The sequence below is a fragment of the Pseudomonas sp. WS 5010 genome, assembly GCF_012985565.1.
Lineage (GTDB): Bacteria > Pseudomonadota > Gammaproteobacteria > Pseudomonadales > Pseudomonadaceae > Aquipseudomonas.
In genome coordinates, this window is the sequence record NZ_JAAQWQ010000008.1 from 56904 (window position 1) to 114574 (window position 57671).

General features: G+C 62.6%; 26 protein-coding genes and 1 riboswitch (2 of these 27 cut by a window edge). Of the genes, 17 read left to right on the top strand and 9 right to left on the bottom strand.

Annotated elements, in window-relative coordinates:
- Positions 1 to 6474 carry the 5' portion of an autotransporter-associated beta strand repeat-containing protein gene (locus HBO11_RS24635; RefSeq protein ID WP_346266882.1) on the bottom strand. 4419 nt of this gene lie to the left of the window's left edge, so the window shows 6474 of its 10893 coding nt (coding positions 1-6474); the start codon lies at positions 6472 to 6474; its stop codon lies beyond the left edge, outside the window.
- Positions 6475 to 6791: 317 nt separating this feature from the next.
- Between HBO11_RS24635 and HBO11_RS24640 the strand changes: the two genes are divergently transcribed.
- Complete coding sequence (locus HBO11_RS24640) at positions 6792 to 8600, top strand: monovalent cation:proton antiporter-2 (CPA2) family protein (RefSeq protein WP_169954745.1); 1809 nt, start codon at positions 6792 to 6794, stop codon at positions 8598 to 8600.
- A gap of 73 nt (positions 8601 to 8673) precedes the next feature.
- Positions 8674 to 9258 carry a hypothetical protein gene (locus HBO11_RS24645; protein WP_169954746.1) on the top strand — a complete coding sequence of 195 codons (585 nt, stop codon included), beginning with the start codon at positions 8674 to 8676 and terminating at the stop codon, positions 9256 to 9258.
- A 135-nt stretch (positions 9259 to 9393) separates the two neighbouring features.
- Here the strand turns inward: HBO11_RS24645 and cobF are convergent, their stop codons facing one another.
- Together cobF and HBO11_RS24655 are read right to left on the bottom strand one after the other, a co-directional pair.
- On the bottom strand, positions 9394 to 10152 hold the full coding sequence (gene cobF, locus HBO11_RS24650) for a precorrin-6A synthase (deacetylating) (protein WP_169954747.1): 759 nt from the start codon (positions 10150 to 10152) through the stop codon (positions 9394 to 9396).
- Between the two features lie 47 nt (positions 10153 to 10199).
- Positions 10200 to 10766 (bottom strand): histidine phosphatase family protein, encoded by a 567-nt coding sequence (locus HBO11_RS24655; RefSeq protein WP_169954748.1) that lies wholly within the window; start codon positions 10764 to 10766, stop codon positions 10200 to 10202.
- A 171-nt stretch (positions 10767 to 10937) separates the two neighbouring features.
- Here HBO11_RS24655 and HBO11_RS24660 point away from each other — a divergent pair, with 171 nt between their 5' ends.
- The 5 genes from HBO11_RS24660 (at position 10938) to dkgB (ending at position 19768) form a co-directional block, all read left to right on the top strand.
- Positions 10938 to 15269: a DUF6543 domain-containing protein gene (locus tag HBO11_RS24660; RefSeq protein WP_169954749.1), complete on the top strand. Its 4332-nt coding sequence runs from the start codon at positions 10938 to 10940 to the stop codon at positions 15267 to 15269.
- Between the two features lie 66 nt (positions 15270 to 15335).
- Positions 15336 to 15541: riboswitch (cobalamin riboswitch) on the top strand.
- 90 nt (positions 15542 to 15631) lie between these two features.
- Positions 15632 to 17572, top strand: a complete 1941-nt coding sequence (locus HBO11_RS24665; protein WP_169954750.1) for a TonB-dependent receptor — start codon at positions 15632 to 15634, stop codon at positions 17570 to 17572.
- Positions 17572 to 17931 (top strand): (2Fe-2S) ferredoxin domain-containing protein, encoded by a 360-nt coding sequence (locus tag HBO11_RS24670; protein WP_169954751.1) that lies wholly within the window; start codon positions 17572 to 17574, stop codon positions 17929 to 17931. The genes HBO11_RS24665 and HBO11_RS24670 overlap by 1 nt, the downstream gene beginning before the upstream one ends.
- Positions 17928 to 18842, top strand: a complete 915-nt coding sequence (locus HBO11_RS24675) for an ABC transporter substrate-binding protein (RefSeq protein ID WP_169954752.1) — start codon at positions 17928 to 17930, stop codon at positions 18840 to 18842. The genes HBO11_RS24670 and HBO11_RS24675 overlap by 4 nt, the downstream gene beginning before the upstream one ends.
- Positions 18843 to 18964: 122 nt before the next feature.
- Positions 18965 to 19768, top strand: coding sequence for a 2,5-didehydrogluconate reductase DkgB (gene dkgB, locus HBO11_RS24680; RefSeq protein WP_169954753.1), 804 nt, complete (start codon positions 18965 to 18967; stop codon positions 19766 to 19768).
- Between the two features lies 1 nt (position 19769).
- On the opposite strand, the gene HBO11_RS24685 is transcribed toward dkgB, so the two are convergent.
- The 5 genes from HBO11_RS24685 to HBO11_RS24705 form a co-directional block, all read right to left on the bottom strand.
- Positions 19770 to 20183: a chemotaxis protein CheY gene (locus HBO11_RS24685; protein ID WP_169954754.1), complete on the bottom strand. Its 414-nt coding sequence runs from the start codon at positions 20181 to 20183 to the stop codon at positions 19770 to 19772.
- Between the two features lie 133 nt (positions 20184 to 20316).
- Positions 20317 to 23955: a transporter substrate-binding domain-containing protein gene (locus tag HBO11_RS24690; protein ID WP_169954755.1), complete on the bottom strand. Its 3639-nt coding sequence runs from the start codon at positions 23953 to 23955 to the stop codon at positions 20317 to 20319.
- A gap of 1 nt (position 23956) precedes the next feature.
- The gene (locus HBO11_RS24695) at positions 23957 to 24583 is read right to left on the bottom strand and encodes a response regulator transcription factor (protein ID WP_169954756.1); all 627 of its coding nucleotides are present in this window, start codon (positions 24581 to 24583) and stop codon (positions 23957 to 23959) included.
- A gap of 325 nt (positions 24584 to 24908) precedes the next feature.
- Positions 24909 to 25625, bottom strand: coding sequence for an MgtC/SapB family protein (locus HBO11_RS24700; protein ID WP_169954757.1), 717 nt, complete (start codon positions 25623 to 25625; stop codon positions 24909 to 24911).
- 323 nt (positions 25626 to 25948) lie between these two features.
- On the bottom strand, positions 25949 to 27286 hold the full coding sequence (locus tag HBO11_RS24705; RefSeq protein ID WP_169954758.1) for a SidA/IucD/PvdA family monooxygenase: 1338 nt from the start codon (positions 27284 to 27286) through the stop codon (positions 25949 to 25951).
- A gap of 386 nt (positions 27287 to 27672) precedes the next feature.
- Here HBO11_RS24705 and HBO11_RS24710 point away from each other — a divergent pair, with 386 nt between their 5' ends.
- The 3 genes from HBO11_RS24710 to HBO11_RS24720 are packed head-to-tail and all read left to right on the top strand — an operon-like array spanning position 27673 to position 32227.
- Complete coding sequence (locus HBO11_RS24710) at positions 27673 to 28845, top strand: efflux RND transporter periplasmic adaptor subunit (protein WP_169954759.1); 1173 nt, start codon at positions 27673 to 27675, stop codon at positions 28843 to 28845.
- Complete coding sequence (locus tag HBO11_RS24715; RefSeq protein WP_169954760.1) at positions 28846 to 30819, top strand: MacB family efflux pump subunit; 1974 nt, start codon at positions 28846 to 28848, stop codon at positions 30817 to 30819.
- Between the two features lie 7 nt (positions 30820 to 30826).
- Entirely contained in the window at positions 30827 to 32227 is a 1401-nt protein-coding gene (locus tag HBO11_RS24720; protein WP_169954761.1) for an efflux transporter outer membrane subunit, read from the top strand.
- A gap of 107 nt (positions 32228 to 32334) precedes the next feature.
- Here HBO11_RS24720 and HBO11_RS24725 read toward each other — a convergent pair whose 3' ends face one another.
- Positions 32335 to 33963 carry a PvdJ/PvdD/PvdP-like protein gene (locus tag HBO11_RS24725; protein ID WP_169954762.1) on the bottom strand — a complete coding sequence of 543 codons (1629 nt, stop codon included), beginning with the start codon at positions 33961 to 33963 and terminating at the stop codon, positions 32335 to 32337.
- A 171-nt stretch (positions 33964 to 34134) separates the two neighbouring features.
- On the opposite strand from HBO11_RS24725, the gene pvdM reads away from it, so the two are divergent.
- The 7 genes from pvdM to HBO11_RS24760 form a co-directional block, all read left to right on the top strand.
- The gene (gene pvdM / locus HBO11_RS24730; protein WP_169954763.1) at positions 34135 to 35496 is read left to right on the top strand and encodes a pyoverdine-tailoring dipeptidase-like protein PvdM; all 1362 of its coding nucleotides are present in this window, start codon (positions 34135 to 34137) and stop codon (positions 35494 to 35496) included.
- Positions 35493 to 36764 (top strand): aminotransferase class V-fold PLP-dependent enzyme, encoded by a 1272-nt coding sequence (locus HBO11_RS24735; RefSeq protein WP_169954764.1) that lies wholly within the window; start codon positions 35493 to 35495, stop codon positions 36762 to 36764. The genes pvdM and HBO11_RS24735 overlap by 4 nt, the downstream gene beginning before the upstream one ends.
- A 30-nt stretch (positions 36765 to 36794) precedes the next feature.
- The gene (locus tag HBO11_RS24740; RefSeq protein ID WP_169954765.1) at positions 36795 to 37673 is read left to right on the top strand and encodes a formylglycine-generating enzyme family protein; all 879 of its coding nucleotides are present in this window, start codon (positions 36795 to 36797) and stop codon (positions 37671 to 37673) included.
- A gap of 138 nt (positions 37674 to 37811) precedes the next feature.
- Entirely contained in the window at positions 37812 to 39461 is a 1650-nt protein-coding gene (locus HBO11_RS24745; protein WP_169954766.1) for a cyclic peptide export ABC transporter, read from the top strand.
- 188 nt (positions 39462 to 39649) lie between these two features.
- Positions 39650 to 47527 (top strand): non-ribosomal peptide synthetase, encoded by a 7878-nt coding sequence (locus HBO11_RS24750; protein WP_169954767.1) that lies wholly within the window; start codon positions 39650 to 39652, stop codon positions 47525 to 47527.
- On the top strand, positions 47528 to 50860 hold the full coding sequence (locus HBO11_RS24755; RefSeq protein WP_169954768.1) for a non-ribosomal peptide synthetase: 3333 nt from the start codon (positions 47528 to 47530) through the stop codon (positions 50858 to 50860).
- Positions 50860 to 57671 carry the 5' portion of a non-ribosomal peptide synthetase gene (locus tag HBO11_RS24760; RefSeq protein WP_169954769.1) on the top strand. Its footprint extends 1765 nt past the window's final position, so the window shows 6812 of its 8577 coding nt (coding positions 1-6812); the start codon lies at positions 50860 to 50862; its stop codon lies off the right edge, out of view. The genes HBO11_RS24755 and HBO11_RS24760 overlap by 1 nt, the downstream gene beginning before the upstream one ends.

Sequence of the window (57671 nt, forward strand, 5' to 3'; positions counted from 1 at the left end):
CCCGGAGGTGTTGCCCAAGGCGCCGGAGCCGACGGTGGTCAGGCTGCCCCCCAGCACCGTCAACGGGCCGCTCAGCAGGTTATTGCCGCTGAGGGTCAGGCCCGCCGTGCCGTTTTTGATCAGTGCGCCATTGCCGGCCACTACGCCGGCCAGGTTCAGGTCGTGGCTACCGGCGACGGTGAGGTCGGCATTGAGGTCAATGGCATTGGCCAGCACCAGCGGTGCGCTGTTATCCAGGGTGGCCGCACCGCCCACGCTCAGGGTACCGCTGCCCAGCGCAGTGTTGCTGCCGAGGGTGAGCGTACCGGCGTTGAGCAACGTACCGCCGCCGTAGCTGTTGGCCCCATTGAGGCTGAGGTTGGCCCCGCCGTTCTTGATCAATTGCGCGGCGCCGTCGACGATCCCGCCGAGGGTCAGGCCGTTGCTGCCGGCCACTGTCAGCGTGCCATTGAGGGTCAGCGCATTGCCCAGGGTCACATTCGCGCTGCTGTCCAGGGTCGCCGGGCCGTTGACCAGCAAGGCGCCTGCGCCCAGGGCGCTGCCCGTAGCGACGGTCAGGCTGCCGGCGTTGAGTTGGGTACCGCCGACATAGCCGTTGCCGCCGGCGAGGGTCAGGTTGCCGCTACCGCTTTTGATCAGCCCGCCGGCACCGTTGACCGGGCCATTGAGGGTCAGGTCCGACGTGCCGAGGATACCCAGGTTGCCGCTCAGGTTCAGAGCATTGGCGAGGGTCACTGCAGCGGTGGTGTCGAGGGTGGTCCCGGCGCTGCTGTTCAACGCGCCTGCGCCCAGGGCGCTGCTGGAGGCCAGGATCAAACCGCCGGCATTCAGGGTGGTAGGCCCCTGGTAGGTATTACTGCCACTCAAGGTCAGGCTGGCGATGCCGTTTTTGATCAGGCTGCCGGCGCCGCTGACAGTGCCCGCCAGGATCAGGGCATTGCTGCCGCCAATGGCCAGGCTGCCATTGAGAACCACGTCATTGGTCAGCGCGAGCGCTGTGTTGCTGTCCAGGGTGGTGCCGTTGGCGGCAGTCAATACGCCGCTGCCCAGGGCATTGTTGTTGCCCACCACCAGGCTGCCGCCGTTCAGCGCCGTGCCGCCGGTGAAGGTGTTGCTGCCATTGAGCACCAGGGTGCCGCTGTCCAGCTTGGCCAGGGTGCCGCCGCCGCTGAGGTTCACATCCAGGGTCGCGGTGACAGTGGGGTCGACCCGCACTGCGGTGTTGCCGCCGGCGCCATTGAACAGGGTCAGGCCGCCTGCCGTACCGCCCACCAGGTTGTAGCCATCGGTGACAAATTGCAGGCCCGTGACCGCCTGCGCGCCGTCCACGGTGACGGTGCCCGCCGTGCCCTGGAACACCGCCAGGCTGTTGGGTGCCCAGCCCAGGTTGAAGCTACCGTTGAGCTCGGTCCAATTGCTCGACGCCGCGTTCCAGGTGCCGTTGCCGCCTTCGATGGTGCCGTTGCCCACCAGTTGGCTGCCATCCCAGAACTGCACGTTGGTGTTGCCATTGACCAGCAGGTTGATCTGGTTGCCAATCGCCGTTTGCAGGTCGAGGCTGCCAGGCAGGACGCCACCGGGCAGGCTGCCCAGGAGCAGGCCATTGTTGGTCAACACGCCGGTGTAGTTGATCAGGCGATAGATCCCGGCGCCAAAGCCACCGGTATCACTGATGTTGAGGGTGCCATCCAGGGTCAGGTTGCCCAACACCCGCAGCAGCTCGGTGCCGCCCGTGGACGGCGCGCCGAGGCCGGCATCCAGGTTGGCGTTGGCCCCCAGCACCAGGGCGCCGGTGGTCAGTACGCTGCCGGACTTCACGGCCAGGTGGCCGCCATCGGCAACATTCACCGTGCCCAGCAAGGTCCCGCTGCCGCCGAGGGTCGCGCCGCTGTTCACATTGACCCCGGCGCTGGCCAGTTGGCCGTTGACGTTCAAGGTGCCCGCGCTGACCTGGGTATTGCCTGCCAGCGTACTGACCCCGGCCAGGGTGAGCGTGCCGCTGCCAAGTTTGTCGACGTTGCCCAAGCCGGCAAGAACCCCACCAAAAGTGCCGTTCCCATTGTTGGCGCCCAGGCTCAAGGTATTGCCGAGGCCGACCAGCGCAGTACCGGCGCCGGTGAGGTTGCCCAGGCTGGCGGAGCTGCCCAGGTTCAAGGCAGTGCCGGTCGCCAGGTTGATCGCGCTGTTGTTACCCAGCGCACCGTTGCCGACGGTGGTGAGGCTGCCCGCCTGGATATCCAGCAGGCCGCTGAAGGTGTTGTTGCCCGCCAGCGTCAGGTCTGAAGTACCGGTCTTGATCAGGCTGCCATTGCCCGCCAGCACACCGGCCAGCGTCAGGTTATTGCTGGCGCCCACGCTCAGGCCGGCGTTGACGGTCAAGTCGTTGGCCAAGACCAGTGGCGTGCTGCTGGCCAGGGTCGAATTGCCCGTCACGGTCAGCCCGCCCGTACCCAGTGCCGCCGCAGTGCCCAGGGTCAGGGTGCCCGCATTGAGGGTGAGGCCGCCCTGGTAGTTGTTGAGGCCATTGAGGGTCAGGTTGGCCGCGCCCTCCTTGGTCAGGCTGCCGCTGCCACTGATCACCCCGCCCAGGGTCAAGTCGGCGCTACCGCCAATGCTCAGGTTGCCTCCCAGGTTAAGGGCATTGCCGACACTGACCGCGGTGCTGCTGTCCAGGGTCGTGCCGCCCGCCGCATTCAACGCACCATTGCCCAAGGCGCCACTGCTCGCCAGGATCAGGCCACCGGCGTTCAGCGCGGTGGGCCCGAGGTAGGTGTTCACAGCGCCCAACGTGAGCTGCGAGGTGCCGCTCTTGACCAGGCCGCCGGCGCCACTGATCACGCCATTCAAGGCCAGGGCATTGCTGCCAGTGACGTTGAGGTTGCCAGCCAGGGCCAGGTCATTGCCCAGGGCCACGGTTTTATTGCTGGAGAGTGTGGTGCCCGCGGCCGTGCTCAGCAGGCCGACGCCCAGCGCGGTGTTACTGCCCACCACCAGCGCCCCACGCTCAAGGGCAGTGCCGCCGGTGTAGCTGTTGTTGCCATTGAGCACCAGGGTGCCACTGTCGAGCTTGGCCAGTTTGCCGGCGCCGTCGATATTCACGCCCAGGGTCGCGGTGAGGGTTGGATCGACACGGATCGCTGTATTGCCGGCGCTGCCGTTGACCGCCGTCAGTTGCCCCGCAGCACCGCCCACGACGTTGTAGCCGTCGCTGGCAAATTGCAGGCCGGTGAACTGCTGCGTGCCGTCCACGCTGACCGTCCCCGCAGTCCCTGTGAACACTGCAAAGCCGCCGGCCCAGGCCGAGTTGGGCGTGCCGCCGATGGCGGTCCAGTTGCTGGCGCCAACGCTCCAGGTGCCATTGCCACCTTCGACCGTGCCGTTGCCGGTGGTCTGGCTGCCGTCCCAGAACAGCATGTTGGCTACCGACACCACCACGTTCACCTGGTTGGCCGTGGCGATATCTACCAGCACATCGCCCAGGTTGAAGCCCTGGGGCACGCCCGTCACTGTCAGGCCCTGCCCGGCCAGGCTGCCGGTGTAGTTGATCAAACGGTAGATACCGGCACCAAAGGCCCCGCCATTGCTGACATTCAGGTTGCCATCCAGGCTCACACTGCCATTGACGCTGAGCAGCGGCGTCGGGGACGGCGCACCAAGGCTGACGTCGAGGTTGGCACCGCTGCCCACCACCAGCGAGCCGGTAGACAGCGTATCCGCGCTGTTCAAGGCCAAGTGGCCGCCGCTGTTGATGTTCAGTGCTCCCAGTAGCGATCCGCCACCGGTCAGGGTGCCCCCGGCATTCACGTCGACAATGGCGCTGCCCAGGGTATTGCTCACCTTCAAGATGCCGGCGTTGACCTGGGTATTGCCGCTGAGGCTGTTGATGCCGGTCAGCTCGAGCTGGCCGCCGCCGACTTTGATCAAACTGCCGCTGCCTGTGAGGCTGCCGCCAAATGTGCTGCTGGTATTGGCACCGCCTACGGTGAGGCTGTTGTTCAAGCCCACGTCGATAACGCCAGCGCCACTCAAGCCGCCGAGCACGCCATTGCCGGCCAGGTTGAGGCTGGCGCCGGCGCCGATGTTCAGCCCGCTGTTGCCACCGAGGGCCGCGGCGCTGCTGGCGAACACGCTACCGCCAAGGATGTTCAGTGCGCCGGTAAAGGTGTTGTTGCCGCTCAGGGTCAGGTCGGCCGTGCCATTTTTGGTCAGGCCACCGGCGCCACTGATCACCCCGCCCAGGGTCAGGTTACTGGTGCCGGCCAGGGCCAGGTCGGCATTGAGAGTGATGTTATTGCCCAAGGTAAACGCCGCGCTGTTGTCCAGGCTCGCCGCGCCACCCACGGTCAACGCACCGCCGCCCAGGGCTGCGGCATTCCCCAGGGTCAGGCGGCCGCCATTGAGCAGCGTGCCCGCCTGGAACGTGTTGATCCCATTGAGGGTCAGGTTGGCCGTGCCCGCTTTGGTCAGCGTGCCGGTGCCGCTGAGCGCACCGTCCAGGGTCAAGGCGTTGCTGCCCGCCACGGTCAAGCCGGCGTTGAGCACAATGTTATTGACCAGGGCCACCGCAGCACTGCTGTCCAGGCTCGAGGCGCCACTCACGGTCAAATTGCCCGACCCCAGCGCTGTATTGCTGCCCACTTTCAACGTACCAGCGTTGAGGTTCAGGCCACCGAGGAAAAGGTTATTGCCGGAGAGGTTCAGGGTGGCGCCGCCATTCTTGGTCAGGCTGCCGCCCCCGATAATCGGCCCGGTGAGCGTCAAGTCTGCGGTCCCGCCCACGGTCACCGCGCCGTTGAGACTGACCTGGTTGGTCAGGCTCGCCGTGGCATTGGCATCCAGTGTGGTACCCGCGGCGGCGCTCAACGCTCCGGCGCCCAGTGCACCGTCGGCACCCACCACCAATTTGCCGAGGTTCAGCACCGTGTTGCCCTGGTAGCTGTTGGTGCCGCTGATAATCAGGTCGCCGCTGCCTTCCTTGACCAGGCCGCCGCTGCCACCGATCACCCCGCCCAGGGTCAGCGCATTGCTGCCAATCACGGTCAGGTTGCCCAGCAGGTCGATGCCATTGGCCAGGGCAATCGCCGCGCCCAGCAGCGGACCGGTGCTCAGGTTGGTCCCGGCGCTGGCGGTCAGGGTGCCCGAGCCCAGCGCGTCCGTGGCCCCGAGCACCAGAGTGCCGGCGTTCAACTGGGTGCCACCGCTGTAGGTATTGGTGGTGTTGAGGGTCAGGTCCGCCGTACCGTTTTTGCGCAAGGCCCCCGTGCCGCTAAGGTTACCGCCAAAGGCAAAAGCGTTGGTGCCCTGCACCGTGAGCCCACCGGCACCGATCACCACGTTGTTGGCCACGTTCAGGTTACCGGTGCTGGCCGCCAGGGTCCCGCCATTGACGTTCAGCACGCCGCTGCCGAACGCGGCGCTATTGTCAAATTGCACAAGGGCGCTATTGAGTATCGTCGACCCGTTGACCAGCGCCCCTTGCAGGGTCCAGGTCCCGCCATTGATCAGCAGTTTGTTGAAGTTGATGTATTGACTGCTGGATGCGGTGCCGGTCTGGATAACAGCATTCACCCCGGCCAGTTGGTTATCCAGGACCAGGGTATTGTTGGTCCCCCCCACGCCGCCATCGACCTTGCCGGAGGGCGCGAACGACAGATTGACGTTGACCAGTCCACCCAGGCTGATCCCGGTACCGGCATTCACCACAGACCCGGTGACCGCGGTAAATGTATTGCCCCCACGCCCGGCGCCCAGGGACACCCCACCATTGAGCGTGCCTGCGTTGATAAACGAGTTGCCAACCCCGCCGGCGGCACCCGAGGCTTCAAAGCCTATCCGGCCGGTGACCGTGCCGCTGTTGGTCATATTGACCCGGGAGCCGCCCTGCACCACCACCACAGGGGCTTCGTCAGGTTGCAGCACCGATACGCCAATGCTCGAAGCGCCGATAGTGCCGCTGTTGTAGATGCTGGTGGTGAAGTTTGCGCCATTGGTGATATTGAGCGCCGCGCCGCCCAGCAGCGAGGCCACATCCAGCAATGGGATGGTGCCTCTGATCGTGCCGCTGTTGGTCACCGATACGTTGCCTGAGGTTGAAGCGTTGCCAATCACCACGCCACTGGTCAAGGCGCTGAGGGGCAACAGGAACGCCGGATCAATCACCCCCAGGTTAGTCAGCGTTATACCGCTACCCGTCAAGCTCAATACCGTGCCCAGCACAGTGTTCATCCGCGCTGCGGCATCGACGGTGACCTGCAGGCCATTGGTCGAACTGGAAAAGTTGTTGACCGGCGTCAGGGGCAGGCTTGGCGCCCCGGTACAGGTAACCACCGCGTTTACGCCCGGGTTCGCCGGCGAGCACGCCGCCAACGCCTCGGGGCTCGCCAGGCCTGCCACCAGCCCGAGGACACCCAGACGAATCGCAAGAGAGAGAGGAGAAACATGGGTTTTGGCGCCAGCAACAATTCTTCTTTCCACGGGCAACAACTCCTTCGTGGTCCAAGCCTTTCGTCCGTGAATGCGTAGAAGCCCCATGCAACAGATCCAACACGCATCGAAAGCGAATTACCTGACCGTGATGACAACAATCCTGTTGTCAGAACCGTAGCTGACGCGCGTTAAAGTCATTGAAATAAATGGTATTAATACTTTCGTAAGTGCCTTGTAGGATTTGGACGACATCCAACAGGCGCCGGCGTACAGCGCCCTACCTCGGCAAAAATTCAGATTCAACCGCATAAAAGCGCGCTCTAATAGCGCCCTGTCGATTCGCCTCAACGATCCTGGAGTAAGCGATGCCCCATGAAGGCAACCTGTTACAAGCGGCCGTGGTGTTCCTGCTAGCGGCGGTGCTCACCGTACCCCTGGCCAAGCACCTGAAACTGGGCGCGGTGCTGGGCTATCTGTTCGCCGGTGTGATCATCGGCCCCTCGGTGCTGGGGTTGGTGGGCAACCCGCAAAGCGTCGCGCAGTTCTCTGAGCTTGGGGTGGTGTTGTTGCTGTTCATCATCGGCCTGGAGCTGTCGCCCAAACGCCTGTGGGTGATGCGCAAGGCCGTGTTTGGCGTGGGCCTGGCACAAGTGCTGTTGACTGCCATGGTGATGGGCGCCGTGGCGCTCTGGGCGTTTGGCCAGTCGTGGAACAGCGCGATTGTGCTGGGCCTGGGCCTGGCGCTGTCTTCCACCGCCTTCGGTCTGCAAAGCCTGGCCGAACGCAAGGAACTGAACAGCCCCCACGGGCGCCTGGCGTTTGCCATCCTGTTGTTCCAGGACATCGCGGCGATCCCGCTGATCGCCATGGTGCCGCTGCTGGCCGGCAGCGACCACACCACCACCGCCGCCCAGGACCTGAACCACGGTTTGCAGGTATTGGGCAGCATCGCCGTGGTGATCATCGGCGGTCGCTACCTGTTGCGGCCGGTGTTTCGGATCGTCGCCAAGACCGGCCTGCGCGAAGTGTCCACCGCCACCGCGCTGCTGGTGGTGATTGGCACCGCCTGGCTGATGGAACTGGTGGGCGTGTCCATGGCCCTGGGCGCGTTCCTCGCCGGCCTGCTGTTGGCCGACTCGGAATACCGCCACGAGCTGGAATCGCAGATCGAGCCGTTCAAGGGCCTGTTGCTGGGGCTGTTCTTTATCAGCGTGGGCATGGGCGCCAATATCGGCCTGTTGTTCAGCACGCCCTTTGTGGTGCTGGGGCTGACCCTGCTGCTGATCGCCATCAAGTTGCCGCTGCTGTACGCGGTCGGGCAGATGGTCGGCGAACTCAACCGCGAGAGCGCAGTACGCCTGGGCGTAGTGCTGGCGGCCGGCGGTGAATTTGCCTTTGTGGTGTTCAAGATCGGCCGCGACCAGGGCCTGTTCGCCCCGCAGCTGTACGACGTGCTGGTGTTGACTATCACCCTGTCGATGGCCCTCACTCCGCTGCTGTTACTGCTGTGCCCGAAGCTGTTTCGGCCCAAGGCCAAGCCGGTGGAAGTGCCGGAAGAATACCGCGCCATCGAGAGCGATGCGCCACGGGTGGTGATCGCCGGCATGGGCCGCATGGGGCAGATCGTGGCGCGGATCCTGCGGGCGCAGAACATCTCGTTTATCGCCCTCGACACCTCGGTCGAAACCATCGAGCTGACCCGCAGTTTCGGCGGCATGCCGGTGTTCTACGGCGACCCCCAGCGACCCGAAATCCTGCATGCGGCGAAGGTCGACCAGGCCGAGTATTTCGTGATCGCCATGGATGATCCAGAGATCAACATCAAGACCGCCGAACTGGTGCGCAACCTCTACCCGCACATGAAAATCATCGCCCGCGCCCGTAACCGCCAGCACGTGCATCGCCTGGTGGACCTGGACGCGTCACCGGTGCGCGAAACGTTCTATTCCAGCCTGGAAATGAGCCGCCGCACCCTGGTCGGCCTGGGCCTGAGCGAGGCCCAGGCCGATGCGCGGATCAACCGTTTCAAGCATCACGACCTGCAACTGCTGACAGCGCAGCACGCGGTGTACGACGATGCGGCCAAGGTGATGCAGTCGGCCCAGGAAGCCCGTGCGGAACTGGCGCGGTTGTTTGAAATGGACCGCCTCGAAGAAGAGTCCGGAAAGGTCTGAGGATGGATCTGAACGATATTGCGAATTTTCTGACAGAATACAGCGCAATTTCGTTCATCCATTGGAAGACCTCATGCTCACCCTCAGCAAAACCGCCGCCCGCCTGGCCCTGGCGCTGACTGTCAGCCTGGGCGCCAGCCCGCTGTTCGCGGCTGCCAAGCCGGCCGCCGCGCCGCCGGACGACTTCCAGATCGTCTCGACCCTGGACGGCAAGTTCACCTTCACCCTGCCCAAGGGCTACGTGGCCGACGCCCTCCCCGCCGGCGCACAAGCCCAGGGCACCGCGGGCGCCAATGGCACGATGTACATCAACCAGGCGTCAAAAAGCGTGGTGGTGGTGGCCCAGACCTTGCGCAACGACGGTATCGACCTGAAGGACGACGAGCCGCTGTTTCTCGATAGCGCGGCTGAAGGTTTCCTCAAGGACGTAGGCACCAGCCTGCCGGACTACAAAAAACTGGCGCAGAAGAAACTGCTGATCAAGGGCGTGGGCCTGCGCCAGATTGATGGCACCGCCAGCATGGGCGGCGGCAAGACCTTGAACTCGACCTTCCTTGCCGGCTCCGGCAACCGATTGCTGGTGATCCAGGCGATTTCCCGGGCCGAGGATGTAGCGGGGCATGGCCTGCTGGTCAGGCAGATTACCAGCGGCAAGTGACAATCCCCCAAGCACCACACATCCAATGTGGGAGCGGGCTTGCCCGCGATCGCGGTGTATCAGCCAATACATAGGCTGACTGACACCCCGCCATCGCGGGCAAGCCCGCTCCCACTTTGTTTATTGCATTCCCCCCTACGGCTTGCGCAGCAGGTAGGTATCCATGATCCAGCCATTGGCCTGGCGCGCCGCCTTGCGCACGCGCTCGATTTCGTCGGCCACCTCGGCCACCTTGCCGCTGATCAGGATTTCATCCGGGGTGCCCAGGTACGCGCCCCAATAGATGTCCATCTCCTGGTCCGCGACGCTACGGTAGGAGTCCTCGGCGTCAAGCATCACCACCAGCGTATCGGCATCACTGGCTTGCCCCGCCGCGAGTCGGCGCCCGGTGGTGATCTCGATGGACCGGCCAATGCGGTTCAACGCCACCTTATGCTGGGCCGCCAAGGCCTGGACGCTGGTAATCCCGGGGATGACCTCGAATTCAAACTCACTGCTGCCACTGGCCAGGATCGCCTGCAGGATGCGGATGGTGCTGTCGTACAACGCCGGATCGCCCCAGGCCAGGAAAGCGCCCACTTCGCCGTCGGCCATTTCCTGGTTGATCATGCGCTCGAACGTCTGTTGCTTGTCGCGGTTCAGATCCTGCACGGCCGTGGTGTAGTCAATCTCGCCACGCACGCGCTCGGGGCAGTCGGCTTCGACAAAGCGGTAGACGTGCCCGGCGTCGATGTAGGTCTGGCAGATTTCCCGTCGCAGGTCGATCAGCTTGTCCTTGCTCTGGCCCTTGTCCATCAGGAAAAACACGTCGGTGCGGTTAAGCGCCTTCACCGCCTGCATCGTGATGTAGTCGGGGTTGCCGGCGCCAATGCCGATGATCAGGATTTTTTTCATGACGGGGTTCTCAGTGCGGGGCGGGGATTTTGCCATGTTCGCGCCGCTCAGGTCTCGCGCGTTTGCAGGCGCAGGCGCCAGATGCCATTGAAACGCAGCTCAGTGCTAGAGAGCGGTTCCACATCGATCCGATTGAACATAGCCGGGGGGCATTGCAGCGCATGCAGCAACGCAGCACGGATCACAAAGGGGTGAGTCACCGCCAGCACATGGCCCGGCGCCTGTTCCAGGGTGCCTAGCCACTGCGCCACTCGCTCGCACAACTGGGCCACGGACTCGCCGCCATGGGGCGCTGCCGTGCTGTCCGTGAGCCAGGCCTGCAAGGCCTCGGGTTCAGCGTGTTGAATCGCATCGATGGCCATGCCTTGCCAGCGCCCCAGATCACAGTCACGTAACGCCTGTTCAACCTGCGCGGACTCGCCGAACAACCCCGCAGTTTGCCGGGTTCGCGCCTCCGGTCCACACAGCAGGCGCGGTGCCCGCTTGAAGCGCTGCGCCTGGGACAGGCGTGCCTGCTGCCAGTCCATTTGCAATGACTCGTCCAGGGCAAAACGTGCCGGTTTACGGGCGCACGTAGGGGCGTGGGCGATCAGGGTCAAGCGAGTGGCCTGCATTCAGAATCCCGCGAGGTTGAAGGTAGTGGAAGGGTCGACCGCCGAAGCGGCCTCACCATAGTACAGCGGTTGGTGCGACACATTATCTATCGCATGGGTTGGCGCTCGGGGCGGAACCGCGGGCAACCGACCGCCACCCAAAAAGCCTCCCCTATTGTCCAAGGAATGCCCATGAGACTGACCGACTCCCGCCCCGCCCTCGCCCCTGCGGACACCTACCCAAGCGTGCAACCGGCACCCGCGCAACCCAGCGATGTGACCCCCCTAGGAAGGGTGCCGTTTATCAGCCTCGACGCCCAGCAACAAGCCCGGTCATTGGTCAGGCAAGCCGATAGCGACCTGGCGTGCCTGTTGGCCGCCACCTTGATGAGCCGGGTCATTTCCCTTGAGCCTGGCGGGCAAGACAGCCCCAGCGCCAGGCAGGTGGACGCTATTCCCGCCGACTCGACCTTCGGCCAGGCCTGGTCGCGCCTCACTCAAGCCGTGAATAGCGAGCCATTTGCGACATTTGCCAAAGAACACCATATCGACACCTCACGTTTTACGTTCAACCCCAGGTCGGGGTGGCTGGACTGCACCGTCAACGACAAACCGGCCACGTTTACCTCGTACGACAGCGGCTGGGACCAGGCATCCGCCGACGTTTTAGCGGCTGCGCGGGTGCTGGCCCCGACACTTGCACAGTCGTTTGAATACGCCGGTGAACACAGCGCGTCATCCAACGTGGTAAGCGACTTCTACGGGGACTCCTTCGCCAATACCAAGGCCGACACCCTCACCTATATTGGCCGCCTACAGACCGAACATGGCTTTGCCGCCCTGGTTTACCCAGGCTCTGAGCAGCCGCGCTACAACCGCCCCGAGCACCAACACGCCAAGCAACTGCAGCGGGATGCGATCGACTCCGTTGCGGCCCGCGATCAGAGCCCGTCGTTGCCCCAGCAGAGCTCATTGGAAAAAATCAGCGCAGGCGATCTGTTTCTGGCCAGGCTGTGCAGCAGCGACCTGAGCTCCGGGCACCCCGAAACCCGGCTGCCTGGGCACGGAACATCCGGGGGGAGCATAGGCCGGCTGCCAACGTTCTCGACGATGGGCCAAACCCGCCAGGCGTTCGAACAGGCGTTGAACGCCGAGGCTTTTTTGCGCTTTGCGCAACAGCACAAACTTGACCTGCCCAGTGTCAGCATTGCCCCGCAAACCGGCGATCTGGTCTGCCAGGTCACCGATCCCAATGGGGTGATGCTCGAAAAACGCTTCACCCTGAGCGACGACTCCGGCTGGTCAGCCGTCGCGGCCGACATCGTCGCGCAGGCCCGGAACCTGGCCGCAGGGTCGACAGACAGGGTCCGTCACCCGCACTACAACGCGGTCCGTTTCCAGGACATCTTGAACTTCTATGGTGAAACACCCGCAGACGGCACATTGCTGGAAACCCTCAAGCGCTGCGCGGTACTCAACCGCAGTGGTTTCCCGGCGTTAAGCGCAAGTAGCCCCACGGACACTGCCCCCACACGCGCCCTCCAGCAAAAACGGCGCCTTGCGATTGAACGCCTCGACCAGGCAACCAGTGCCACTGCGGCCGGGCCTGCCAAGGCCCTCAACCCGACAACCGAGACCGTTCGCCGCCAATTTGACGGCCAACCCGATGTGCGTTCGGTTGTGCAACGACTGCTCACCGAGGCCATTCAGAAGGTCTCTCCCGGCCTGGACTTCGATATCAACCAGATCGCTTACGCCGAGCCCGACCCGGCCAACCCGGGGCACTTCCGGCGCAGCTCCCTCACGGCCGTGGCCTTGAACTACCTGAGCGGCGAGGACGCGCCGAGCTTTCCCGACAACAGCAAGTTGGTCGACACCCGCCCGGACCTGCTCGCCCATACGGGCAACACCCCCGACACGCCCCTGCCGATCAATCTGAAAGCCGTTGAAGCCGCCCTGCACGCGCTGCCCACGCAGTTGAGCGAGGCCATGGCCAGCGACCTGCGCAGCTACTGGGCACAACCGGCGTTCAGCACCGCGGCCGGGCCATTCGCCGGCGATCGGCAGGCGCTGGTCAGTGAGTTGTTGCGCAACAATCTGCGCCTGGCCGGGCTCAAACAGCCGGGGCTGGATGACGCGCAACGCGAAACCCTGGACCAACTGGTGACACGCCCACCTCCCGCCGCCAACAGTGACATCACCGTATTTGCCCTTGGCAGCGTTACACGGCAACACCCGGACGCCAGCGAAACCGCCTCCCCCAACCTGCTGGTGCAACGCCATATCGGCGAGCGTTTGATCCTGTTGCTGTGCGCGCCAAACGGCACCGTCACCCCCTATGACTCCTACGCCGCGTTCGACGCCGCCCGGGCGCAACACCTCAGCCAACAAGCCCCAGGCACGGGGCGCCTGAACACCTTGAAGAAAATCGACGCAGATCCGTTCGTCGCCCAGGCACAGACCCTCATCGAACAGGGCCTGGGTGATGTGCTCAGCAGCAGCCCGGCCTACGGCCCGGTGGCGGGCGAGCGGCCCACACGCAAAATGCCGGGCTGGGTAAATAACGCCAGCGAGGCCGAACGTTTTGTGTTGCATGACCTGAGCCTGCAGTTGGCAAGCATCCACCAGCGCAACAAGGGCCGCACCTACAACAGCGACATTCCCGATATCCGCCCCTTTGCCGAACAGACTTTCGATAACCTCAAGGCGGTGAACCATCCCGCCAAGGATCTGCAGGTGGTGTTCAAGGTTGCGGTGGGCGGCACCTCGCCCGGTGGTGTGATCAGCGGCGGCATTCATCGCGAGTCCATGAGCCTCACCGACGCCCTGTTGCGCAACCTCTCGGGCCTGCCCAGTCGAGACGTGGAGGTCTACCTCAAGCCGGGCAACACCCGCGTCACCGAACTTGAAAAGGATGGCGTCCTGCAGAAGCTGATCGAGGACGCCGACGTCGGCAAGAAGTACCCGCTGTTGCTCAAACGCGAACTGCAAGACGAGCGCACCAAAAAGGCCGAACGCCTGGCCCTGTTTGCCGAGCAAGTGCCAGTAGAGCTGCAAATAAAGGCCCTGGAGTTGGCCGTCAACAAACAATCCGGTGTCGATACCACTGGCTTGAGCTACATCCAGGCCATCCTCGACCCCGCCCCCGGCACCAAGCGCGTCGACGGCCAGGAGATCGTAATCCGCCCACTGGCATTCGTGCCGGGCCCCGGCAAGAGCCCCGATGTGGTCGACAATATGTACCTGATCGAACCCGAGGACAGTGCCAAGGGCCCGCATATCCTCTACCGCCCGCTGATCGCCGATGCGCCGCTGCTGCAATTTCCGACGCGCCAGGCATTGCTCCAAGCCATCCAGCAACCAGGCCGCCTGCAAAAAGACATCCTGGCCTGGTTGCCCGATGACGCGACCCGGGCGTACTACAAGGCCTGGAGTTTCAAGGAGCCCAGCCTCCAGACCACCAGCATTTTTGGCGTGGGCGACGGTGAGACCGTGCCTGCCGAGCCCAAGCTGGCCGCCGGCGGTTACGAGGCGGCCAATACACTCAAAGAGAAGCTGCAAACCGGGCAACTGATGAACCACCTGTACGACGCCAATGCCTTGGGCCTGACCAGCATTGCCGAACAACAGTCGGTCTCCGATGACGAAAGCCGCTGGGCCACGCTCAAAGAGGGCGGTTATCTGCTGCTCAACGCCGTGCTGCCCGCACTGCGCGGGCCGGGCGCGGCCATCGGCGTGGCGTTGCAGTTCCAGGGCATTCTCAGTGACCTACAGACCCTGGCCGACGACGATACCGGCAACAAAGCCCCGGCCATGGCCGACTTGTTGGTCAACCTGGCAATGCTGTTACTCCAGACGCCCGCGCGGCCTGCGGCCAGGCGAGTCGGCGCCCCCGTGAGCGCCAGCCGCAACAGCATTGTCGAGGCCCCCAATGGCCAGAAGGTCCGGCGCCTGCAGGTCATGAAGGGCACGATGGAAAAGATGCAACTGGTCAAAGGCAACCTCTTTACCTTTGAAGACCAATACAAAGGCAAACCCCGGCTCAATATCAACGCCCATGGCCGCGACCTGAGCGTCACCGAGCGCCTGACCGGCGCCAGCTCAACCATCCTCTATGACGGCGCCGAACACACCCCCGAACAACTGCACGCCCACCTGCTGGCCAAAGGCATCGACCCCAGCCAGTTCGACAACGTGCGCCTGCTGGTGTGCTACTCCGGCAATGGCGCCGAAAACTCCTTTGCCGCCCAGTTCCAGCGCTTGATCAACAAGCCGGTAAAGGCCTTTGTCGGCACGGTGACCGTAACTCCCAGCCCCGAACTGGTGACTGCCGAGTTCAAGACCGGCATCCAGATGCACGGGCCGCACGACGGGCCCAGACTGGTGAGCGACACCTATGCGCAGTACGACAGCGTGGAAACCGTCAAGGATCGTACGGACATCTCCATGATCCGTAACCCGCTGGAGTACCTGCTGTTCTCCTACTACCCCGTCCACTACCCGCCTCGCGCGGCCAATCGCTGAGCCCAGGCAAGCACGCGGCGCTGCGCAATCGGTTCGGCACATTGACGAACGGTGCGGCGAATGTTCAGATGCGGCCCTGTTTCAGGTGCCGCATGCCGCCGTGCATGAGGTGAAACGGGAAACCGGTACGCTCGTTCGAGCAAGTCCGGTGCTGCCCCCGCAACGGTATTCGCGTGACCCCTTCGACACACCACTGTGGCCAGAGCGCCATGGGAAGGTGAAGGGTTCGATACGCGAGAGCCCGGAGACCGGCCTGGAATGTGTGTTTGGCAAAATCCTGCGGTGGGCGGGCATGGGCCGGTATTGGCGTGTGCTCGATACTTTCTCCTGCGTGCTTCTGCGAAGATACTTTCGAGAAGACTATGATTTTTCAACGTTACGTCACTTCTGGCCCAACCCTGCTGTTGGGTTGCCTGTTCAGCCCCCTGCTACTGGCTGACAACAGCGCCCTGGAACTCAAGCCGCAGACCATTCTGGCACCGTCGGTGGAGTCCACCACCGTGGCCGACATGGCCCAATACGGCAGCAAGGTCGAGATCGTCACCCGCGCCCAGATCGAACGCGCCGGCCCCAGCGCCGATATCACGCGGGCGATGCAGATGTTTATCCCCGGTTTCTACGTCGCGCCGAAAAACGGCCCGTTCGACTACGGCACCTATTCCCTGCTGGGCGGGCGCAACGACGACACGCTGATCCTGCTCGACGGCGTACGCCTGAACAACCGCCTGTACGGGGGCCTGTACCTGGACACCCTGCCGGCCAACGCCGTGGAGCGCATCGAAGTGCTCAAGGGTGGCCAGAGCCTGTTGTTCGGCACCCAGGCCGTGGCGGGCGTGATCAATATCGTCACGCGCACCCCGCAGACCCGTGAGGTGTCCGGCGAAACCAACCTGGGCGGCGATACCTTTGGCGGCACCACGGGTGATGCCCGGGCCGAGCGGATTTTCACCAATGGCCTGGGCGACCTGGGCCTGCTGGCCTATGTCAGCCATAACGTGTCCGAGGGCTACCAGCCCTTTCGCAACCGCGACATGAGCAACGTCACCGACAAGAAACGCTCCTACGAAGTCACCACCCTCGGCGCCAAGGCCATCCAGTCTTTTAGCGATGACTCGCGCCTGGAACTGTTCTACCAGTACTCCGATGCCAACCTGGACTTTGCCGGCGCCACCAACAACCGCAAGACCACCAACGACCGCGTGCAGCAGATTGCCACGGCGACCTTCGAGCAAAACATCAACGAGCGGCTGAGTTACTTCCTCAAGGGCCATATCAACGACTGGGACACTCGCTACTCAAGGGTCAACAACACCGCCGACGGCGGCACCGTGGTGCGCAACCACAATGACTACTGGGGCTTTACCGACTGGGGCGTGCAGGCCGAAGGCAAGGCTGAGCTTACGGGCGGCCATGTGCTGGTGTTCGGCTCGGACAACCAGTGGTTCAAGGGCCAGGACGACGTGCTGGTGATCGACGACAACAAGGCCCAGGCCCACGCCCTGTACACCCAGCTGCGCCCGCAGATCGACGCCCTGCCCGACTGGCATCCGAGCATCGGCGTGCGCCACGAAACCATGAGCGGCGGCGACAGTGCCACCGTCGGCATGCTCACCTCGCTCTACGACCTCAACCCCAACTGGGCCCTGCGCGGCCAGTACGGTACGGCCTACAAGCTGCCGAATGCCGAGCAATTGTTCGTCAATGAACCCGGCGACGAGCTGGGCAACCGCAACCTCAAGCCGGAAAGAAGCCGTAACGCCGAGCTGGGCCTGGACTACAAGGGCCTGCTGGCCGACCGTGAATTCAGCGCCAGCGTGACCCTGTTCAAGCGCAAGATCACCGACCTGATCACCCTCGACGATAGCCACTGGGTCAACGGCCAGGGGCAGATCCAGGTGCGCGGTTTCGAGGCCGACGCCAAGCTGGCGCTCAACGACCAGTGGAACTTGCAGGCGGACATGACCCGCAACCTGACCGAATCGCGCGCCGGGGTCACCCTCAATGACGTGCCGAGCTTCTTTGCCCGCTCGCGGGTGGGTTTCGAGTCGCAGAACCGCCTGTGGGGCGCCGGCGCGGCGATCCGCTATATCCACGATGTGATCAGCTCGAAAAGAGTCGAATACGGCCACTATTCGGTGGTGGACTCCGACGCCTATCGCTACCTCGACCCTGCCCATCAACACCGCGTGAGCCTGCTGGTAGAAAACCTGTTCGACCGCGACTACGTCACCAGCCGCTCCAGCAATGTCGACAACCTGGGCCGGCCGTTCACCACGGAGGTGCGTTACACGTATCGCTTCTGATGACTGAAATCACGCAAATCGACGGGGTGGACACCCACCCCGACTGGTCCCGTATCCCCGAGCATGCCCACCATGTGCTGCTGTGCACCGGCCCGCGCTGCACCCAGCGTGGCGCCCTGCAACTGTGGAAAACCCTGCGCCGGCGCCTTTTGGAGCACCAGCACATCGAAGTGCCTGGCGGTGTGCTGCTGACGCGCACCCATTGCCAGTTCCCCTGCAACCTGGGGCCAGTGCTCACGGTGTACCCGCAGCGCTGCTGGTATGGGGTGCACAGCAAGGCCGATGCCGTGCGCCTGGTGGATGTGCACCTGGTGGGCGGCGAGGTGGTCGAGGAACTGTTGATCCGGGAGCATCCATGAAACGTTTGGCAGGCGTTGCCATCGCCCTGTTGTGCAGTGCCTCGGCCATTGCGCACGACTACCGCAACTGCCAGCAGGATTGGCAACTGCCCCATGCACCGCCGGCGCGGATTGTCGCCCTCAACCAACACGCTGCCGATATGCTGCTGGCCCTGGACGCCGGCCCGGCGCTGGTGGGCGTGGCGTACCTGGATGACAACGGCGCCGCGCATAAGCAGGGCAAGTATTTGGGGGTGTCGGTGATTGCACTGCGCTATCCGGCCAGCGAAGTGTTGTATGGGCAGAGGCCGGACCTGGTGGTGGGCGGTTTTGCCACGGCCTTTGGCAGCGGCATTACTTCACGCACTGGGCTGGCGGGCAATGGCGTGGCTTCGTATCTGCTGGAATCGGCCTGTGCCGGGCACTCCCTGGATTATTTCGGGCATATCCGCACAGACCTGCAAACCCTGGGCAACCTGCTGCATAAGCCGCAGCGCGCCCGCGAGCTGATTGCCGCCCTGGACGCCGACCTGGCCAGCGCCCGGGCACTGGCCAAGCCGGCAACACCCTTGTCGGTGTTTTACCTCGACAGTGAAGTCAACGGCCTGGACAGCGAAGGACAGCAAGGTTTCGTCACTGCCCTGCTGGCCGCCGCCGGCGCGCGCAACCTGTTGGCCGGGATCAATCAATACCGGGTCACGGTCAGCAGTGAGACGTTATTGATGAGCGACCCGGATGTGATCCTGCTGGCCGATGCCGTATGGTCCCCGGCCAGCCGTAAACGCCAGTTGCTGACCCGCGACCCGGTGCTGTCGCGCCTGCGGGCGGTGCGGGAAAACCGCATGATCGATATCCCGTTTACCCACCTGGTGCCCACTGTCGGCAGCGGCAAAGTGGTGCTGGACCTGACGCGCCAGCTCAACACCCTGTAGGAGCGGGCTTGCCGGCGACTCGTGACTTGTGGTCAAGAGTCATTTGAACAATCGTGGGTGTTTCCGCGGGGGCCCGGGGCAGATACTCGAGGCCATTGTTCACGCCACCACAGGAGTCACTCATGTCTATTCCCGCATTCGGCCTTGGCACTTTCCGCCTGCAAGGCCAGGTGGTCATCGATTCCGTCAGCACTGGCCTGGACCTGGGCTACCGGGTCATCGATACCGCGCAGATCTACGAGAACGAAGCCGAGGTCGGCCAGGCTATCGCTGACAGCGGTATCCCCCGCGATGAGCTGTTCATCACCAGCAAGATCTGGATCGCCAATTTTGCCGAAGGCCAGTTGATCCCCAGCCTCAAGGAAAGCCTGCGCAAGCTCAAGACCGACTACCTGGACCTGACCCTGATCCATTGGCCGTCGCCGGAAAACCAGGTGCCCGTCGCCCAGTTCATGGGGCAGTTGCTCGAAGCCAAGCGCCAGGGCCTGACCCGGCAGATCGGCATTTCCAACTTCACCGTGGCACTGATGGAACAAGCCATCGCCGCCGTCGGCGCCGAGAATATCGCCACCAACCAGATCGAGCTGCACCCGTACCTGCAAAACCGCAAGGTGGTGGATTTCGCCACGCGCCACGGCATCCAGATTACCTCGTACATGACCCTGGCCTACGGCGAGGTGCTCAAAGACCCGGTGATCCAGGCGATTGCCGAGCGTAACCAGGCCACACCGGCACAGGTGGCCCTGGCCTGGGCCATGCAACTGGGGTACGCGGTGATTCCATCCTCGACCCAACGCGCCAACCTGCAGAGCAACCTCAAGGCCGTGCAACTGACCTTGAGCGAAGCCGATATGGCGCAGATCGCAGGCCTTGAGCGCGGTCAGCGCCTGACCAGCCCCAAGGGCATTGCGCCGCAGTGGGACTGAGCTAAACCGCCGGGCTGCGCGCCAACTCCCGCAGCCACGGCAAGACCCGCAAGCCGCTGGCCGGTGACGGCGGGTCGATGATGCCCATGAAGTGCTCCAGGGTGAGGCTGTCGGGCGACCCCGGCAAACGCATCATCGCCTGGGACGCCGGCGCCCCGCTGTGCTGGTCGTCATAGACCAGCACATGGCGCACCTGCTGGAACGCCAGTGCGTCACCCGCGCTGGCGGCCAGGCCCGCATGGATAATCAGCACATCGAATGGCTCGGCTGGAATATCGGTCAGGATCAGCACTTCATCGAAGGTCTGCACCGGGACGATCCGGTAGTAACCCAGTTGGTTGAGCATTTTCTCGAGGTGCAAGCGTTGCAGGTGCTGTTCATCAGCGATCAGGATGGTCAGTGCTTTGGTGGGCATGGCAGGTCCCTGAGCAGGCAGCGCTCGTGGTTTGAAGGAGCGGCCTACTTTTTCAGACATATTTCGATAGCAAAATCAGCGTAGTTCCCTCTGCACGTAGGAGTTCTCCTAAACACTCTCGCACTTCCTACTCTTATGCCCGGTTGCAATAGTCCGCCAGGGCCTGATGCAACTGATCAATGGCTGCTTGCACGCCAGCCACCGCCAAGGCCAACGCCTCCCGATCACGCTGTTCACAGGCGGCTTCCAGGGCCTCACAGGCGCTCACCAACGCCTGCGCCTCAACCAGGCGCGCCCCGCCCTTGGTCCGGTGGGCCAGGTCATGCAACTGTGCGTAGTGGTTTTGTTGCAGCAAGGCCGGCAGTTGCATGCGGTCTTCGGCGAGGCTGTCGAGCAGCGGCTCCAACAGTTCCCTGATCGCGTCCATATCGCCACCGGTCAACTTCAGCAAGCGGCCCAGATCGATCGTCTGGATCGCCTCGGCCGCCTGCGGCTCGTTGACCGAAGGCAGGGCCGTACGCGAAGCCAGCGCCGCATGCAGGTCGTCGAGGCCAGTCGGCTTGAACAGGCAACCGTCCATCCCCGCCGCCAGGCAACGCTCGGTTTCCTCGGGCTGGGCATTGGCGGTAAACCCCAGCAACAGGCAAGGCGCCAGGCCACGGGCACGCTCGTCGGCACGAATTTCCCGCGCCAGGTCATAGCCGTTTTTCAGTGGCATATTACAATCGGTGATCACCCCATCGAAGCGCTCGGCCCGCCAGTACTCCAGGCCCTGCACACCATCTTCGGCCGTAGTGATGCGGTGCCCCAGGAAGCTCAGTTGGCGGGTCAGCAATTGGCGATTGGCCGGGTAGTCATCCACCACCAGGATATTCAACCTATGGGCCGGCGGAGCATCCAGAGCGGCCGGCTCGTGATGGGCCGCGGCAGCAGACGCCACGGCCAGGGCCAACGTGACCTCCACGCGAGTACCCTGCCCCAGCACACTGCTCAACTTCAGTTGGCCACCCATCATTTCACACAGGCTGCGGCTGATCACCAGCCCCAGGCCAGAGCCACTGCGCGCCGACTGGTCGGTATTGCGCCCCTGGACAAACGGGTTGAACAGGCGCATCTGGTCCTCGACGCTGATGCCTACCCCCGTGTCTTCCACCACCAGCCGCAGGCTCAGATAACCATTGGCAACCGCAGGCGAGCCACTGCAGCTCAAGCGCACATGGCCCTGGGCGGTGAACTTGATGGCGTTGCTCAACAGGTTGGAAACCACCTGCTTGAAGCGCAGCGGATCGATCAGTACATGCCGGTCAAGCAGCGGGTCCAGTGCCACCTGCAACACCAGGCCCTTGGTCCGCGCCAGCCCTTCGAAGATGCGCGCCACCGAGGCCAGCAACTCACGCAGGTTCGATGGCTCCAGGGCCAGGGACAGATGGCCGGACTCGATGCGCGCGATGTCGAGAATATCGCCGATCAATTCCAGCATGCCCCGCGAAGCGTCGGAGGCCACGGCCAGGGCATCATGGTCGATCCGCCCCTGCTCGGCATTTTTCAACGCCAGCTCGATCATGCCGATCACCGCGTTCATCGGCGTGCGGATTTCATGGCTCATGGTCGCCAGGAACGTGGTCTTGGCCCGGTTGGCAGCGTCGGCACCCTCCTTGGCCTCCTGCAATTGCCCCAGCAAGCGCTGGCGTTCACTGACATCGACCCAGCCGGCAATCATGCCCACGACCTTCTCGTCACCGTCGCGGTACGGCAGCATCCAGTGGTAAATGGTCAGGGTCGCGCCCCCAGGTACCTTGAGGACACGGTCGTGAATCTGCGGCTCGCCGCGCTCCATCAGGCGCAAGTAGTCTTCATGGTAGGACTGGGACTGGGGCTGGTTGCCGGTGTCGGTCTCGACCACGGTCTTGCCGATCACATCTTCAAGGCAAAAGCCGAATACATTCAGGTAGGCGCTGTTGCACGCCATCAACCGCCCCATGCGGTCGCGCACATAGATCGGGTGCGGCGTGCCGTCGATCAGCACGCTCATAAAGCGCATCTGGTCGCTCAGCGCGCGCTCGGCCTGGCCGCGCTTGCGTATCAGGCTGCGCAGGTAAATGGCCCAACCCAGGGTGAGCGCCAACAGCAGCGCGGCCAGCGCAAACCCCTGGATAATCGTGTCGCGGTGGCGCAGCCAGTAACTGTCGTCGATCACCACCTCGCTGCGCCAGTGGTTGGTCAACTCGTCCATTTCCTGGGGAGAGATACTCAGCAGTGCCTTTTCCAGGATCGAATACAGCTCCAACTGGCCGCGCCCCACGCCAAAGGCGATACGCGCTGGCTGCGCGCCCACGGTACTGGTGATACGCAGGCGATCACGGTATTTATGGGCAATCATGTAGCGCGCAATCATCAGCGCATTGACCGACGCATCGACCCCGGCACTGGCCACCAGGGCCATGGCCTCGGCGGGGCCGTCGACGTCTACCAGGATGATTTGGGGGTATTCCCGGCTGATGATTTCCCGCTGTACGCTGCTGCGAATCACCGCCAGGCGCTTACCTGTCATATCTTCCATGGTGATCGGGCTGCGCTCATCATCGCGGGTGACCAGCACGAACGGGTTGCTCAGGTAAGGCCGGGTAAAGCGGATCTTGTCCTCCCGGGACATGCTTGGGGTAATCAGCGCGATCATGTCCGCGTCGCCCTCGCTGACCTGCTCGACTTGGCGCGGCAGCGAACCGCCGCGTATCACGTCGAACTTCAAGCCGGTGCGCAAGCTGACCTGCGCCAGTACCTCGGCACTCAAGCCCTGGAACTGCCCACGGTCGTTGAAAAATGACAGCGGCAGGAATTTGTCGAGCGCCGTGACCCTGACCCGTGGGTGCTTGTCCAGCCAGCGTTGCTCACTGGCGCTCAGGCGCAGGCGTTCGCGGCCGACCACCCCCAGGTTACCGGCGCTCCAGCGGCGCAGGATCTCCATCTGCTCATTGGCGGGGATCACCTCCAGCACCGCATTGACAATACGCAGCAGCCGCTCATTGTCGCCGGCGAGCGCGAACGCAAAGGGGTTGACCTCCAGGCTGGAAAAGTCCGCCATGCGCACGTTATTGAGATGATTTTTATTGATCAGATAGTTGGTGCTGATTGCATCGCCCAGGTAGACGTCCGCCTGGCCAAAGGCCACTGCGCCAATCGCCTCGAAGGCCGACGGATAGATATGCAATGAAGCATTGGGGTAGAAGGCCGCGACTGCACCGGGCTGCATGTAGTGATAAAGCATGGACAGGCGCTTGCCGTCCAGGTCGGCCGTCAGCGACTGGCTATCGCCCACCCGCGTCACCAGGATCGGCTGGTCATTGGCGTAGGAGCGCGACAGCTTCAACTGGCCGTCCGCCGCCTCGTAGCCGTTGGCCGTGCCTACAAAGTCCACCTCCGCGTGCTTGAGGGCGGCGATGGCTTCGTCGCGGTGCTCATAGCGCTGCACCTGGACCTTGACGTTGAGAGCCAGGGCGATCAACGCCGCATAATCGGCGGTAATCCCCTCCAGTTCGTCGTTGTTGTTCGTCAGATCAAAGGGCGCGTAGTCGGGAGCGGAAACCCCCATCACCAACGTGCGGCGCTGGCGCAACCAGCGCCAGTCCGCCTCATTGAGGTTCACCTGTGGCGCTTCCAGGCTCGAATGCCCCAACAGATGCAAAGCCTGTGGCTCTCCCAGAGCCACGTTGACGGTAAGTGACAGGCCCGCCAGCCAGAGTACGGCGAGCCACTTGCCCAGAGAGGTCGACATTTCAGATCAGATGATTGCGCTGGGCGAACTTGGATAAATGCACCACCGAAGACATGCGCAGTTTCTCCTTCAACCGGGTTTTATAGGTACTGATGGTCTTGTGACTCAACAGCATGTCCTTGGCGATTTCATTGTTCCCCAGGCCCAGGGCGAGCTTTTGCAGCACCATCAGTTCGCGGTCGGAAAGTGCCTCTACCAGTTGCTGTTCAGTGGTTTGCAAGTCGTCTTTGCGCACCGAACTGGTGGGCAGGCTGGGGAAGCAGCTGTAGTTGGACATGACGGCCTTGATGGCTTTTTGCAGCTCATCGAGTTCACCGGTTTTCGCGACAAAGCCCATCGCCCCGGCGCGCATGCAACGAGTGGAAAAGAACACTGCCAGATAGGAGGTCAGCACCAGGATTTTACAGGGCAGGCCCAATGCCTTGATCCGGCTGATGACCTCCAGCCCGCCCAACTTGGGCATGGCCAGGTCGAGGATGACCAGGTCCGGTCGCTCCTCCCTGGCAATCTGTAAGGCGTCGGCACCGTTGGCAGCTTCGAAAATCTTCTCGAAGCCCTCCTGGCGCAACAGGTATTTGACGGTAGAGCGAATGAACGGATGATCATCCACGATTAGCGCTTTGCTCATGCAGCTCCCTGGGAAGACACCACGATTGTTTAGTTGCTTCATTGGCGACCACTCATTTCAGGGGCGCCAACACCCTTACACATCACACGAAACCCCTGTACCTGTGAGAAATACCAGTTCCGACCAGCGGCACTGTCTACACAGAACGTTTCAACGGAATTTGGTTAGGTGCAACGGCGCAACATTAACAACGGAATGATGTTTCGCCCGAAGGGAAAATCCGGCGCACTTGTAGGATTAATCCTTCAAAAAGCGTAGTCAAATTCAATAAAAAAAGCCGCCCCCTATGACAGGAGGCGGCTTTTTGGGGGATGCAGGGTTTGCTTCAGTCGGTGGTGCTGGGGCTCCAGAAGGCCTGCACCACAAGGTTCGACTGTGAGATCCGCGCCACCAGGGCGTCCAGTTCGTCACCGTCGACCGAGTTGGCCGCCAGCGTCGCCTCGATTTCCACCTCCTCAGTGCCAAATGGCCGTACGTCGACATCACTGGCCGGGTAGTTGCAGCGCGCCAGTTCCGATTCGAGCAAGGCCATCACCGCCTGCTGCTGGGCGCGCCGGGCGATCACGTAGAGGATATTGGTGACCTCCGCCGACACCACATCCAAAGGCTGGCGGTTGATGTTATTGACGATCGGCCGCAGCAAGGTGTTGGCCGCCAGCACAAAACAGGTACCCAGGAACGCCTCGAGGATCAGGTCGGCGCCGGCGCAGGCGCCCACGGCGGCGGAAGTCCACAGCGTGGCCGCCGTATTGAGCCCGCGTACGTTGCCCTCCTCGCGCATGATCACCCCGGCGCCGAGAAAGCCAATCCCGGACACCACATACGCCACCACCCGCACCGCCCCTTCGGCCCCGGCCAGGCGGTTGGCCATGTCGACAAAGATCGCCGCCCCCACCGCCACCAGCACGTTGGTGCGCAGCCCCGCCGTGCGCTGGCGGAACTGGCGCTCAAAGCCGATCAGCCCACCCAGGATGAAAGCCGCGCTGAGGCTGACCACGGTGTCGATCAGGGAATCCAGATTGATATTGTTGAGGGCTTGCATGATGAATCTCCCTTTGATTGCCCGCAGAATCAGCGTCGAAAAAAGGGGGATCAGGCAGGAACCAGGACGGTTCGCTACCCAAAGGCCGCTTCTCGCTTGATCGGCGAGGCAACGGCACGGGGATGCGCGTCAGCTGGCCAAGCCTGGTCGACAACTGTCACTCGAAAGTCTGTTCACGAAGGTCTGCGCTATGGTTGAAAACCGGCGCAGCTTACGCCCGCAGTCTGCGGGAGGAAAGTGACAGTGCGGCGAATCGCCGGGTTCTTCAGCCAGGGTTCAGCCAGGCATCGCTCCCGCGGGCGCGGGAACGATCTGCAACGCTGTCAGCTCGCGGTGGCCAGCAGCACATCACGCACCGAGCGCGCCTGGCCCAGGCTGCGGTCATGCTCGTGCAGCGAGGCGGCAATCTCATCGGCGCGAATCGGCAGGATCGACAGCAACGTATCGCTCAAGCCATGGCTGGCCTGGCTGAAGCCCTGCATGTAGATGCCCGCCTTGCAGCGCTCGTCGGTGACCACGCGGTAATCGCGGCTGACTTCAAAGTCACCCATATAGGCCTCCAGCGGCGCCAGCAACTGGCGATGCATCTGCCGTTCATAACCTGTGGCCAGGACCACCGCATCGTAGTGGTTGATCACGGTCTCACCGGTGGCGTTGTGACGTACCAGCAACTCGATGCCCAAGGGCCCGGCGCTGGCTTTTTCCACGGTGGTCAGGGTGCGGAATGCGTGGCGGGCGATGCCGGAGACTTTCTGCCGGTAGAAAATCCCGTAGATGCGCTCGATCAGGTCCAGGTCCACCACCGAATAGTTGGTGTTGTGGTACTCGTTGACCAGGCGTTCGCGCTCGCTGCTGGGCTGCTGGAACACCAGGTCGGTGAACTCCGGGGAGAACACTTCGTTGACGAACGGGCTGTCATCGGCAGGCTTGAGGGCCGAGCCGCGCAGGATGATGTCCACCTGCACCGAGGGGAAGCTGTCGTTCAGGTCGATAAACGCTTCGGCCGCGCTCTGCCCACCGCCGATGATTGCAATGCGCATCGGCTTGCCCTCGACACACGGCTGCTGGGCCATGCGCGCCAGGTACTGGGAATGGTGGAACACCCGCCCGTCATCCTTGAGCGCCTTGAACGCCTCGGGAATCCGTGGCGTGCCACCGGCGCTGACCACCACAGAACGTGCGGTGCGCACCAGTTGCTCGCCATGGGCATCGCGGGAGATCACCCGCAGCGCCTCGACCTGCTGCTGATGCAGGATCGGCTCGATGGCCAGCACTTCCTCGCCATAGCGGCTTTGCTCGGTAAATTGCCCGGCGACCCAGCGCAGGTAGTCGTTGTACTCCATGCGGCACGGGTAGAAGGTGCCCAGGTTGATAAAGTCCACCAGGCGCCCGTGGGCCTTGAGGTAATTGACGAAAGAGTACGGGCTGGTGGGGTTGCGCAGGGTCACCAGGTCCTTGAGGAAGGAAATCTGCAGCTCGCTCTGGCTCACCAGGGTATTGCCGTGCCAGCGGTAGTCGGCCTGCTTGTCGAGAAACAGCACATCGAGCTTGCCCTGGGCTTTCTCGCGCTCTTGCAGGGCGATGGCCAGCGCCAGGTTCGAGGGACCGAAACCAATACCGATCAGGTCGTGAACCGCGGGCGATGCAATTGCCTGTGTCATTCCAGTGTCCTCTGGATAAGCCCCGTGGCGATGGGGCGGAAAGCCTGGGCGACCTGCTGAACAACAGGCCATGTGTTGATAGGAAACGAGGACCATGAAAAAAAATTTAAGCCCCGCACCGGATTCACCCTGGCAGGCGCGGAGCCGCCGGCGCGGGCAATGCGGTGATGGCAGTTTGAGGCCGTCTAATTTATAGTAATTCTCATGTAGATTTGAAAAGTCCTACACACAACGTCCAATACTGGCGTTTCGCCCAGCTGTAACGGCGTGTGTAAGCACTTAAATTTCAGGGCAAATACCTCGTTTACCTGACAGCTTGCCGCGCCTGTCTCTGCCCTTGTGGGCGATTGAGCTGCGGTCCGAACTTTCCTGGCTGGAACCCGTGCATGAACCGTCCCCGACACACCCGGCGCGCTCTGCTGGCAGCACTTTGCCTGATCCCCGTGGCCGCGTTCGCCGCCTGGCAACTGATCCCGCCCGGCCGGGATAAATTTGCCACCCTGCAAGTACACCGGGGCGATATCGAAAGCAGCGTGACCGCCCTCGGCACCCTGCAACCGCGGCGTTACGTGGATGTCGGCGCCCAGGCCTCCGGGCAGATCCGCAAGATTCACGTCGAAGCCGGCGCCCAGGTCAAGGAAGGCGACCTGCTGGTAGAGATCGACCCCGCCACCCAACAAGCCAAGCTCGACGCCACCCGCTACTCCATCGCCAACTTGCAGGCCCAACTACAGGAACAGCACGCGCAACACCGCCTGGCGCAGCAGAAGTACCAGCGCCAGCAACGCCTGGCCGCCGGTGGCGCCACCCGCGATGAAGACGTGCAAACCGCCCAGGCCGAACTGGACGCCACCCAGGCACGCATCGACATGTTCAAGGCGCAGATCAGCCAGGCCCAGGCCACGCTGCGGGTTGATCAGGCTGAGCTGGGCTACACGCGCATCTATGCGCCGATCTCCGGCACCGTGGTGGCCGTGGATGCCCGCGAAGGCCAGACCCTCAACAGCCAGCAGCAGACGCCGCTGATCCTGCGCATTGCCAACCTGTCGCCGATGACCGTGTGGGCGGAAGTCTCGGAAGCCGATATCGGCCATGTCAAACCGGGCATGCAGGCCTATTTCACCACCCTGAGCGGTGGCAACCGGCGCTGGACCAGCACCGTGCGCCAGATCCTGCCGGTGCCGCCCAAGCCCCTCAACGAAACCAGCCAGGGCGGCGGCAGCCCCAGCAGTTCGAGCAAGAGCGGCAGCGGCCGGGTGGTGCTGTACACCGTGCTGCTGGATGTGGACAACGCCGACAACGCACTGATGGCGGAAATGACCGCCCAGGTGTTTTTCGTCGCCAGCCGCGTCACCGATGCGCTGACCGCGCCCGTCGCTGCCCTGCAGGGCAGCACCCGCCCCGACATGCAACTGGCCCGCGTGGTGGCCAAGGACGGCAGCATCGAAGACCGTGAGGTGCGGGTGGGTATCAGCGATCGCCTGCGCATCCAGATCCTCGACGGCCTGAACGAAGGCGATCATCTGCTGATCGGCCCCGCCGACAGCAGCGGAGGCTGAATGTTGACGCCGCTGATCGAACTTCGGGACATCCGCAAATCCTACGGGGGCGGTGATGCGCCCCAGGTCGATGTGCTGCGCGGGATCGACCTGTCGATCCATGCCGGGGAATTCGTGGCGATTGTCGGGGCCTCCGGCTCAGGCAAGTCGACCCTGATGAATATCCTCGGCTGCCTCGACCGCCCCACTGTCGGCCAATACCTGTTCGCCGGGGAGAACGTCGCCCAACTGGACACCGACGAACTGGCCTGGCTGCGCCGCGAGGCCTTTGGCTTTGTGTTCCAGGGCTACCACCTGATCCCGTCCGGCTCGGCCCAGGAAAACGTCGAGATGCCGGCGATCTATGCCGGCACACCGGCCGCCGAACGCCACGCCCGCGCCGCCGCCCTACTGACCCGCCTGGGGCTGGCCGGGCGCACCGGCAACCGCCCGCACCAGTTGTCCGGCGGCCAGCAGCAACGGGTGTCGATTGCCCGGGCCTTGATGAACGGCGGGCATATCATCCTCGCCGACGAACCTACCGGCGCCCTCGACAGCCATAGCGGCGCCGAGGTCATGACCCTGCTCGACGAACTGGCGAGCCAGGGCCACGTGGTGATCCTGATCACCCACGACCGCGAAGTGGCGGCGCGGGCCAAGCGCATCATCGAGATCCGCGACGGCCTGATCATCAGCGACACCCCCAACACCCACAACCAGCCCGCCACTGAAGCCAACCCCAAGGCCCTGCAAGCGGTGGACCTGCGCCAACGCCTGGCCGACGGCGCCGAGCACAACGGCGCCTGGAAGGCTGAACTGGTGGACGCGGTGCAGGCGGCCTGGCGGGTCATGTGGATCAACCGCTTCCGCACGGCCCTGACCCTGCTGGGGATCATTATCGGCGTGGCCTCGGTGGTGGTGATGCTGGCCGTGGGCGAAGGCAGCAAACGCCAGGTCATGGCGCAGATGGGCGCCTTTGGCTCCAACATCCTCTACGTCAGCGGCTCGGCGCCCAACCCACGTACGCCGCCCGGCATTATCACCATGAACGACGTCGCCGCCATGGCCGCCCTGCCCCAGGTCAAGCGCATCATGCCGGTCAATGGCGCGGAGGCCGGGGTGCGTTTCGGCAATGTCGACCACATGGCCTATGTCGGCGGCAACGACACCAACTTCCCGACGATCTTCAACTGGCCAGTGGTCGAGGGCAGCTACTTTACCGAGGCTGACGAACGCGCCGCCGCTACCGTCGCGGTGATTGGCAAACGGGTGCGCGACAAGCTGTTCAAGGACCTGCCCAGCCCCATCGGCCAATACATCCTGATCGAAAACGTGCCGTTCCAGGTGATCGGCGTGCTTGCCGAAAAAGGCGCCAGCTCCGGCGACAAGGACAGCGACGACCGTATCGCCATCCCCTACTCTGCCGCGAGTATTCGCCTGTTCGGCACCTATAACCCTGAATACGTGGTGATTGCCGCCGCCGACGCGCGCAAGGTGCATGAGGCCGAAAAAGCCATCGACCAGTTGCTGCTGCGCCTGCACAACGGCAAGCGGGATTTTGAACTGACCAACAACGCCGCGATGATCCAGGCCGAGGCCCGGACCCAGAACACCCTGTCGCTGATGCTCGGCTCGATTGCCGCCATCTCGCTGCTGGTGGGGGGCATCGGCGTGATGAACATCATGCTGATGACCGTGCGCGAACGCACCCGGGAAATCGGCATCCGCATGGCCACTGGCGCCCGGCAGCGCGACATCCTGCGCCAGTTCCTCACCGAAGCGGTGATGCTCACGGTGGTCGGCGGGGTGGCCGGGATCGGCCTGGCCCTGCTGGTCGGTGGCGCGCTGATCCTCAGCAGCGTGGCCGTCGCCTTCTCGCTGCCCGCAGCCCTGGGCGCCTTCGCCTGCGCGCTGGTCACCGGCGTCATCTTCGGCTTTATGCCGGCCCGCAAAGCAGCCCGGCTCGACCCGGTCACGGCCCTTACCAGTGAATGATCGCCCTATGAAAGCGCACTTGACCCTCGTTGCCGCCAGCCTGCTGCTGGCCGCGTGCAGCAGCCCGGCGCAGCGCCCGGCCAGCGGCCTGCAGCCGCCGCCGGCCTGGGACACGGCAAGCCAGGCCAACGCTCTGCACGTCAACCAGCAATGGTGGAAAGCCTTTGCCAGCCCGCAGCTCGACCAACTGATCGAACAGGCCCGCACCGGCAGCTACGACCTGGCCAGCGCCATGGCCCGGGTGCGCCAGGCCCAGGCCGGCGCCGTGGTGGCCGGCGCGCCGCTGCTGCCCGAACTCAAGGGCGGGCTCAACGCCAACCGCCGGAAACTGCTGCGCGGCAACGGCTACAGCGAACTGGATGCCGACAACAACAATGACGCGGTGGATTATTTCAATGCCAGCCTGACTGCCACCTACGAAATCGACTTCTGGGGCGGCAAGCGCGCCGCTCGCGACAGTGCTGAACTGGCGGTGCGCGCCAGCGAATTCGAGCGCGCCACGGTGGAATTGACCCTGCTCAGCGGCGTGGCCACCACCTACACCCAGCTCCTGGCCCTGCACGAACAACAACGCATCGCCGAGCTCAACCTGGCCAATGCGCAGAACGTGCTCAAGCTGGTACAGACCCGGCATGACGCGGGCTCTGCCACCCAACTGGAACTGGCCCAGCAAAAGAGCCTGGTCGCCGCGCAGCAACGCCAACTGCCCGAGGTACGCCAGCGGACCGAAGCCGCACGGATCAGCCTGGCCGCCCTGCTCGGCCAACCGGTGCAGACGCTGCAACTGACGCCCCAGGCCTTTGAGCAACTGCGCTGGCCAAGCATCGCCGCCGGCGTACCCAGCGACCTGCTCAGCCGCCGCCCGGACATTGCCAGCGCCGAAGCGCAACTGGCGGCCGCCCAGGCCGACATCATCGTCGCCCGCGCCGCCATGCTGCCCAGCGTGACCCTCAGCGCCAACCTGGGCTCGGGCGCCAACCGTGCTGGCGATATGCTGCGCAACCCGTTCTACAACCTCACGGGCGGGCTGATCGCACCGATTTTCAACAACGGCCGCCTCAGCGCCGAACGCGACAAGGCCACGGCACGCCAGGATGAGCTGCTGCAAACCTATCGCGGCGCGATCATCAATGGCTTTGCCGATGTAGAAAAGGCCCTGAGCAGCATTCGCCGACTGGACGAACAGCGCCAGTGGCAGCATGAAGAACTGGACCAGGCACAGACAGCCTTCCGTATCGCCCAGAGCCGCTATGAGGCTGGCGCGGAGGACTTGCTTACCGTACTGGAAACCCAGCGCACGCTGTATGCCGCCCAGGATTTGAACGTGCAACTGCGCCAGGCACGGCTGGGGGCGAGTATTGCGCTGTACAAGGCACTGGGAGGGGGGTGGCAGGCGTCTGGTCTTTAACGATGAGGATCTAATGTGGGAACTGGCTTGCCGGCGATGTTGCCTGCCCCATCGCCATTGCCATCGCCGGCAAGCCAGCGCCTACCGTTTGACGTTGATCGGACAGGTCAAATCGTCCGTTCCCTGACCTTCAAATGCCGCGCATACCACGGCCGCTTCGGCACCTTGCGGAACAAGTCCTGCAACTTGTCATCATCAGCGCCGAAGGTGATGCGCAACGCCAGCTTCATGGTTTCCGGATCCATCTCCACGGTGCGCCCCATCTGCAATCCCGGGGTGGTGCTGCAACCATGGGTATCCGGCCCCAGCCATGGATCACCCACCTCGACCCAGCGCCCTGGCGCAAACCATGGCACACCGTTGACCTCCAGGCGGCTCAGCTCACCCGGATTAAAGCGCTGATGGGCGCGGAACCAGTCCTCCAGCCGGTCATCGATCCAACCGTGGAAATGCCAGAACACCGGGTTCACATGGGAGGAAAACGGGTCGCCCAAAAAGTCATTTTCAGGCTCATACCACCGCGCCGAAAAATCCGCAGGATCGCGCGCAAAGGGCACCGGTGCGCCGTTGGAAGGGTCGCGCGGCACCGACGCCCAGCGCATGTGCAGCCAATCGTGCAGCCCCAGCTCAACCTCCGAGCCGAACTGGCCCAGGGTCAACCTGGCCAGGTAACGCGGGTCGCGGTACTGCGACTCCCACACCTGGAAGTTGCTGTGATAGGTCTCGCAAGCCTTGATATCACTGACCCACTGGCTGTACTGCTCGTCGCCACTGGCCATCCAGGTCGGCGGCAGTGCGAAGCCATCGTGATTGTCAAAGTAGCGCGCGAAGCCCTGGCGATCACGCTCAAGCTCGGGCTGCGGCGGCGGGAAGCGCGGCCAGGACGGCAAGTCCTGCAGGGAGCGCGCCGTACCGAGCATATGCCGATGCATAAAGAAAAAATCGATACCCGAGCCATTGCGGTCCTTGCGCGGGCCACGGGCGTCGCGCTCTTGGTCCCGTGGCCCGGGCTGCCAACCGATGCCGCGCAGGGCGTTGCGCTTGTCCTCGGGGAGCTTGTGCCACTGGTCCCGCGTGGCGTGCCAGAGCTGGTGGAGCAGGCGGTGTTCGGGGGCAATCAACCATGCCAGCAGTGCTGGGTTGAGGCCGATGCGTTCGCGGGCTTCGGGGAACAGCTGTTTGGTGGCGACAAACCGGTTATCCAGCTCCAGCAGCGCCAGGGGCCTGTCGAGATTGAGAATCTGCCCGCTGAGGGTGCCGCTGCCGGCATTGCCGAAGCTGCCCCAGACTTCATCCAGGCGCATCGTCAATTCATAGGCCGGCATGCCGTCCGGCGCGTCGCGGTCGATCAGGCGCCAGTACAACAGCGCCGCGTCGCCCGGCGCCAGGTCACCCAGCACCTGATAGCGCGGCTCACCCTGCCCACGCAGTTGGCCAGCGGTGTCCAGGTAGCCACGCACGCCCCGGCCGCGCGGTGCAATATCAAGAAACAGTTCCAGACCGTCGAGGGGCAAGCCTTGCAGCCCGGCGTCACGCCCTTCCAGGCGCAGGCTCCAGATCCCGCGCAGGCTGTTCGCCAACTGCTGGCCGGCGGTGTCCGCCAGGTCCACCGTGGCTTCCTCGGGAGTGATGGGAAATTCCTCACGCGTCAACTCGCGATGGGCATAAAAGGCAGCAGGTACGGCGGCGCCGGTCAGCGCCAGGCCTGCGATAAACCCTCGTCGAGAAATCGTCATGTTCCTACCTGTGTCAGCCCTGGAGCAGGCTTTATCCAAGCTAGAACGTTTAGCCGGGCGGCAAATTTACTGTAGGGGCCGCGCTTAAATTTCCCGGCCCTGCGCTCGTTCTCCCCAGATAGCAAAGGCCCCTTGCGCCCGCACCTCAAAGGCGAACCGACTGAGATGGCAATGACAAAACCACGTTCGAAAAAGGCTCTATACATCGGCCTGCCCTTGGCCCTGGCCATTGCTGCCGGCGCAGGCCTGGCCTGGGATCACTGGTTTGGCGGCAATGCCGGCTACCCGCTGGAAGTGATCAAGCAGGCCAATGAATTGCAGGACCGCCTGCTGTCGTTCGACAGCCATATCACCGTGCCCCTGGACTTCGGCACCGCCGGCCATGAAGCAGACAAGGACGGCAGCGGCCAGTTCGACCTGGCCAAGGCCAGTCGCGGGCGCCTGTCGGGGGCGGCGCTGACGATTTTCGGCTGGCCCGAGCTGTGGAATGGCCCCAATGCACCACACAAACCCACCGCAGGTTTTGTCGACGAAGCCCGGCACCAGCAAGAGGTGCGCTACAAGATCATCGCCGGCATGGTCCGCGACTTCCCCAACCAGGTGGGCATCGCCTACACCCCGGCCGATTTGCGCCGCCTGCATGGCGAGGGCAAGTTTGCGATTTTTATCAGCATGCTCAACGCCTACCCCCTGGGCAACGACCTGAACCTGCTGGACATGTGGACGGCGCGCGGCATGCGCATGTTCGGCTTCAGCTACATCGGCAACAACAGCTGGGCCGATTCCTCGCGCCCGTTGCCGTTTTTCAATGATTCGCCGGATGCCCTCGGCGGCCTCTCGGCCATCGGCAAGCAAGCAGTGCAGCGCCTGAACGACCTGGGCGTGATCATCGACGTCTCGCAAATGTCGACCACCGCCCTCGAGCAAGTCGCCCAGCTTAGCCGCACCCCCATGGTCGCCTCCCACTCCGCGCCCAGGGCCTCGGTGGATATCCCGCGCAACCTCAGCGACAAAGAACTGCAACTGATCAAGAACAGTGGCGGCGTGGTGCAAGTGGTGGCCTTCGGCGGGTATTTGCGCCCGTTGAGCCAGCCGATCCAGGACAAGCTCAACACCCTGCGCGCGCGTTTCGACCTGCCACCCCTGCCCAACCTGGCGATGGCCCTGATGCCCGGCGACCCGATCATCGCTGCCTGGCCGGAGCAGAAGTTCGGCGAGTACGCCAGCGAGCTCTACGCCATTCTCGAAGAAGAACCCAAGGCCAGCCTCAAGGACCTGGGAGACGCCATTGACTACACCGTGCGCAAGATCGGTATCGACCACGTCGGCATTGCCTCGGACTTCAACGAAGGCGGCGGCGTCAAGGGCTGGAACGATGTCAGTGAAGTGCGCAACGTGACCGCCGAACTGATCACCCGCGGCTACTCCGAAGCCGATATCGCCAAGTTGTGGGGCGGCAATTTCCTGCGGGTGTGGGAGCAGGTGCAAAAGTCCGCCAAGCCTGGTGTGCTGCCAAGCGAGCAAACGCCATGACCGACCGTCGCACCTTTCTCAAACAGGCCGGCATCCTCGCCGCCAGCCTGCCGCTGGGCACCAGCCTGCACGTGCAGGCGGCTAGCGCCAAGGCCCCCGTCGATAAATGGGCCGGCCTGCGCCAACTGTTCGACCAGGATCCGAACTACATCCATTTCTCCAACTTCCTGATCACCTCGCACCCAAGGCCCGTGCGCGAAGCCATCGAGCGCCACCGCGCCGCCCTTGACCGCAACCCCGGCCTGACCATGGACTGGGACCTGCAGGAACCCTGGAAACGCGAAGGCCAGGTGCGTGACTGGGCCGGCCGCTATCTGCAAGCCAAACCCGGCCAGATCGCCCTCACCGGCAGCACCACCGAGGGCCTGGCGATGATCTACGGCGGCATCCACGTGCGCCCCGACCAGGAAATCCTCACCACCGAGCACGAGCACTTTTCCACCGACAGCATCCTCGCGTTGCGCACCCAGCGTGACGGCACCCAGGTGCGCAAGATCAAGCTGTTCGCCAACGCCCACCACGTGTCGGTCGATGAAGTGCTGACGGCCATCGAGCGCAACATTCGCCCCAATACCCGAGTACTGGGCATGACCTGGGTGCAGTCGGGCAGCGGCGTGAAGCTGCCGATCGCTGAAATCGGGCAACTGGTCAAGCGCCACAACCAGGGGCGCGAAGAAAAGGATCGGATCCTCTACGTGGTCGATGGCGTGCATGGCTTCGGCGTCGAAGACCTGGCCTTCCCGGACATGCACTGCGACTTCTTTATCGCCGGCACCCATAAATGGATGTTCGGCCCACGGGGCACTGGCCTGGTGTGCGCCGCATCGGAGCAAGTGACCACCCTCACCCCGAGCATGCCGACGTTTTCCGAAGACACCGATTTCGCCACCACCTTCTCCCCCGGCGGCTATCACGCCTTTGAGCATCGCTGGGCGCTGGACGAGGCCTTCAAGCTGCACCTGCAATTGGGCAAGGCCGAGGTTCAGCAACGCATCCACAGCCTCAACTCCTACCTCAAGGAGCGCTTGCAGGCGCGACCGAACATCGAGCTGGTCACCCCGGCCAACCCGCAGCTGTCGGCCGGTTTCAGCTTCTTCCGGGTCAAGGGCCAGGACAGCGACAAGGTGGCCGCCTACCTGATGCGCAACCGCGTGGTCAGCGACGCGGTGAACCGCGACGTCGGCCCGGTGGTGCGTACCGCGCCGGGCCTGCTCAATACCGAAGATGAGGTCGACCGCTTCCTGGCCCTGCTCGACAAAGCCCTCTGATCCCCTTTTTTCTTGCCCACGAGACGACTCATGAACGATGAACCGCTCACCCCAACGCTGCTCAAGTCCCTGGCGCTGACGGCATTGATCGCCTGCCTGGCACCGTCCGCCCAGGCCGCCACGCCGCCCAAGCCCGGCACCGTGTTCAAGGACTGCAAGAACTGCCCGGAAATGGTGGTGCTGCCCACCGGCACCTTCAAAATGGGCACCCCGGATGATGAAGTCGGCCGCCAGCCCGATGAAGGCCCGATCCATGACGTGACCTTCGCCAAACCCGTGGCCATCAGCCGCTTCCAGGTGTTGGCCGGCGAATGGGACAGCTACCTGCAAGAAACCGGCTACAAAATGCCCGACGGCGACGACCGCCCTGGCCGCAAATGCACGGCTGGCAAGCCCACCTACAAGATAAGCGCCAAACATCCGGCCGTGTGCATGGACTTTGCCGAAGCCCGCGCCTATGTCGCTTGGCTGTCGAAGAAAACCGGCAAGCAGTACCGCATGGTCAGCGAATCCCTGCGCGAGTACGCCGCCCGTGGCGGCACCTCCGGGCCCTTCCCGTTCCCGTTCGACGAGGGCAAGGAATACAGCATCGCCAAGCACGCCAACACCTACGGGCCGGCCGATGGCTACAGCTACACCGCGCCGGCCGGCAGCTATGCGCCCAATGCGTTCGGCGTGTATGACATGCATGGCAACGTCTACGAATGGGTCGAAGACTGTGAAAACGACAGCTATGTGGGAGCGCCCAGCGATGGCAGCGCCTGGCTGACCGGGCAATGCGAGGTGCGGCAGATTCGCGGCAACGACTGGGGCGAGGCGCCGGTGTTTTCCCGCTCCGGCAACCGCAACAACCTCTACCCCAACGTGCGCGGCGACTGGCTGGGCTTTCGCGTGGCACGGGAGCTCTGAGCCTGTGCAACTCGGGACGCGGCTAAATCGCGCCGGGCCCGACTCGTCCTCCTACTATCGGCCTGCCAGCGGTAAACCTTCGCGCGCAGGCCTTCACTTGCCCACAGCACGTAGCCACGTCGCGATCGAGGTAGTTTCATGACCGCAGCACCGCGCAGCGCCATTCGCGAACTCTTGAGCCTGCTCAAGCCCTATCGACGGATTGTCATTTCTTCCATCACCCTGGGCATCGTCGGCGGCCTCAGCGTCACCGCGCTGCTGGCCACGGTCAACCGCGGCCTGCACAGCGCCGACGGCATGGGCACCGGCGTGGTCCTGGCCTTCGCCGGGCTGTGTCTGCTGGCGTTGCTCAGCAGTATCGGCGCCGATATCGGCACCAACTTCGTTGGGCAGAAGGTGATTGCCAAACTGCGCAAGGACCTCGGCGCCAAGGTGCTCGCCGCGCCCATCGAGCAGATCGAGCGCTATCGCACCCACCGCCTGATCCCGGTGCTGACCCATGACGTGGACACCATCAGCGACTTTGCCTTCGCCTTTGCCCCGCTGGCGATTTCGACCACGGTGATCCTGGGCTGCCTGGGCTACCTGGCGGTGCTGTCCTGGCCGATCTTCCTCATGACCCTGCTGGCCATCGGCATTGGTTCGGCGGTGCAGTTCGTGGCCCAGAGCAAAGGCATCAAGGGCTTCTACGCGGCCCGTGACGCCGAAGACAACCTGCAAAAACACTACTCGGCGATTGCCGAGGGCGCCAAGGAACTGCGCATCCACCGCCCGCGCCGGCACGCCATGCACACCCGCAATATCCAGGGCACCGCCGACCATATCTGCGACACCCATATCCGCTCGATCAATATTTTTGTGATCGCCAAGAGCCTGGGCTCGATGCTGTTTTTCGTGGTCATCGGCCTGGCGCTGACCCTGCAACAGTTCTGGCCCAGCTCGGACCCGGCGGTGATGAGCGGCTTTGTCCTGGTGCTGCTGTACATGAAAGGCCCGCTGGAAAACCTGATCGGCAACCTGCCGATCATCAGCCGCGCACAAATCGCCTTCCGGCGCATTGCCGACCTGTCGGAGCGTTTCTCCTCGCCGGAACCGCACCTGCTGCTCGATGACGCCGACAAAAGCGTGCCGGTGATGAAGCACCTGGAACTGCGCAACGTGCAGTACGCCTTCCCGCCCGTGGAAGGCAGCGAGCCATTCAAGCTGGGGCCGGTCAACCTGAGCATCGAGCCTGGGGAAATCCTGTTTATCGTCGGCGAAAACGGCTGCGGCAAGACCACCCTGATCAAGCTGCTGCTGGGCCTGTACACCCCGCAGCAAGGCGAAATCCGCCTCAACGGCCTGCCCGTGGACGCCCTGGGCCTGGACGACTACCGCCAGATGTTCACCACGATCTTTGCCGACTACTTCCTGTTCGACGACCTGGTGCAGAACGACAAGGCCCTGCCCGACGACGCCACCCAATACCTGGAGCGCCTGGAGATCGCGCACAAGGTCAGCGTGCGCGATGGCGCGTTCACCACCACCGACCTGTCCACCGGGCAACGCAAGCGCCTGGCCCTGGTCAACGCCTGGCTCGATGAGCGCCCGGTGCTGGTATTTGACGAGTGGGCGGCCGACCAGGACCCGACCTTCCGGCGGATTTTCTACACCGAGCTGCTGCCGGACCTCAAGCGCCTGGGCAAGACCATCATCGTCATCTCCCACGACGACCGTTACTTCGACGTCGCCGACCAGTTGGTACGCATGCAGGCCGGTCGCGTCATCAGCGAAAAAGCCTGCGCCTGACCTCCCTCCCCCAGGAGCCGGCGTGCCGGCGATGGCTGCCTCAAGGCATGCGATGAAGCCACGAGCCTCATCGCCGGCAAGCCGGCTCCTACAACGCCTCCCGCCGGCTATTGCGCCTAAATCTGATCGATCGAACTTCGTCTTCCTGACACAGCTTATTTCCTCTGCCGACGGCGACGAGATCGATCATGAACCAATTGAACCAACTTCCCGACGACGACCTGCTGGCCCTGTTGCTGGCCGATGAAGCCGGCGCCGGGCAGTCCATCCAGAGCCTCGCCGGGCATGACCCGGTACCGCTGTCGTTCGCCCAGCAGCGCCTGTGGTTCCTGCAACAGTTCGATCCCCAGAGCCATGCTTACAACCTGCCACGGGCGATTGCCCTCAAGGGCCCGGTAGACGCGCGCGCCCTGGAAGCAGCGCTGAACCGGGTGATCGACCGCCACGATATCCTGCGCACCGCCTTTCGCGACACCGACGGCACGCCGCTGCAAGTCATCGAGCATGATGCGCGGCTGACCCTGCTGGAAGAGGACCTGAGCGCCCTGGACAGCCAGCAGCGCGACCTGCTGCTGCAACAGCGTATCCGCCAGCACGCCACCCAACCCTTCGACCTGCGCCAGGCGCCGCTGATTCGCAGCAGCCTGCTCAAACGGGCCGAGCAGGACTACGTGCTGCTGCTCAACATGCACCACATTGTCTCGGACGCCTGGTCCAACCCGATCCTGATCCACGACCTGGCCAGCGCCCTCGGCCAACCGGGCCAGGCCCTGCCGCGCCCGGCCATCCAGTACGCCGACTACGCCCAATGGCAGCGCCAGGACTACCCGCAGACGCCGCAACACAGCGCAGCCGCGCAGTATTGGAAAGCCTGCCTGGGCGACGAAATCCCCACCCTGGAGCTGCCTCGCGAGCGCCTGGAAAAGCCCGCCGGTGCCGGCCATCATCGGCACGCGTTGCCCGCCCACCTGAGCGAGCGCCTCCAGACCTTTTGCCAGCAACAGGGCCTGACGCCTTTCGTGGTGCTCCTGGGTGCCTGGCAGTTGCTGTTGGGGCGCTACAGCGGCCAGGTCGATTTCACCGTCGGCGTGCCCAACGCCACCCGTAACCAGGCGCAGATCCAGGACCTGGTGGGCTTTTTTGTCAGCAGCCAGGTGTATCGCGCGCGGCTGGCGCCCGAGCAAACCTGCAGCGCGTTCCTCCAGGGCCTGCGCCAGCAGTCCCTGGCCGCCCTGGAACATGCCGACTACCCCATCGAGCTGATCCTCGAAGACCTGCACCTGCAACGCAGCCCCCAGGCCAACCCGCTGTTCCAGACCCTGTTCAACTGGCGCGTCGGCGCCGCGCAGGAGGAGGCCCTGCACCTGGGCCCGCTGGAGCTGAGGTTTATGGACAGCCACCCGCTGCAGGCCAAGTTCGACCTGTCGCTGGACGTGGAATACAGCCAGCAGCAGATCACCGCGCATTTTGAATACGACGCCGCTTGCTTGCGTCCGGCGACCGTCGCCACCCTGGCCGGGCACTGGCAGAACCTGTTGCAGGCCATGATCGAGCAGCCCCATGCCCTGATCGGCGAACTGCCGATGCTCAGCGACCAAGAGCGTGGGCAGCAATTGGCGCAGTGCAATGCCACGGCCGTCGACTACCCCGATGCAGCGCCTGTGCACGTGTTGGTCGCCAAGCAAGCCGAACGCCAGCCACAGGCTGTCGCCGTGGTGTTCGGCGACCAGCAACTGACCCTGGACCAGCTCAATCGCCGCGCCAACCAACTGGCCCACAAACTGCTGGAACTGGGCGTCGGCCCCAACGTCTGCGTGGGCCTTGGCCTTGAGCGCAGCCTGGAGATGGTCATCGCCCTGCTGGCCGTGCTCAAGGCCGGCGGCGCCTATGTGCCGCTGGACCCGGCCTACCCCGCCGAACGCCTGGCCTACATGATCAACGACAGCGGCATCGGCCTGCTGCTGAGCCAAAGCAGCCTGGCATTGCCCGCCCCTGACAGCCTGCCGTCCCTGAGCCTGGACCAGGACAGCGACTGGCTGGAAGGCTATGACAGCGCCAACCCCCAGGTAACGGTCAGCGCCGACAACCTGGCCTACATGATCTACACCTCCGGCTCCACCGGGCAGCCCAAGGGCGTGCAAGTGCGTCATGGCGCCCTGACCAACCATATGCTGTGGATGCAGGGCGAACTGGGCCTGAGCGCTGCGGACCGGGTCTTGCAAAAAACCGCCTTTAGCTTCGACGCCTCGGTGTGGGAGTTCTGGCTGCCATTGCTCAACGGTGCGCAGTTGGTCCTGGCTTCCAGCGAGCTGGCCGAAGACCTGTCAGTGCTGTGGTCGCAAGTAGCCGCCCAGCGCATCAGCGTGCTGCAAATGGCGCCTTCCCTGCTGCAAGCCTTGCTCGCCGATGAACAGGGCGCACAGATGCAATCCCTGCGCCTGCTGCTGCTCGGCGGCGAAGCCCTCGGCACCCCGCTGGTCGCACAATTGCGCGAACGCTGGAACGGCCGCCTGTGCAACCTTTACGGCCCAACCGAAGCCACCATCGACAGCACCTTCTTTGATGTCCAGAGTTTGCCCGAGGGTGCCATTGCCCCTATCGGCCGCCCCATCGCCAACGTGCGCACCTACCTGCTGGACCACGACCTGCAACTGTGCCCCATGGGCACCAGCGCCGAACTGCTGATCGGCGGCGACTCCCTGGCGCAGGGCTACCACCAGCGCCCGGGGCTGACCGCCGAACGCTTTATTCCCGATCCGTTCGCAGGCAACGGCGCGCGCCTGTATCGCAGCGGCGACCTGGCCCGCTACCGCGCCGATGGGGTCATCGACTACATCGGGCGCATCGACCATCAGGTCAAAATCCGCGGCCTGCGTATCGAACTGGGGGAAATTGAAGCGCAACTGCTGCAACACGAGGCGGTGCGCGAAGCCGTGGTCATCGCCCACCCAACCCTGGGCGGCGCGCAGTTAGTGGGCTACGTGGTGCCGACAGCGCTGGCAACGGACACTGCCCGCCAGGACGCCTTGCGCGAGACCCTCAAGGCCCACCTCGGCGAACACCTGCCGGACTACATGGTCCCCGGCCACCTGCTGATCCTCGCGCAACTGCCCTTGACCCCCAACGGCAAACTCGACCGCAAGGCCCTGCCCGCCCCCAACGCGAGCCAGGCCCTGCACGCCTACGTAGCCCCGCAGAACGAAGTGCAACAGCGTATCGCCAGCATCTGGCAAGACGTACTCAAGCTGGAAAAAATCGGCCTGAACGACAACTTCTTCGAACTGGGCGGCGACTCGATCATCTCCATCCAGGTCGTCAGCCGCGCGCGCCAGGCCGGTATCCACTTCACCCCCAAGGACCTGTTCCAGCACCAGACCATCCAGGGCCTGGCCAGCGTGGCAAAAAACCACGGCCAGGGCCTCGCAATCGATCAGGGCCCGGTCACAGGCCCAGCCCCGCTGCTGCCGATCCAACACCTGTTCTTCGACACCGACATCCCCGAGCGTCACCACTGGAACCAATCAGTCCTGCTCAAACCCGCCACCCCCCTGGACCCGCACCTGCTGGAACAGACCCTCAACGCCCTGATCCACCACCACGACGCCCTGCGCCTGAATTTCACCCAGGCTGAACACGGCTGGCACGCCGAATACCGCCCGAGCACAACCTCGGTGCTATGGCAAACCCGCATCGACGACACCACACAGTTGCACTCGGTGGGCGACGAAGCCCAACGCAGCCTCAACCTGCAAGACGGGCCGTTGCTTAGAGCGGTGCTGGTCAGCCTGGGGGACGGTAGCCAGCGTTTGCTGCTGGCTATTCATCACCTGGTGGTGGACGGCGTGTCGTGGCGGATTTTGTTTGATGATTTGCAGACCGTGTACCGGCAGGTAGAGGCGGGTCAGGCGATTGAATTGCCGGAGAAGACCAGCGCTTATAAGGCGTGGGGGGAGAAGTTGCGGGGGTATGGGTTGAGTGCGCAGTTGCAACCCGAACTGGCCTACTGGGAACAGCAACTGGAGACTGCCAGCCACGACCTGCCGCAAGCCAATCCTGAAGGCAAGCAACGGCACAGCCAGGCGACGACTGTCGATATTCAACTGAGCAGAACCCTGACCCAACAACTGCTGCAAGTCGCGCCCGCGGCCTACCGCACGCAAATCAATGATCTACTGCTGACTGCCCTGACCCGTGCGGTCAGCCAATGGACCGCGCGCGACAACGTCCTGATCCAACTGGAAAGTCACGGCCGCGAAGCCCTGTTCGATGATATCGACCTGACTCGCACCGTCGGCTGGTTCACCAGCCTGTACCCGGTCAAGTTGACCGCCCATCAGGACTTGGGCGAAGCAATCAAACAGGTCAAGGAGCAACTGCGGGCCATTCCTGACAAAGGCATTGGGTTTGGCGTTCTTCGCTACCTGGGCGACGCCCAGACTCGGGAACGCCTCGGCGCATTGCCCGTGCCGCGCATTACCTTTAATTACCTGGGCCAGTTCGACGGTAGTTTCGACAGTGCCGACGGCGCGCTGTTTTTTCCCACTAGCGAGGAACGTGGTGCCGAAAAAAGCGCCGAAACGCCTTTGGGTAATTGGCTGACTATCAATAGCCAGGTCTATGACAACCAATTGAGCATGGGCTGGACCTTCAGCCATGAAGTCTTCCCTGTCGAGGCTATCCAGAACCTCGCCAACAACTGCCTGCTCGCGCTCGAGCAGTTGATCACGTATTGCTGCGATACCAATCATCAAGGTGCAACCCCCTCGGACTTTCCATTGGCCGGGTTGAGCCAGGCACAACTGGACACTCTGAGCATTCCAGTCCAGCAGATCGAAGACATCTACCCGTTGTCGCCCATGCAGGAAGGCTTGCTGGTGCACACGCTGCTGGAAAAAAACTCTGGCATTTACTTCATGCAAGAGTGCTACACCATCAAGGAAACGCTGGACTATCCACACTTCGAGGCGGCCTGGCAGCAGGTGGTGCAACGCTATGAAGCGATTCGGGCGTCATTCCTGTGGAATACCGGCGGTACGCTTTTGCAAGTCATCCACAAAAACAGCAGCGTGCAGGTCGAACGCGTGGACTTGAGCCATGTGCCAATGGACCGGGTGCAGGCGCAAATCGAACACCTGCTCAAGGTAGAGCGGGAAACCGGCTTCGATCTCGCCTTGCAGCCTCCGATCCGCTTCAAGCTGATCCTGCTGGCCGACCAGTCCCACCGGTTTGTCATGAGCAACCACCATATCCTGCTGGATGCCTGGTGCCGCTCGTTGTTGATGTCGGACTTCTTCGAGATCTACCATGCCAGGTTGGCAGGCAAGCCCTGTGAGCTGGCCACGCCCTACCGCTTCCGCGACTTTATCCAATGGTTGCAACACCAGGATCGCACGGCCGCCACGACGTTCTGGCAAGACCAACTGACAGGCTTGGAACACACCACGTCACTCCCGGTGGATCATCCGCAAGTGGCTGCGCACTCGGTGTCGGTGATTGGCGACAATTACACCTGGCTCAGCCAGCAAGACAGTACTGCGCTGCAAGAGGCCGCGACACGCTACCACCTCACCCTCAACACCTTCGTCCAGGCGGCCTGGGCCTTGACCCTGCATAACCACAGCCGCTCGCGGGACGTGGTGTTCGGTGTCACGGTCTCCGGCCGCCCAGCGCATATTCCCGAGATGCAAAATACCGTGGGGCTGTTTATCAACAGCGTACCGTTGCGGGTCGCTATCCCTACCCCGGACAGTCAACTCAGCACCCTCGCCTGGCTGCAAAGCATCCTGCACAAGAACGTGTCGCTGCGTGAATATGACTACCTGCCCCTGGTCAACATCCAGGAGTGCAGCGAGATCCTCAAAGGCCAGCCCCTGTTCAACAGCCTGTTCGTCTACGAGAACGCGCCGATGGAAGACTCCGTCGGCCAGGACGCCCAGGACATGGGGGTGATCTCCGAATCCTCACGGACTCACACCAACTACCCGGTGACCGTGGTGGTCTACCCGAGCGACAAGGTGGGCCTGCACCTGTCCTACGACACCCGTTTCTTTGAACGCTCGACCATGGACAGCCTGTTGGAGGAGTTCAAGCAATGGCTGGTCGCCCTGCGTCATCACTTGCATCAGCCGTTAGCCCAGATCACGCTGCTTGATCCCACGCGCCTGGGCGACTGGGTCCTTGAACACAACCAATCGCAGGTACCCCACGACCTGCAGCGCTCGTTCGTCGAACAGTTCGAGCACCATGTCGATGCCAGCCCACAGCGTGTGGCGGCCATGTGCCGGGACCGCAGCTGGACCTACGAGCAACTTGACCACCACGCCAACAGCCTCGGCCACCGTTTGATTGAGCGCGGCGTGGGCCTGGACCAACCCGTGGCATTGCTGGCAGATCGTGACCTGGAACTACTGGCGATGATTGTCGGCACCTTCAAGGCCGGTGCCGGCTACCTGCCGCTGGATCCGAGCCATCCTGCCGAGCGGATCAAGAACATCCTGCACCTGAGCAAGACACCGCTGCTGGTCTGCACGGCCAAGTACCGTGAGCACGCCCAGACGCTGCTTGCCGAACTGGCCGCCAGCGCTCCCGGTCATACCGTGGGCCTGCTGGTCTGGGAAGATCTGCCACCCAAGCACGCCAACCAGCAACGTCCTGGGCGCTACAGCGGCCCGAAAAACCTGGCCTATGTGATTTTTACCTCGGGCTCCACCGGGCAACCAAAAGGGGTCATGGTGGAACAGGCCGGCATGCTCAATAACCAGTTGAGCAAAGTGCCGTACCTGCAACTGACCGACCAGGACATCATTGCCCAGACTGCTTCTCAGTCGTTCGATATTTCTGTCTGGCAGTTCCTCACCGCACTGCTGTGCGGCGCCCAGGTGTGTATTTTTGCCGACGATATTTCGAAGAACCCACAGGCACTGCTCACACAGGTTAAAGAGCAACGCATCACCGTACTGGAAATTGTCCCGGCGCTGATCCAGGCGCTGCTGACCGAACAACACAGCGACCTTCCCGACCTGCGCTGGCTGCTGCCGACGGGCGAAGCGCTGCCAGCAGAAACCGCCGCCGACTGGCTGGCACGTTACCCAGCGATCAAGCTGATCAACGCCTACGGCCCGGCTGAATGCTCTGATGATGTGGCGTTCTACGACATTGACCCGGCCTCGACTCAACGCACCTACATCCCGATCGGTTACCCAACCGACAACAATCGCCTGTATGTGCTGGACGACGACCTGTCGCCGATCCCCACCGGGGCAACGGGTGAAATCTGCATTGCCGGCGTCGGCGTAGGGCGCGGCTACTGTGGCGACCCGGTACGCACCGCCACCAGCTTTGTGCCCAACCCCTTTGCCCTAGTGCCGGGGGAGCGCCTGTACAAAAGCGGTGACCTGGCGCGCCGACGCAAGGAAGACGGCGCCCTGGAGTACCTGGGGCGTGTGGACCAGCAGGTAAAAATCCACGGATTCCGTATAGAGCTGGGAGAGATCGAGGCGCAAATCGCGCTGTTCCCCGGGGTTCGCGAAGCGGCCGTACTGGTCGGCGAGAACCCGCTGGGCAAGCAGTTGATTGCCTATCTGACCCTGGAAGAAGGTGACACTCACTCAGGCATCGATGCGCTGCGGGCCTTCCTCAAGGCCCGCCTACCGGCCTACATGATTCCTGCCCAGGTGCATGTGCTGGAGCAGATGCCACGCAACCCCAACGGCAAGCTCGACCGCAAGGCTCTGGCCTGCGTAGACGTGCAAAGCGAAGCCCAGGAACACCGTGAACCGCAAAGCGGGTTGCAGAGCGACATTGCCGATATCTGGCGAGCCGTGCTGAAAACCCAGCGTATTGGCCTGGATGACAACTTCTTTGCCCTGGGCGGCAACTCGTTGCTGGCCACTCAGGTGACATCCCGAGTGCACCTGAACCTGGGGATCGAGGCGCCACTGGCGACGATTTTCGAAAGTGCCTCGCTGCAAGACTATGCATCCCGTATCGAACCCGCTGGCGGACAAACCCCTGATGACTCATTGAATGATCTGTTCGATCTGCTCGATGTGCTGGAGACCCAATAAATGCAAGCCAATGCCCTGAACGACTTGATTGACCGTTTTATCAAGTTGCCAGTTACCCAGCGCAAGACCCTTTATGAACAAATGAACGCAAAGGGTATGAGTTTGTCGCGCCTGCCGATCCCACAAACCCGGCATGCCTTCGCGCAAATACCTTTGTCGTTTGCCCAGGAGCGCCAGTGGTTTCTCTGGCTGCTGGACCCTGCCAGCGCTGCCTATAACCTGCCGACGGCATTACGCCTACGTGGCCCGCTGGACATCGATGCGCTACAACGCAGCTTCGATACCCTGATCGAGCGGCACCAGAGCCTGCGCACCCGGTTTGTCGAAGAGCCGCAGGGCGTGATGCAGGTGATCGAGCCGCGCAGCGCAATGGTCCTGGAAGTCACGAGCGAACATAGCGCCACGGATAGCTTGATCAAGGACTTCGTCGAGCACCGGAGTCGTCAACCCTTCGATTTGCGCAACGATCAGTTGCTGCGGGTGACGTTGCTGCGCCTGGCCGACGATGATCATGTATTGCTATTGGTCCAACACCATATCGTCTCGGATGACTGGTCGATGCACCTGATGGTCCAGGAGTTGGTGCAGCTATACGGTGGCTATTCCCAGGGCCTGTCCGTCGAACTGGAAGCACTGCCGATTCAGTACACCGACTACTCGATCTGGCAGCGCCGCTGGATGGAGGCTGGGGAAAGTGAACGCCAACTGGCTTACTGGAAGGGCCAACTGGGCGGCGAACAACCGGTCCTGGAGTTGCCTACTGATCGCTCGCGACCCGCCGTGCAGAGCTATCGCGGGGCGAACATCACAGTCACGGTTCCCACGGCGCTGGCACAACAACTCAAGCAGCTTGCCCAGCAGAGCAATGTGACGCTGTTCATGCTGCTGCTCGCCTCCTTCCAGGCACTTTTGCACCATTACAGCCGCCAGGCCGACATTCGTGTCGGCGTGCCCGTGGCCAATCGCAACCGGGTTGAAACCGAGCGCTTGCTGGGCTTTTTTGTTAACACCCAAGTGCTCAGGGCGCGCTTCGATGAACCGCTATCCTTCAGCGAGCTGTTGGCCCAGGTCAAGCAAACTGCGCTTGAGGCCCAAGCCCACCAAGACCTGCCCTTCGAGCAACTAGTCGAAGCCCTGCAACCGGAACGTAACCTGAGCCTCAACCCTTTGTTCCAGGTAATGTTCAACCACCTCAGCGAACATCAGGGCGCTGCCGCCGGTGGGCCGTCATCACCTTCCACCTTGCACGTCGAGAGCCTGAGCAGGGAGCACCAGACCGCGCAATTCGACCTGACCCTCAACACCTTTGAATCGGCACAGGGTCTGTCTGCAACGCTGAACTACGCCACCGACCTGTTTGACGCCAGCACCATTGAGCGCTTTGGGAAACATTGGCTGAACTTGCTGGAACGCTGCATTGCAGCGCCGCAGCAGCCTATCAACACCTTTTCGTTACTCAGCGACGCGCAGCAGCAGAGTCTATTTGGCTGGAACCATACCGCTACGGCCTATCCCCTTGAGCGTTGTATTCACCATTGGATCGAACAGCAAGTCGAGCGTACTCCCGACGCGACAGCGCTGATTTTTGACAAGCAGCGACTGACTTACGCCCAACTCAATCAGCAGGCCAACACGTTGGCCCACCGCCTGATCGAGCATGGCGTAGGTCCCGACGCGATGGTGGGCATTGCGCTCGACCGCAGCCTGGAAATGGTCGTTGGCCTGCTGGCCATCCTCAAGGCCGGCGGCGCCTATGTGCCACTGGATCCTGAGTATCCGAGCGACCGCCTGGCCTACATGATGCAGGACAGCGGCATTACCTTATTGCTCAGCCAACAGTCCGTGCTCGATACCCTGCCAGTCCCTGCAAACGTTCTCACACTGTGCCTGGACGAACCGGCTGCGAACACTTACGCCAGCACCAATCCCACGGTCTGCCTTGACCCGCAAAACCTGGCGTATGTGATCTACACCTCCGGCTCGACCGGCATGCCCAAAGGTGCAGCTAACCGGCATTGCGCACTGGTCAACCGCTTGTGCTGGATGCAACAGGCGTATGGCCTCACTGCGGACGACACGGTGCTGCAGAAAACCCCCTTCAGCTTTGACGTGTCAGTGTGGGAGTTTTTCTGGCCGCTGATGACTGGCGCTCGCCTGGCGATTGCTAACCCTGGAGACCATCGTGATCCGGCCCGACTGATCGAGTTGATCAATCAGCATCACGTCACCACCCTGCATTTCGTGCCGTCGATGCTTCAAGTGTTCCTGGCCGATACGCAGGTGTCCCAGTGCAGCGGTTTGCAACGTATCGTGTGCAGCGGCGAAGCACTGTCAGTCGATGCCCAGCGACAGGTGTTCACCAAATTGCCGAACGCGAGCCTGTATAACCTCTATGGCCCGACCGAGGCCGCCATCGACGTGACCCATTGGACTTGTCATCAAGAGGCTAGCAGCAGCGTACCGATAGGCCGGCCTATCGCTAACCTCAGTACGTGGGTCCTCAATGCAGAGCTGGCGCTTGTCCCTCCTGGCGTAATCGGCGAGCTGTACCTCAGTGGCGAAGGCCTTGCCCGGGGTTACCACCAACGACCGGCGCTGACTGCCGAGCGCTTTGTCGCAAGCCCCTATGCCAAAGGCGAACGCCTTTACCGCACCGGCGACCTGGCGCGCCAGCGTCCCGATGGGGTTATCGAATACGTCGGGCGTATCGACCATCAAGTGAAAATTCGTGGCTTGCGCATCGAGCTGGGTGAAATCGAGGCACAGTTGCTGGCGCAAAACGAAGTGCATGAAGCGGCCGTGCTGGCCGTTGAGACCGCCATCGGCTTGCAACTGGTCGGGTACATCGTTCCCGCTTCGGACAGCGACGCCACAGCCCTGCGCGACATACTCAAGGCTCGTCTCAAGGCGCATCTGCCGGAATACATGGTGCCGGCACACTGGCTTTTCCTCGACCAATTGCCTTTGAGTCCGAACGGCAAACTGGAGCGCAAGGCACTGCCAAAACCTGACGCCAGCCAGGTACAAAAAACCTACGTCGCGCCCAATAGCCCTTTGCAACAGCAAATAGCCCAGATCTGGCAGGACGTGTTGAAAGTCGAACCTATCGGTCTTGAAGATCACTTCTTTGAACTGGGCGGACATTCGCTGCTGGTCGTAAGTGTGGTTTCGCGCTTGCAACTGGAACTGGGCATGCAATTGACGCCGCAGTTGATGTTCCAACATCCGACCCTGGGCGCGTTTGCCGCACAGCTTGAGCAGCAGGCCGGGCCTGTCAGCGCGCAGAAGCTGGACAAGCTTGAAGCCTTGCTCGATGAAATGGAGGAGTTCTGATGGATAAGGCTGTCGCCGCCCGCATTGCCCGGCGCTTCATCACCCTGCCCCTGGAAAAGCGCAAGCTGTACCTGGAGAAAATGTTGGCTGAAGGGGTTTCACCCGCCAATCTCCCAATCCCAGAAGTGCAGTCGGCCTTCGAGTCAGTCCCCCTGTCTTTTGCCCAGGAGCGCCAGTGGGTGCTCTGGCAACTGGACCCTGACAGCTGTGCCTATAACATTCCCACGGCCCTGCGCCTCAACGGCCCGCTGGACGTTGCTGTACTGGAACAAAGCTTCAATGCCTTGATCGCCCGCCACCAGACGCTACGTACTACGTTTGCAACTGGCGAAGAACGGCCACTGCAAGTCATTCATCTGGAAATGCCGCTGCAGATTCAACAGAGCACCGCCAAGACATTCGATGAAACAGCGATCAAAGCGTTTATCCAGGCCCAGGCCTACCAACCGTTTGATTTGCAGGAAGGCCCACTGCTGCGTGTCGCTCTACTGCAATTGGGTGACCACGATCATGTGTTGGTACTGACCCAGCACCATATCGTCTCCGATGACTGGTCGATGCAGGTAATGGTCAACGAGTTGATCACTCTGTATTCCGCCTTCCAGCAGGGCCTGGCAAGTGCATTACCTGAGCTGGCAATCCAGTACGCCGACTACGCCATCTGGCAGCGTCACTGGATGGAGGCCGGGGAAAGTGAGCGCCAACTGAACTATTGGAAAGACCAATTGGGCGGCGAGCAACCCGTCCTGGAGTTGCCCACCGATCATCCAAGACCCGCTGTGCAGAGTTTCCGGGGAGCGAACATCAAGGTCACGCTTCCGGCAGCACTGGAGCAGCAGCTCAAGCAGCTTGCCCAGCAACACAGCGTGACTTTATTCATGTTGTTGCTCGCTTCGTTCCAGGCGCTGCTACATCGCTACAGTCGCCAGGCCGACATTCGTGTGGGTGTACCCGTCGCCAACCGCAACCGGGTGGAAACCGAGCGTTTACTGGGTTTTTTCGTCAACACTCAAGTGCTCAGGGCGCGCTTCGATGAACCGCTGTCCTTCAGCGAGCTACTGGCCCAGGTCAAGCAAACCGCACTGGATGCCCAAGTCCATCAGGACTTGCCCTTCGAGCAACTGGTCGAGGCCCTGCAACCGGAGCGTAACCTGAGCGTTAACCCGCTGTTCCAGGTGATGTACAACCACCTCAGTGAGCATCAGGGTAGTGCAGCCACTGGAGAGTTTTCGCCGTCCTCGTTGCACATCGAAGAGATGACTTGGGGCAATCGCACCGCGCAATTTGATCTGACACTCAATACCTTCGAGTCGACGCAAGGGCTTTCGGCGACCCTGAACTATGCCAGCGACCTGTTTGAAGCGAACACCATTGAACGCCTCGGGCAGCATTGGCTGAACCTGCTCGAACGCTGCATCGCCGCGCCACACCAACCTATCGCCAGCCTGTCGTTGCTCAGCGGGGCTGAACAGCAGCAGATCTTGCACGATTGGAATAACACCACCTCCTTCTACTCGGGTGAGTGTTGTACTCACCAGTGGATCGAGCAACAAGTGGAGCGTAACCCTGAAGCCGTGGCCGTGACCCATGGCCTTACAACCCTGAGCTATCGCGAGTTGGACGCCCGGGCCAACCAACTGGCCCACAAGTTGATTGAACTCGGCGTTGGCCCCGAAGTTCGGGTTGGCGTAGCCATGCAACGTTCCGATGCGCTGATCGTCGCCTTGCTCGGTGTGTTCAAGGCCGGCGGTGCCTACGTACCGCTGGATCCCGAGTACCCTGCCGATCGCGTTGCCTACATGCTGGAAGACAGTCGCGCCCAAGTCCTATTGACCGAAGCCGAGCTACTCGCCGACCTGCCCGACACCAGCGCGCGAGTGTTACTGATGGATCAACTGGCTGAATACCCGAAGACCGTACCGATCACCCAGGTCACCGCAGACAATTTGGCCTACGTGATCTACACCTCAGGCTCCACCGGCAAACCAAAGGGCGTGGCAATTGCTCATCGCAATGTGCTGGCGCTGATCCATTGGTCGCAGCAAGTTTATAGTCGCGAGGATATCCAGGGCGTACTGGCCTCCACTTCGGTGTGCTTCGACCTGTCTGTCTGGGAAATCTTTGTCACCCTGGCCAATGGCGGCTCGATCGTCCTTGCCCGCAATGCCCTGGAACTACCGGACTTGCCGGCCCGCGACCAGGTCCGCCTGATAAACACCGTGCCATCGGCGATCAATGCCCTGCAGCGAGCCGGACAAATCCCTGACAGCGTGCACATCATCAATCTGGCCGGCGAACCACTGAAACAGTCGCTGGTGGATAGCCTCTACCAACAAACCACGATCAAGCACGTCTTCGATCTTTACGGCCCGTCCGAAGACACCACCTACTCCACCTGGACTCGCCGCGAGGCCGGCGGCCAGGCCAACATTGGCCGGCCTTTGCATAACACCCAAAGCTATCTGCTCGACGCCGACCTGCAACCGGTGCCCACCGGGGTGGCTGCTGAACTGCACTTGGCCGGTGCAGGGATTACCCGAGGCTATCTCGGCCGGGCAGCAATGACGGCGGAGAAATATGTACCTAACCCGTTTTCCACTACGGGTGAACGGCTGTACCGCACCGGCGACCTGACCCGTTATGGTGCCGATGGCGTCATAGAATACGTCGGGCGCATCGACCACCAAGTTAAGATCCGTGGATTGCGTATCGAGCTGGGTGAAATCGAAGCTCGCTTATTGGCGCAAGAAAGCATTCGCGAAGCCGTCGTCCTAGCCCTGACAGTCACCGAAAACCTGCAACTGGTCGCTTATGCCACCACCGCAGGCCCCCTTGGCGACGGGGCAGCACAGGCACAACTGCGTGACACCCTCAAACGCCAACTCAAGGAAAGCCTGCCTGAGTACATGGTGCCCAGCCACTGGGTGTTCCTGGCCAACCTGCCTCTGACGCCCAACGGCAAACTCGACCGCAAGGCCCTGCCCACGCCAGATGTTAGCCAGGCCCTGCACACGTATGTGGCGCCGCAAAACGATCTGCAACAGCGCATCGCCGATATCTGGCAGGAAGTGCTCAAGCTGGAAAAAATCGGTCTGAACGACAACTTCTTCGAACTGGGCGGCGACTCGATCATATCTATCCAAGTGGTCAGCCGCGCGCGTCAGGCCGGCATCCACTTCACCCCCAAGGAACTGTTCCAGCACCAGACCATCCAGGGCCTGGCCAGCGTGGCGAAAACCCATGGACAGGACCTCGCGATCGATCAGGGCCCGGTCACAGGCTTGGCACCGTTGCTGCCCATCCAGCACCTGTTCTTCGACACCGACATCCCCCAGCGTCACCACTGGAACCAGTCGGTCTTGCTCAAACCTGCCACACCCCTGGACCCACAATTGCTGGAGCAGGCCCTAGACGCCCTGATCCAGCACCACGATGCCCTACGCCTGGGTTTCACACAGGCTGAACATGGCTGGCACGCCGAATACCGCCCGAGCACGGTCTCGGTGCTATGGCAAACCCGGATTGACGACACCACGCAATTGCAGTCTTTGGGTGACGAAGCCCAAAGCAGCCTGAACCTGCAAGAAGGGCCGCTGCTGCGAGCGGTACTGGTTAGCCTGAGCGATGGTAGCCAGCGCCTGTTGCTGGCGATCCATCACCTGGTGATCGATGGCGTGTCCTGGCGCATCCTTTTCGATGACCTGCAAAGCACCTACCGCCAATTGCAAACGGGCCAGGCTATCGCTTTGCCAGAAAAGACCAGTGCCTACAAAACCTGGGGCGAGAAGTTGCAGGCCTACGGCCGGCATGAGGTCCTGCAGCAGGAACTGGCCTACTGGGAACAGCAACTGGACACAACCAGTCACGACCTGCCTCAGGCCAACCCTGAAGGCAGCCAGCGGCATAGCCAGGCGACTACCGTCAATGTCCAACTGAGCAAAGCCTTGACCCAACAGTTGCTGCAGGTAGCTCCTGGCGCCTACCGCACGCAGATCAACGACCTGCTCCTGACCGCCCTGACCCGTGCTGTCAGCCAATGGACCGCCCGTGAAAACGTACTGATACAGCTGGAAAGCCATGGCCGCGAAGCATTGTTCGATGACATCGACCTGACCCGCACCGTGGGCTGGTTCACCAGCCTGTACCCGGTCAAGTTGACCGCCCACTCTGACCTTGGCGACGCCATCAAGCAGGTCAAGGAACAACTACGGGCCATTCCCGAAAAAGGCATTGGTTTTGGTGTTTTACGCTACCTGGGCGACACTCAGGCTCAGGCACGCCTGGGTGCATTACCGATGCCGCGCATTACCTTCAACTACCTGGGCCAGTTCGATGGCAGCTTCGACAATACCCAAGGTGCGCTGTTTTCCCCGTCGGGCGAAGCACAGGGGGCTGAAAAGGACAATGAAGCCCCCCTAGACAACTGGCTGACCGTCAACAGCCAGGTCTACAACAATCAGCTGAGCATGGGCTGGATCTTCAGCCTCGACGTTTTCCCTGTCGAGGTTATCCAGACCCTCGCCAATAGTTGCCTGCAAGCACTGGAACAACTGATTGCCTACTGCTGCGATACCAGGCATCAAGGCGCCACGCCGTCTGACTTCCCGCTAGCCGGGTTGAGCCAGGCACAACTGGATACACTGAGTATCCCGGTCCGGCAGATCGAGGACATCTACCCTCTCTCGCCGATGCAGCAAGGCATGATGTTCCACACCCTCGAAGCGTCGGAGGCTGCGGCTTACATCAATCAGACAGCAGTACCGGTCAGTGGCCTGGATATCGCGCGTTTTACCTGCGCCTGGAATACCGTCATCGAGCGCCATGAAATCCTGCGTACCGGCTTCTGGGCCGCCAGCCATCTGAATGAGCCGCTGCAACTGGTGTTCAAAACCGCCGTCCTGCCCCTACGGGTTCTTGACTGGCAGGAGCGGGAAGTCTCGGCGCAAGACCTGCAAGGACAAGTCGAAGCCGACAGTCGTGAAGGCTTCGACTTGCTCTGCGCGCCCCTGATGCGCCTGACGCTGGTCAAGTTGGCGGCCGAAAAGCTCTACCTGATTTGGACTAACCATCACATTCTGCTAGACGGCTGGAGCAGCTCACGCCTGCTCGCAGAAGTGTTCGAGGTCTACAACGGCAAGTCCCAGAGCCACAAACGCGGCAAGTACCGCGACTACATTGCCTGGCTGCAAGCCCAACCGCAGGCATCGCTGGAAACGTTCTGGAAGCACAAGCTGCAAGGGCTGAATGGCCCTACCGTGCTTGCCAATAGCCTGTCTCCGCGTCCCGGCCAGGAAAACGACGGTCATCAGGCGCTCTATCTCAACTGGGATGCGCAACAAACCCTGCGTTTGAAAGATCAGGCGCAGCGTCTGCGCGTAACTCCCAACACCCTGATCCAGGCGACTTGGCTACTATTGCTACAGCGTTACACCGGGCAAGACAGCGTGTGCTTTGGCAGTACCGTCGCCGGTCGGCCACCAGGCCTTGCGGCCGCGGACGAGATCCTGGGGTTGTTCATCAACACCTTGCCGATCATCCAGACCCCGCAGCCGCAGCAGACGGTGGGCGACTGGTTACTAGAGCTGCAAAGCTACAATCTGGAAGTACGCGATCACGAACACGCATCACTGGCCGATGTGCAACGCTGGTCCGGCCAAGGTGGCCAGGCGTTGTTCGACAGCATCATCGTGTTCGAGAACTACCCGGTGGACGAGCGCCTGCAAGAGGCCGAGCAAGATGATCTCAGGTTCGGTGAAACCAAGAGCCAGGACGTCACTACCTTCGCCATGGACCTGGCGGTCAACCTTGGCAGTCGCCTGACCGTCGAGTTCATGTACCTACGCAACCGCTTCACCGTCCATTCCGTGGAGCAACTGCGCCGTAGCTTTGAAACCCTGTTGCTGGCCATGCTGGGCAACCCGGCGGCGACCCTGGGCAGCCTGTCCATGTTGAGCGCCGAAGAGCAACGGACGTTGTGGCAACGCAATCAACTGACGACCGAGCCCCATGGCCAACAACTACTGGCACAACAGATTTGCAGGCATGCCGACAGCAATCCCGATGCCGTGGCCGTAGCCTGCGAACAAAACCGGCTGACCTACGGCCAACTTGAGCAACGCTCCAATCGTCTGGCCCATCACCTGATCGCCCAGGGGGTGGGACCGGAAACCTTCGTTGGCGTTGCCCTGGAACGCTCGGTGGACGTAATTGTCGCCTTCTACGCCGTGATGAAGACTGGCGGCGCTTACGTCCCGCTGGATATCGACTACCCAGAAGATCGGGTGAAGTGGATTGTCGAAGACTCGACCATGGGGGTGCTGCTGACCCAGAGCCCGCTGCGCGAACGCTTCGACCAGCCGTGGGCGCCCACACTGATTGAGCTCGATACCCTGTCACTGGCAACACAGCCCGATAGCTGCCCGGCACCGCTGATCGATGCCGACAACCTCGCCTACCTGATCTACACCTCCGGCTCTACCGGCAAACCCAAGGGTGTGGCGGTCAGTCACGGGCAGATCCGTATGCACTGCCAAGCTATCGGTCAACGCTATGAAATGGATAGTGCCACCCGCGAGCTGTTGTTCATGTCGTTTGCCTTTGACGGGGCCCAGGAGCGCTGGCTCAGTACTTTGACCCACGGCGGCCAGTTGGTGGTTCGCGAAAACCGCCTATGGACTCCCGAGGAAACCTGGCACGCCTTGCACGCCCATAAGATCAGCATTGCCTGCTTCCCACCGGCCTATCTGCAACAACTGGCGGAGTACGCCCGTGATTGTGGCAAGGCGCCGCCGCCGGTACGCATTTACTGCTT

Coding starts and splice junctions, on each gene's coding strand:
- HBO11_RS24735 (WP_169954764.1), top strand. CDS start 35,493: ATGACCGACCGTCGCACCTTTCTCAAACAGGCCGGCATCCTCGCCGCC.
- HBO11_RS24645 (WP_169954746.1), top strand. CDS start 8,674: ATGCTCACCCTCAGCAAAACCGCCGCCCGCCTGGCCCTGGCGCTGACT.
- dkgB (WP_169954753.1), top strand. CDS start 18,965: ATGTCTATTCCCGCATTCGGCCTTGGCACTTTCCGCCTGCAAGGCCAG.
- pvdM (WP_169954763.1), top strand. CDS start 34,135: ATGACAAAACCACGTTCGAAAAAGGCTCTATACATCGGCCTGCCCTTG.
- HBO11_RS24700 (WP_169954757.1), bottom strand. CDS start 25,625: ATGCAAGCCCTCAACAATATCAATCTGGATTCCCTGATCGACACCGTG.
- HBO11_RS24685 (WP_169954754.1), bottom strand. CDS start 20,183: ATGCCCACCAAAGCACTGACCATCCTGATCGCTGATGAACAGCACCTG.
- HBO11_RS24715 (WP_169954760.1), top strand. CDS start 28,846: ATGTTGACGCCGCTGATCGAACTTCGGGACATCCGCAAATCCTACGGG.
- HBO11_RS24675 (WP_169954752.1), top strand. CDS start 17,928: ATGAAACGTTTGGCAGGCGTTGCCATCGCCCTGTTGTGCAGTGCCTCG.
- HBO11_RS24655 (WP_169954748.1), bottom strand. CDS start 10,766: ATGCAGGCCACTCGCTTGACCCTGATCGCCCACGCCCCTACGTGCGCC.
- HBO11_RS24720 (WP_169954761.1), top strand. CDS start 30,827: ATGAAAGCGCACTTGACCCTCGTTGCCGCCAGCCTGCTGCTGGCCGCG.
- HBO11_RS24695 (WP_169954756.1), bottom strand. CDS start 24,583: ATGAGCAAAGCGCTAATCGTGGATGATCATCCGTTCATTCGCTCTACC.
- HBO11_RS24665 (WP_169954750.1), top strand. CDS start 15,632: ATGATTTTTCAACGTTACGTCACTTCTGGCCCAACCCTGCTGTTGGGT.
- HBO11_RS24755 (WP_169954768.1), top strand. CDS start 47,528: ATGCAAGCCAATGCCCTGAACGACTTGATTGACCGTTTTATCAAGTTG.
- HBO11_RS24660 (WP_169954749.1), top strand. CDS start 10,938: ATGAGACTGACCGACTCCCGCCCCGCCCTCGCCCCTGCGGACACCTAC.
- cobF (WP_169954747.1), bottom strand. CDS start 10,152: ATGAAAAAAATCCTGATCATCGGCATTGGCGCCGGCAACCCCGACTAC.
- HBO11_RS24710 (WP_169954759.1), top strand. CDS start 27,673: ATGAACCGTCCCCGACACACCCGGCGCGCTCTGCTGGCAGCACTTTGC.
- HBO11_RS24705 (WP_169954758.1), bottom strand. CDS start 27,286: ATGACACAGGCAATTGCATCGCCCGCGGTTCACGACCTGATCGGTATT.
- HBO11_RS24740 (WP_169954765.1), top strand. CDS start 36,795: ATGAACGATGAACCGCTCACCCCAACGCTGCTCAAGTCCCTGGCGCTG.
- HBO11_RS24745 (WP_169954766.1), top strand. CDS start 37,812: ATGACCGCAGCACCGCGCAGCGCCATTCGCGAACTCTTGAGCCTGCTC.
- HBO11_RS24640 (WP_169954745.1), top strand. CDS start 6,792: ATGCCCCATGAAGGCAACCTGTTACAAGCGGCCGTGGTGTTCCTGCTA.
- HBO11_RS24750 (WP_169954767.1), top strand. CDS start 39,650: ATGAACCAATTGAACCAACTTCCCGACGACGACCTGCTGGCCCTGTTG.
- HBO11_RS24670 (WP_169954751.1), top strand. CDS start 17,572: ATGACTGAAATCACGCAAATCGACGGGGTGGACACCCACCCCGACTGG.
- HBO11_RS24690 (WP_169954755.1), bottom strand. CDS start 23,955: ATGTCGACCTCTCTGGGCAAGTGGCTCGCCGTACTCTGGCTGGCGGGC.
- HBO11_RS24725 (WP_169954762.1), bottom strand. CDS start 33,963: ATGACGATTTCTCGACGAGGGTTTATCGCAGGCCTGGCGCTGACCGGC.